Source organism: Acinetobacter sp. 22512, assembly GCF_052044755.1.
In the GTDB taxonomy this organism is placed as follows: Bacteria; Pseudomonadota; Gammaproteobacteria; order Pseudomonadales; family Moraxellaceae; genus Acinetobacter; species Acinetobacter pittii.
Genome location: NZ_JBQENP010000002.1, coordinates 173015 through 230685 on the forward strand (window position 1 = coordinate 173015; position 57671 = coordinate 230685).

Sequence of the window (57671 nt, forward strand, 5' to 3'; positions counted from 1 at the left end):
AATAATTCTCATCAAATCTAATATCTTCATTTAATTCTGATAATTGTTTAACAAAATCAATAAACCGCTTAATTTCGGAGTAAGGAGATTGGATTTTGTCAGATGGAAAATATATTAAATTATCCATGATTAAACTCCTTACAAGCATCAATAACTTGCTGAACAGCAATAATTGTTCGATCATTCACGGCAGCGACTTCAAGGCTACACCCCATCGCAATTAGATCATCTCGTTCTTTTATTAATTGCTCTAGAACTAGATGGTGAGGTGCATTTGCCCAAGGCATAAACTTGCTACACAGATAACATGCGATTGGTGCGTAATCGTTACAGTATTGATGTGTACCACATGAGCCGACATCACAATCCTGTTCTACACAAGAAATTCTATTCGCATCTTTAACTTGTGATTGAGCCTCAATCTCATCCTTTACAACTTTTCCCTGAAAAGCATCTGCATATTTGCGTAAACTTTCATCCATGATAGATGATATTTGTTGTGCAATTTCAGGAATACTTTGCACATAGCAATGCGCATTCTGGGTGTCATGATGATCTAACAGCTTTGCAATAACATTCACGCCTGCTTTTTGCCTAGCAGCATTTGTACCAAGCGTGTAGCGAAACCTATAAGCATTAACAAATATTGGCTTACCTGTTTCCCTTGAACGAACACCAAGCTTTCTTACCGCATCTTTTAATTTTTGAGTTAGTTGAACCGTAGGCAAATGAATAATTTCATTCGGTAAAATTTTCGAAATTTCCTTTTCATCGCCCCAATCTAACTCTGTTAATTTTTCAAGATCATAAAATAATGGTAGTTCATCAACTTCCTGTTTTAATAATTCTCGATTAATTGCATTACTCAATGTTTGTTCCAGAATCCGAATATGCTCAAATAAAATTTGAGCGATACTTTCACGAATTCCAACTTCACTAAAAGCAAATCGGAATCCACTAGCACCTCTAACTTTAGCTCTCGGAATGTTAAGTATATGAACTTCATTTTTATCATTAAAATTATACTTATCCGATACGTATAAGTCTTTTATCTTTAATCCTGCAATTTGGATTGGTCTTCTACCAGTCGCACAGAAAATACGAATTAAAGCAGCCTCGTAATAAGAAATCTTATTTTCTGCTAAATATTCGTTGGTTCTAGTGATAATTGCTTGAAATTCAAATGGGCTAAATGGGCCTTCATCTGGATCAAGGGAAAGGACCGCTGCTCCTTTTTCATTGCCACTTAATCTCCATGAATCCATTAAATCATAAATTTCATCATCTACTGAGGAAAAACCCAAATCATATAGTTTTTTCAAAAAAACTCTTAGCATTGCTACTTTGTATTCATCCTTTTTTGATGAATAAAAATTTTTATAATTTAAAAGACCTTTAATTGAAAAATGATCTTCTCCTGTAATATCAGAATATTTACCAATATATTCACACATGTTTGCTGTATGTGAACTTGAGCTATACTTAGCAAAATGAGCCAAAGTCATGACAATTTCTGATTGAACAGAAAATTCATAATTTCGTACTCGAGAGATATCTATAGTTTTATTGATATCTAATACCCATTTCTGATCATCGATACTAAATTCATATCCTTTGAATGAGGTAAAGTTATTTTTTGATTCATCGAAACTATCGGTTTGAATTGATTTATTCATTTTCATCCTCAAATTTTTCTTGGATACTTAAAAAAATCTCTACAGCACGCTTATTCTCTGCACGTCTTGAATATCTTCTTGCACTTTGTGAGTTAGGTATCCATCCCATCAGATATGCACGATCATTTTCAACTTGTGATTCTGTTATTTTTCCTGTTTCCACTAGGATGTGTGACTTCTCAGAAAATTTATCATTCCAAGTATTTCTAAATGCATGTGCATGTACATTGAATTGAACGACTTTAGAAATTTCAGAAAAGATTTTATCTAGAGCTTTTATTGATAAAGGTTTACCTTTATTTGATAAAATCAAAAAGTCTGTTAGCTCTGCATTAGGTACTGTTGACCTATAATTTAAAATATAAGTTTCTAATTTTTTCTTTAAGTTTTGATTGACTGCAATTGATCGACTTCTAGTTTTAACCAACGGCTGATATAGCCTAGAATCACTTCCATCATGAGGATTACGCTTAATAGTAAGATACGATGTACCACCTTTAGAGAGGGTTATATCTGTAATTTTTAAATTTAATAATTCACCTTTACGGCATCCAAGATATAAAAACAAATAGATAATCAGCTCATTTCTATAAATAAGATAATCTGATGTCCAGATACGATTCTGATTATCAGGATCAACCGCCTTGAAAATTTTATTTAATTGATCATTATCAAAAGATTTGTATTCAGACCGAGTATCCATGGACTTACGAGGTCTACGAGATTTTAACAAACGTTTTGTACTTGTTATTGCTGATGAATGAAGATGCGTCTCAAACCATCCAATATATTCAGCAAAATTAGTTAACCGCCGATATATTAATTGTTTAGATACATAGTCCTGAGTAACAACCAATTTTGCTCTAGATCGCTCTTTATTATTACTTTTTGGAAAACTTATGATCTTTTTTTTTGAAGCTGCCCCGCCTAATCGACTACGATTGAAACTGGTTAGATTTACTATAGCTTCTATTTCGTTTAGTTTTAAAAAATCTTTACTTTTTATCCTTTGTTCCAAGTCAATTCCTAACTTATCCAACAACTGAAAGAGCAACTTAATATCTTCCAAAAAAGCAGAAATTGTATTGATTGATTGACCACGATTTCTTAAATGAATGATCGTATATAAATTTGGATAAGTCATAGGAACACCATCACTATTCAAAAGAACAGCAAATCTCTCACCACTACTCATTACAAATCTTTTAACAGACATCATAGTTAAATTTAACAAAATATCTAAGTATTAAATATCATAAGATATAAGTAAAAAAATTTACAGAACCATTTCTAGTATCTGTAAATTTTATTTGTAACTAACTGCTAATAAAGAATAATTTTATAAACTTTACAAAACTATATCTCTAGTAGGTGTCAGAACGGTAAATCGTCGTCTAAATCAGCTGGTGCAGAAGCCGGTTGTTGCGGAGCTTTAGGCGCAAAACCACCCGCTTGAGGGTTGCTTCCACCATTACCGAAACCACCTTGGCTACCATAACCACCGCTGTTTTGGCCGTAGCCGCCACCTTGGTTGTTATTGTTTTGATAACCATTACCACCTTGTTGAGGTGCGTTAAAACGTGGTTGATTAAAATCATTACCACCAGCGAAACCTTGTTCACCTTGTTGACGAGCATCTAACATTTGCATCTGGTCGCCACGGATTTCTGTAGTGTAACGCTCTTGGCCATTTTGGTCTGTCCACTGACGTGTACGTAATGAACCTTCAATATAAACCTTAGAACCTTTACGCAAGAACTGCTGAGCAATTTCCCCTAAACGGTTATGCAAAACAATACGGTGCCATTCTGTTTGTTCTTTACGTTCACCGGTATTTTTATCAGTCCAAGCTTCACTTGTCGCGATTGAAAATTGGGTCAACGAGCCCCCATTTGGAAAAGTTTTTGTTTCAGGATCACGACCCAAAGTACCAACCAAAATAACCTTATTTACACCACGCATTAGCTGTCTTCATCCTATACATTTCTATGTTTTACTTTATAAGAGTTATGCTTAAATGGCTACCTCTTTACCGAACAACTGCGTTAAATCACGTCGCGCAGCATCATCTAGAGACTGTTTATCGACTTTAATATAAGCAACTTGCTGGTCAGGCATCACCACAACTTCTTCGATACCACGAATTGCCAATAGCTGTGTGGTCCACTCATTCACCTGTTGCACTTGCGGCAATGGCAACACAATCGATGACAAATACCGCGGCTGAGCTAAACCAAAACTAATTAGCAACCATATTATAGCAATCCCTGCTAAGACACTCCATCCAATCGCAGTATTATGTAACATCAATAATTGACCACCTAGTGTGCCACCAAAAAAAGCGCCTAAAAACTGACTACTGGCATTTACGCCCATAGCCGTTGCTTTTGACTGGATTGGAGCAGATTTTGACAGCCAAGAAGGCAATAAAGCCTCCATCACATTAAATGCAATAAAGAAAATACCTAGGCCAGCAAGCAAGACATATTTGGATTGATAACCAAATATGAGCAGCAGCAAACCTGCGATAATGCCTGTAATTGCTGTTAAGAAAATCCCGCGCATTTTGCGATATTTTTCAGCGATGATGATGCTTGGAAATGCAAAGAACAGGCTAATGACTAATAGCGGTAAATACACCAAACCATGACTTGCTAAAGGAATATGTGCAAACTCGATAAGTTGTGAAGGCACATAAATAAACATGGCAGTAAGTAATAAGTGCAATGCAAAAACCGAAACGTGCAAACGGTTTAAATCACCCATTTGAATGACTTGCTTAAGCTGTGCCATGTAGCCTTGCTGATAATTACGATGATGACGAGTGACTTTAGGTACAAGCAATAACATCGCAATCGCAATCAAGCCCATAATGGTTGTCACAAAGAACAAACCAGAAATGCCCACAAGGCTTGTGAGCCAAGGCCCAAGGCTAAAAGCGACCACGAAAGACAGACCAATACTCATGCCCATTGCAGCCATGGCTTTAGTACGCTGCTCTTCACGTGTCACATCGGCTAAAAGCGCCATCACGACTGCTGAAACTGCACCAGCACCAGCGATAGCACGACCAATAATTACGCCATAAATCGTGTCAGATAAACCCGCAATTGCACCACCAATCGCAAACAGTAATAGACCAAAGACCACAAGTGGTTTACGGCTAAAACGGTCAGCCAGTAAGCTAAATGGAATTTGCAAAATCGCCTGACTTAAGCCGTAGACACCTACAGCCAAACCAATGAGTGCTGGAGTCGCATATTGATATGACTGCCCAACTACAGAAAAGACAGGAATAATCATGAACAAGCCCAACATGCGTAGCGCAAAAATACTACTTAAGGCAAAAGTTGAGCGACGTTCCAAAGCATTCATCATATCAATACACGTTATCAAACTAGGTAAATTATAAGCCGATTCGTTTCTAAAAATACGGAACACCTTATTTAAAATAACGATTTGGGCTTAAAAAAATAAAGAGGCATTTAGCCTCTTTATTCTATCGAACTTTACTGAAAATTAGCTTAAGGCGATTGTTGCTCGCGCTTTGAATATTGAATTGAAGCAATAACCGCCCAAACAATAAACGCTACACCAATTAAACCAGTAACAACTTCAGGTACATGTACGCCTGTACCACTTGCAATCATAATGAATGCTAAAGCACCGATCGCATAATGCGCGCCATGTTCCAAGAACACATAGGCATCTAGTGTGCCTTTTTCAACAAGGTAAACTGTCATTGAACGGACAAAAATAGCGCCGATCGCAAGGCCCAGCATAATCACGACAACATCGCTGGTAATCGCAAATGCACCGATTACACCATCAAAACTGAATGATGCATCTAACACTTCAAGATATAAGAAACCACCTATACCCGCTTTAACTACGCCAGAAGCCGCGCCCGATCCATCTTTCATAATAGCATTGCCATCTTCGTCAATTTCAGGCTCACCACCTAACATATGACTTAATACTTCAACGCCAATATAAACCACAATGCCCCAAATACCAGCCATAGTCACCACAAGGCGCTGCGACTCATCAACATTTGCTGCCATAATTAACATCGCAATTAGAGCAATAAAGACAGACATTGCTGGTACGCTTGCTAAACTAGAAAGTTTAGCTTCAAGCCATCTGAACCAATGGGTTTCTTTTTCTTCATCAAAGAAGAAGTTTAAGAACACCAATAATAAGAATGTTCCACCAAAAGCCGAAATTTCAGCGTGATGTGCCATTAAACGTTCAGAATAGGTTTTCGGATCATTGAGTGCCAATTTAGCTACTTCAATCATTCCCATATCCGCAGTCACCGCAACAATCGCCACCGGGAAAATTAAACGCATACCAAAAACGGCGATTAAAATACCTACCGTTAAAAAGAGCATTTTCCAGAACGGATCCCAATTACGTAGAACCGATGCATTTACGACAGCATTGTCAAAAGATAAAGAGACCTCCATTACAGCTAAAATGGCTGTAATTGTTAAAGCTTTAAGCATGGTAGACACGCCCGCTTCAGGTCCATGGGTAAAACCCCAATACGCGGATAGTGCTAAACACACCACCGTAAAAAATATCGAAAATCGGAAATGCTTCATGGATCAGACCTATACCAAGAATAAATTTAATCTTTCTTAAAAACCGCCGCTATTATATCGATAATTAACCACAAAACGATGTTGTTTTGTGCCGTTATTCCATTTACTTTATCTCTCTGTTTAATAAAGAAATTTATAATATTTAATTAACTCATTAATCGTATTAAATATTTTCTTTCGATATATCTATCATTATTATTTTTGTATTTTAAAATTGATTTAAAATCTGGTTCAGCTGTCTTAATTTAAATGGAATGTTTTTATGCTTTTTTCTCAAGAACTTTGGCAACGCAATTTAAATTTATATCAAAAAATTCTCGACCTGCCTTTTAATCAGGAACTTGCTAACGGTACTTTAGATAAAGAAGCTTTTTGTCATTATGTTATTCAAGATGCTCAATATTTAGTGGCCTATGGTCGTGTGCTTGCTGTTGCAGCAGCAAAGGCCTTTGAGGCTGACGATATTATGCAATTTTCAGATGCAGCTAAAATTGCAATTGTGGTTGAACGTAGCTTGCATGATGACTTCATGAAAAACTTTGGTGTCACCAAAGAAGAATTTAAAAATACGCCGTTGACCTTGGCAGGCCATCATTACACTTCATTTTTGACAGCAACTGCTTGGTCTGAAAGCTACCCTGTTGTACTTGCTGCACTTTTACCTTGCTTCTGGATTTATGCTGAAGTCGGTAAAGACATTGTAAGTAAGTCAGTCCCGAACAATCCTTATCAGGCATGGATCGATACCTACGCGGGTGAAGAGTTCCATACAGCGGTTCGTAATGTGATTGCGACAGTAGACAAGGTTGCCGCACGTTGTGATGCAGATACTTTAGAGAAAATGCATGCAGCCTATACCATGGGTGCAAAACTTGAATGGTTATTTTGGGACAGTGCTTACCATCAAAGACAATGGTTAGGTTTAGATCAGATCTAAATCAAGATGAGCTCTGACCATTTAATTCATTAAATGGTCAGTCTTTAATTTAACTTTGAAACAATTGCCAGCCGTAAATCAAACCTGCCGCAGCCACAACCCAGCATAGTGTTGCGACTCCTAGACAAGACCACATCGACATACGCGTTGCCAGCACATAAACAGCAGCTAAATAAATGGCATAAGGAATCAGTGACCATAGACCAAACAAAGCAGTTTTTTGTAATGCCTCTGCCCCTTTTTGTTGAAAAACAATCACATGAGCAATTAAAGCAAAGGTAGGAAAAAGCGGGACTAAACCCGCAATATAAAATGCCTTACTTTTCGATAAAATCGAAATAATGAGGACAACCCCGGCCCCCAACATACACTTTAAAAATAACGCCCACATGCGCTGATCCTATCTGGTCATTTCCATTTCAAAACGCTGTATTTTGCGCTTTTTAAAGAAAATTAACAGCGACCAAAGCAATTAAAGCAGGAACTGCTTGAATATAAATAATCTTTTTGCTGGCAGTCAGACCGCCATAAATACCTGCAATCAGTACACAACCTAAAAAGAAATTAGCAATTGATGTTGCAAATGGTGCATCAACTAATAAGGACCAGAATAAACCCGCCGCTAAAAAGCCATTATAAAGACCTTGGTTCTGTGCCATGACTTTGGTGAGTTTTGCTTTTTCGGCATTATTTCCAAAGGCTTTCATGCCATAAGGCTTGTCCCACAAAAACATTTCTAACACTAAAATATAGACATGTAATATTGCGATAAGTGCAATTAAAATTTGTCCGATCATACAATTTTCCTTTTTATTTTAAAGATATGAAAAAGATCAGTCTCTCGACTGATCTTTTAGTGTTTTACGGTTTTAACAACACTTTGCCTTGACGAGCACCTTGCGTTGCTCTTTGAGCGGCAGTTTTAATCTCATCAAAACTAAATACACCTTCTACAGGCAGAATTAATTTTTTCTGAGTTGCTAACGTTAATAACTCAACAATGAGTTCTTTTTTGCGTTCGGCAGGCATTTCTTTGTTAACTACACTCGCCCAGAAACCTTTTACTGTCGCTTGTTTAAAAATCAAATCACCCGATGAAATCTGCATGGTTTCGCCAGTCATACTACCGAACGAAACGAGCAAACTATTTTCACTGAGTAAATTCAGCATTTCGCCACTTGCGGTTCCTCCAATCGAGTCCACACCAGCAATAAGAGGTTGGTCGCCGTGAATCTGTTTAACTTGCTCTTTCCAGTTAGGCTGATCAGTCGCAACAACATACTGAATACCTAATGCTTGCATCTCTGCAATCGCATCAGTACGACGAACTAAATTAATTACAGGTAAGCCACGTGCCTGTGCAATCATCGCAACTGTTTTACCGACTGCACCATTTGCCGTGTTTTGAATGAGCCATTGACCCGGTTGAACATTTACAAAGTCGAGTAGCATGAGAGCACTAATTGGCATACCAATCAGCTGTGCTGCTGTTTCATCATCAATTTCATTATTGAGTGGAATAAGCCCTTGTGCTGGTGCAATAAAGTATTCAGCCCAACTGCCATGCACAGCTGCCACTGCAATACGCTGCCCTACCTGTACATGAGAAACGCCTTCACCCAATGCATCTACAACACCAACCGCTTCACTACCACCAATCGCAGGTAAGGTTGGCTTGTAGCCATAGCTTCCACGTACTGTCCATACATCATGATTATGAATTGGAGACATGATGGTTTTAATACGCACTTCGCCTGCTTTTGGTTCTGGCTTTGGCATATCCGCCTGCTCTAAAACGTCTACAGGTTCGCCAAAATTACCATGGATAATACTTCGCATGCTTTATTCCTCTATCGGTTTTATGAGTTGTTGGGTCGTTTCTAAAGCTAGATGTAGATGTGCTTTGTCTTGCGACAATTTTGTGAGTAAAGCAGCACCTAACCATAACTGATACATGACTTGCGCAGTTTTTAAAGGCTCAATATGTTTTGGAATTGATCCTTCTTGTTGTCCTTCTTTGAGTAGCAAAGCCAAACGTTGCGTTAGTTTGTGCACGCCATCATTGAGAATTTGACGCATGTCTTCTGACAAGTCAGAAACCTCTGCCGCCAACTTCACAATCAGACAGTTTTCAGCCCAACTACCGTTTACGGGATCATCAATCCATGCCTGCCATAAGGCCATTAAACGAGCATGGGCACTTTGTTCACTGTGCTGCCAAAGTTGTTCCATACGCACTTTATAATCAGCCATATATTGCTCTAACAGCGCACAGCCGAACGCCTCTTTCGAAGCAAAGTAGTGATAGAACGAACCTTTGGGTACGTCACAAGCTTTTAAGATCTCTTGCAAACCAACACCGACAAAACCTTTACGTAGTACCAGCTCAAAGCTCGTATCTAAAATGTGTTGTCGCGTGGTTTCACTTTTATTTAATCGTTTCATGCACACATCATAAACAACTATTAGACCAGTCGTCTAGTAAAGTTGTGTTGCTGGTTAAAATTTGCTTAGAGTAGAAATCTGAAGTAAGGAATGTTAAAAATACAATCTGCTTATTTAAACAAATTTTGTCGATTGTCGTTTAACCGTCACAATTTGTCGCTTTAAATCATTTTGTACCACTTGAACAATTTTAAATCGTTATCATATATAGGGTCTGTTGTTTATAACCAGTCACACCTCTCTGCGACTGAGCAATCAACACCTAAATTTTCATCAATACATAATTGAGATGTTTTATGAGCCAAAGTCATATCCGTATTCGAGGCGCACGTACCCATAATTTAAAAAATGTGTCTCTCGATATTCCACGCGACAAATTTGTGGTAATTACGGGGTTATCAGGTTCAGGAAAATCTTCTCTTGCCTTCGATACCTTGTACGCCGAAGGACAACGCCGTTACGTCGAATCACTTTCAGCGTATGCCCGTCAGTTTTTATCGCAAATGGAAAAGCCTGAAGTCGACTCGATTGAAGGTTTATCACCAGCGATTGCCATTGAGCAAAAATCTACCAGTCATAACCCACGTTCAACGGTTGGTACGATTACCGAAATTTATGACTATTTGCGTTTGCTTTATGCACGTGTCGGTACACCATATTGCCCAGAACATGATTTGCCGATGGTCGCGCAAACTGTTTCTGAAATGGTCGATGCGGTAAAAACGCTTGAAGAAGGCACAGCACTCATGTTGCTTGCCCCTGTTGTTCGTGAACGTAAAGGTGAATACAGTAACCTGTTCGAACAACTACAAGGTCAAGGTTTTGTTCGTGCCCGTGTGGATGGTGAAATCATTGATATTGATACGCCACCAGAACTCGACAAAAAGAAAAAACACACCATCGAAGTTGTAGTTGACCGCTTTAAAGTGCGTGAAGACTTAGGTAACCGTATTGCAGAATCATTTGAAACCGCACTGCGTTTAGGTGGAGATATTGCTGTTTTATCATGGATGAATGGTGAACATCCTGATCGCGTTTTTTCTGCAAAGCACTCATGTCCAGAATGTGATCGCGCAGTCGCAGAGCTTGAGCCGCGTTTGTTTTCATTCAACAACCCGTTTGGTGCCTGCCCTGTTTGTGATGGTTTAGGTACACGCAGTCATTTTAGTTCTGAAAAGCTCATTCCAAATCCTGACCTTGCGATTAGTGAAGGTGCAATCCGTGGTTGGGATCGTCAGCGTCCATATTATTATTCGATGCTGCAAAAAGTTGCCGACCATTTCGGTTTTCAACTTGATACACCTTGGAACCAGCTAGATAAAGACACTCAAAAGAAATTCTTACAAGGTACGGGCAAAGAAAAAGTTGATTTAAGCTATATCGACGAACGTGGCCGTAAACACACTCGCGTGCAACCATTTGAAGGAATTTTGCCGCACCTTGAACGTCGTTACCGTGAAACTGAAAGTAACTATGTACGAGATGATTTAGCTCAATACCTTTCTAATGCAGCGTGTGATGCATGTGATGGTTCACGTCTTAATGAAATTTCACGTCATGTTCGTGTGAAAGACAAAACCATTGCTGACATTACTCGTATGTCGATTGGTGATGCTGAAAGTTACTATCAAGGTTTAAATCTTGAAGGAGCTAAAGGCGAAATCGCAGATAAAATCTTTAAAGAGATTCGAGAGCGTTTACATTTCTTGGTCAGTGTGGGACTTAACTATTTAAGTCTAGCTCGCTCTGCCGAAACCCTATCTGGTGGTGAAGCACAGCGTATCCGTTTAGCTTCGCAGATTGGTGCAGGTTTAATGGGCGTCATGTATGTGCTCGATGAACCATCAATTGGTCTACATCAACGCGATAACGATCGTTTATTACAAACTCTGATTCGCTTACGTGATTTAGGCAACACGGTATTAGTCGTTGAACACGATGAAGATGCAATCCGTGCTGCTGACCATATTATTGATATCGGTCCTGGTGCTGGTGTACACGGCGGTGTGATTATTGCTGAAGGCACGTATGATGAATTGGCTAAACATGCTGATTCTCTTACAGGACAGTATCTTTCTGGCAAACTCAAAATTGAAGTGCCAAAAAAACGTACTGAATCACCACGTCCAGATGAAGTTATCAAACTTTCAGGTGCAGCAGGTCATAACTTAAAAAATGTCGATTTAACAATTCCGCTCGGCATTATGACTTGTGTGACTGGCGTTTCAGGTTCAGGTAAGTCAACCCTGATTAACCGTACTTTGCTTCCATTAGCAGCTACACAGCTCAATGGTGCAACGACCTTAACAGCTGAAAAGTTTGACTCGATTGATGGGCTTCAACATCTAGATAAAGTTGTTGATATTGACCAAAGCCCGATTGGCCGTACACCGCGTTCTAACCCAGCGACTTATACAGGGTTATTTACGCCAATCCGTGAGTTATTTGCTCAAACCCCAGAGGCAAAAGCCCGTGGTTATAGTGCTGGTCGTTTCTCGTTTAACGTAAAAGGCGGACGCTGCGAAGCCTGTGAAGGCGACGGCATGATTAAAGTTGCAATGCACTTCTTACCAGACATGTATGTACCTTGCGATGCTTGTCATGGTAAGCGCTATAACCGTGAAACGCTTGAAGTTGGCTATAAAGGCAAAAACATTTCTGATGTTTTAGAAATGACTGTTGAAGATGCTGCTGAGTTCTTTAGTGCCATTCCAGTCATCCATCGCCGTTTAGAAACCTTAACTCAGGTGGGCTTAGGCTACATCCGTTTAGGTCAAGCTGCTACCACTCTCTCTGGTGGTGAGGCACAACGTGTAAAACTTGCACGCGAGTTAGCAAAAAGAGATACGGGTAAAACTTTATATATCTTGGATGAACCAACAACAGGTCTACATTTCCATGATATTGCCAAGTTACTCGACATTTTGCATGAGCTACGTAACAAGGGTAATACCATTGTGGTGATTGAACATAACCTTGATGTGATTAAAACAGCCGACTGGGTTGTTGACTTAGGTCCTGAAGGTGGTTCGGGCGGTGGTATGATCATTGCCGAAGGCACACCTGAACAAGTGGCTGAGGTTGAAATTTCACATACAGGGCGTTTCTTAAAACCGATGCTTAAATAAAGTTTAATTAAATTAGGCTAGAAGGTTAAATGACCTCTAGCCTGATTGTTATTCATCCAATTCTTCTTCTAAACTCTCTAAACGACCATAATTAAATTTATGTGCAGGAATAAAAATATAATCTAATTCTGAAGTATTTATAAAAATTGACCTATGATATCCCTCTGTAGGTAAATAGATAATTTCGTCTGCATCTTCTGGATCAATTTCAAGACAGGAAAAAGCCTCATACAACTTGCGATCCTCAAACATCGGCTCTCTTCTTATTTTTCCATTAGTAAATTGCCATTGAATTTCTGTTGCTCTGGCATACAATTTTTTTAGTTGTTTAGCTACATCTCTTTTAACCTTTTCCCTATCTTCCTTCTTTATATAACCTTGTTCAATTAATGCATCTAACTCTTCTTCGGTTAAAAGTGTTTTCTTTACATAGTTTTTTACTTTTTCTTCACTTATTAGATCTGTTACATACTCTAAACACTCAATATTCTCTATAACCAGCCATTCTTCATCTTCAATTCTGTCTAATCCTAACCAATCTTTATATTTTTCAGGACCAAAAGTATCAAATGCTTCACTTGAGAGATAAACATCTTGTATTGACGCTCGACGAATAAAGGCGATTCTATTATCTAGAGATTCAACAACTATAAAGTCGCCTTTACTATTTAATCGATAGTGTAGTCTAGATCTTTCAGCCTCAGTAATTGGGAATAAAAGTCCTTTTCCAGATCTGAAATGAAATGCTATTTCTCCAAAATATGTATTTTCATCACTAATCTCATTATGAATTCCTGAATTATCAAAAGGTCGAGGATTACCCAGTATTTCATCTACAGTTGAATTTAGAATTTTCGCTAATTTTGCTTGCTTATCCTTAGGAATAGAGGCAGCTCCAGATTCCCAACGTTGATAATTAGGTTGGCTGACTCCCATAGCTTCTGCAACTGCAGTTTGAGTCATCATGTTTGCTAGTCGAACTTTTTTTAAAGCTGATAATTTCATTGTCAAAATTTATACGTATAAATTATACAAAAAGTTATACTTTATTTAAAACTATGTCAACTCACTGAAAACAAAGTCAAAAATTTAACAATAAAAATGGATAGAATATTTCATAAGATTAAATAAACAGGAAACCAAGTAATTAATTGAAAATATTATTAAAAAACAAAGTTTTTGAATTCTAATGGTAAGGTGAGAAAATCTGCACACAAATTAAGTTATATAAATTCTTTTATGAAATACTAATAAAGCCTTACCCCTCCACTGCATTTCGTCCTCGGGCTTTTGCTCTTAATAGCGAACGGTCAGCTTTCTCTAAAAGATCTATCCAATTCGACGCGCCTATGGCAAAACCAATACTGACTGACACATGCAATTTTTCTTCTGAACCAGATAAACAAATTTCTTCTAAAGAAATCGCAATCCGAATTTTCTCTGCTAAAAGACGAGCATCTACAAATTGTACTTGCTCTAGCAATATTAAAAATTCATCACCCCCATAACGAACAATTAAATCCGAACTTCGAATATTTTGCTTTAATTGCTCGGCAATACTGACAATGACGCGATCACCTACAATATGCCCATATTGGTCGTTCACCTGTTTAAAACGATCAATATCAATAATCATTAAACAGGTTTGCGTAAATTTTTGAGGGTAACTTTCAACAATTTTTAAATATTCAGATAAAGCTAAACGATTGGAGACTCCGGTGAGTGGATCAGTATTGGCAATATTCTTTAACTGAAATTCAAAAGCGTCCCGTTGTTGCAACATACGTTGTAATCGGTCAATTGCTTCAAATAGGGAAAAAAATTCACCTTTGGTGGTGACATTCATCTCATCTTTACAATGATCAGAACTATGCGATAAATCTAAAATTAAAGTTCTCGCTTTAATTAAAGGCGAAAATACTCGTCTTTGCGCATATATCAGAGTAAGTAATGCTGTTGCTAAAGAAATTAGAGAAATAAATAAAGTTAAAAAGAAACCATTTCGAGCAATTGCATTTTCTTGAGTGGCAATGACCACACTCTCATTAAGAATATAACTCTGCAAATCAACCACAGTGGTAAATTTACCTACAATTGCTTCGGTTAACTGTGTACCACTTAAAAAATATGGTTCGCTCTTTTGGCTTTCTTCTAATAGCCTTTCTACAATCGGAATACCCTGATCTATAAACTCTGTTTTCACTCTAGAATATAACCGACGGTATTCTGGAGTTTTTGCCTGTTCAGGCTGTAAGGTATCGACCAAAATCCATAGATATCTAGCTTGATGTTGAGTTTGTAATGAACGAGCACGATTATTACTTGGAATCTCTTCATTAAAACTGACGGGAGCAATAATGTTAGAGGCCATACGCCCAGCCTGATCACGCATATCAGTTAGAACGATAATAAGCGTAAAGTAATTAGAAATACGGCTGTCTTTACTTTTTAACTGCAACATTAGTTTTTGTAGTATTTCTCTACAGTTATCCCATGCGCCAAACATTCCTAAAATGGCATTATCCAGTTGAACAGAAGTTCTGGCTGCATATGGAGTTTCACCATAATAATCAACGACACGTCGGGCTTGTCTAAGATTTTCTTTGAAATTAGTTTGGAGCTCATTTGCTAAGGAAACATAACCAGCTTGTTTTAAAATTAAAATGCTTGTATCAATTTGCGCATCAACGATTAAACGAAATTTTTTTAATTCTTGCTGATTTTTTACCAAATCATGAGGACCACTCGACATCATTTTATTAGCAGGAGCACGTTCCTTAGAAACTTTATAGGCAATATCGGCTACTGCTCTTAAACTTTTTATTTCAGCTAGGGCTTGTCTAGTTTTTATATAATCCTGATAGCTTCCCACAATAAGAGGTACTGCCATGAATAATAAGGATAAAATAATAACCAGCATAAAAAAGAACAGTCGATTACTAATATGCTCTGAACGTAATCCTGACATTTCTAGCTGGTACTCCGTAAATGTCCTGCCATTTTTAATACGATATAAATTAGGCTTAAATCCATCCTAGCATTTTAATAACTAAAATTTCATCATTAACCCCTTCATTTCTTTTTTAATAATTATACGATCCCTAAATTTTGTCAGCTTAAATAACAAAATGAATCGAAAAATTGAATGCTTTTTATAAAAAAACTCTATTTTACAGATTAAAGATTTTTAATCATGATAGTAAAAACAGTATTTACTTGTCCTCTTGGATGCCTCTCCCAGCATCCACTGCCCAGCTTTAAGCTGGGCTCTTTTTGGCCTCTCATTTTTTCAATAAAATTCACATAACTCTTATTTTAATTTTTAGATTTTCTTACAGATAAAAAAAAGCTCAACCTTGGGGAAAGCTGAGCTCGTAAAATCTGATGTGTTCTACACATCGTATCTGGGCAAGCACTTTAAATCCTAAAAAACGTTAGGCAGTGAACTTTGCAATCGAATTATGTGATTTACCTCTACCTTTGTAAAGTTGATTAAATTAATCAGGATTAAAATTTTAATCGTTTTTTCAACTTAAAATAGAGATTTCTTTTATTTTATTCACTTATATAATAATTAAGAATAGTTAAATTTTTTAGTTAAACTAATCCAAATATTGTTAACTATTCCTCAAAATAAAACGAATTTGACAATAAAATGGCGGTTTTTTACTCACATTGTAAACACAGCTATATTTTTGTTAATGTTAAAACCGATTAATGCAATCTATTTTTCCAATCACAATTGTAATATCTTTTTAACATTTACTTCTTAATTCTTAATGAAATATAATTATTAGCTTATTGTAAATGTTCATTTTTTTATCAGGTTGACAAACCACTTTTCATTTGATTAGTTTTTCACCAATTTTAACATAAGTGTCAAATATCTTTAACATTACCTTTTCTAGATTATTGACTTCATAAATTGTTACAATACAATGACCCCAGCTTTATCTCTTGTTAATGCTGGAAATGATTATGAAAAAACTTGGTTTAGCCACTGCTGTATTATTAGCCATGACCGGTGCTCATGCTTATCAATTTGAAGTTCAAGGTCAATCTGAATATGTTGACACAACTGCAAACGATAAAAACTTCACTGGTGACGTTGCTGGTACATTCTATTTAAAAAATGTTGATACCGCTAAGGGTCCTTTAGCTGAAGCAGCTTTCTTGAACCAAGCTTCTAGCGTATCTTTAGGGTATAGCTACCAACAGTATGACCAAAACAACGGTTTGAACTACCACGTTGGTACATACGGCGTTAAAGGTGAGGCTTACGTTCCTACTCCTTACCTTCCTGTATACGCTAGCGCAACTTATAACCACACTGATGTTGATGGTAAAAACGCTATCTCTCGTGATGACAACGGTGACCGTTATGCATTAGAAGTTGGTGCTATGTTGTTACCTAACTTCTTAATGACTGTTGGTTATACAAGCGTTGCAAACCAATTCGCTTTAGATAACTTCGGTATCATCAGCAACGGTATCTACACTGCTGCGAACCAAACTGCTGCGATTCAAGACGACCAAGATGCTGTTACAGCTCGTGCTAAATATGTAGGTCCAATCGATGGAACTAACATGGCAATTGGTTTTGAAGCTGCTGGTGCTTTCGGTCAAGAAAACCAATACGGTTTGAAAACTGACCTTTACTTAACTCCTAAGTTAAGCGTTGGCGCATCTTTCGTTGGTAACGATGGTTCAGCTGATATCAAAGGCAATGACCTTGGTGAATTCCGTCAAGCTTGGGGTGGTAACGTAAACTACTTCATTACTCCAGCTGTAGCAGTTGGTGCATCGTACATGAAAGCTGACGTTAAAAAGTCTAGCTACGATACACAAACTATCGGCTTAAATGCTAAATTCCGTTTCTAATTTAATTTAGAAATCGAATTAAAAAAGGACTCATTTGAGTCCTTTTTTTTACAGCTAAATTTAGCTTCGTACAATATTTAAGAAATATAGATGACGTTCATACTGATCGATAATGTCCTGAATTAAATCTTCTTGGGTCCAATCCATTACATCATAGTTCTGTCCACCTTCTCTTAAAAACACTTCGGCTTGGAAATATTGTCCATCTTCGGCTTCAGTACGTCCAATTAAAAAACTTGGTGGCACTGTTTCACGTGAAACAACTTTATAAATAAAATTAATTTCATTGTGATGATCGACTCGAAGCTGCATCCCATCCTCAAGTTGAGTAATTGAAACTTCTAAATGACGGCGTCTAAATTCATGTTTGATATTTTCAAACGCACGAGCCACTTGTTTTTCGATATATTCTCTTACCTCTTCTTCACTATGAGGATAGTGCATGATTAAACCTAGCCGCTGTTGCCAGCTTCTTGGATTATGAATAGCACGTGGCGTAATGCGCGCTTCCTGAATGGCTTGCATTTTCGTGACATCAAGATGCAATGCTTTTATTAATCCCCAACTCATGAACAGCATAACCAAAGTAAACGGCAATGCGCTCATAATGATTGAAGATTGAAGCGCAGCCAAACCACCGACTAACAATAAAATAATGGCGAGTACAGCCATCAGTACTGTCCAGAACAAACGTTGCCAAGTCGGTGAGTTGTCAGTTTTTGACGTTAAGTAGTCTGTTACCAATGCTCCAGAGTCAGCAGAGGTCACAAAGAAAAGAATAACCAGCACAGTGGCTAAAACATTCATAACACCTGACCACGGCAAGTGACCTAAAAACTCAAATAGAGCTACAGATGAGTCTTGCTGAACAGCCTGAATAAGAGTGTTTTGATGCTCATGAATAATGCTAAATAACGCAGCGTTTCCTAAAAAACCCATCCAGATAATGGTAAAGCCTGTCGGGATGAGGAGAACCCCTACAATAAATTCTCGAATACTGCGTCCACGTGAAACCCTTGCGATAAACATACCCACAAATGGCGACCAAGAAATCCACCAAGCCCAGTACAAAATTGTCCAACCACCAATCCATCCATTGGGTTGGTAAGCATAGAGGTTAAACGTCATTGTAAATAAATTAGAAAAATACTGACCTGTGTTTTGAATTGTCGTTTGAAGCAAATAAATGCTTGGTCCACAAATGAAAACAAAGGTTAATAAAATAACGGCTAAAACTAGATTCAATTCGGATAGGCGTTTTACCCCTTTATCAAGGCCTAAAAAGACCGATAAAGAAGCCAAAATACTCACCACGACAATTAAAATAATCTGTATATAAGTGCTTTGCTCTATACCTAAAAGATAATGCAAGCCAGAGTTAATCTGGGTAACGCCAAACCCTAGAGAAGTTGCTACACCAAATACCGTACCAATGGTCGCAAATATATCGATGCTGTCGCCCCAAGGCCCATAAATTTTCTTACCAATGAGTGGATAAAGGGCTGAACGGGTCTTTAAGGGTAAATTATGACGATAAGCAAAATAAGCTAAAGATAGTCCCACTAATGCATAAATTGCCCAAGCATGTAAGCCCCAGTGGAAGAAGGTCACCCTTAATGCTTGCTGTGCTGCCTCAATAGTCTGCGCATCTCCACTTGGTGGATTAACATAATGCATGACAGGTTCGGCAACCCCGAAGAACATGAGACCGATACCCATCCCTGCTGTAAACAGCATGGCAAACCAAGACCCATTATTATATTCAGGCTGACTATGGTCAGGTCCTAATTTAATTCGACCTATTGATGAACAGGCGATATAAATCAATAAAATAAGAAAGAAGGCTACAGATAAAACATAGAACCAGCTAAATGAATCGGTGATCCATTGTTTTAATTGCTGCGTTAGAAGTTCAAAAGAACTCGGGGCGATCACAACAACTGCCAAGAACAAAGCAATAATAATGACCGTACCAAAAAATACGTTAGGATTAACGTTTGCGAACCAACCTGGTTGTTTGGAAGGCATAACTCCTCCATGTTATTTTAATGAAAAGTGATAGGCATAAAGCCAATAAAGACATTCACAGAATGAACAAAGTTAAATCTTTCAATAGAGAAAGCCGATAATACTTTAAATAAACTTAAATAATATTGCAGTTACAAAGGTGTAAAAAATTAAAACACCTTCTCCTTTATTTGTCAGAATCCTTCTTTGTTGGATGGGCAATGTACTGTAGAGCAATTAAGCGTGTGACAATCAAAGCGAGATACATCACACCACAAAACATTTGTAGCATGGCCAAAACACGTGCTGGTGGACTAAGCGGCATTAAATCAGATAAGCCTGTTGCTGACTGTAAGCTAAAGCTCAGGAACAGTAGATCTAACCAGGTCTGGAAATGATGAGCATTGTTTGGATTTTGGAAGCTCGCAGGAATCAATAACTGACAAATGTTGTAGAGGAAGGCAAAGCCCCAAGCAAGCAAAGTAAAAACTGCAGCAGCTGCAAATAGCTCATCTCTTGTTAAATATCGATCAGCAAACATATAACGAAATAAACCGTAAGCAGCCGAAAAGTAAGCCAGTGCTTCACAGCTATGGGCAAAAATCTGGACCGTTAAATTGCTATAGCCTAATAAAATAAAGACTGAGGATATAATCGCTCCACTGACAAAAGTTAATCCCAGAAAAGTAAACATTGGGGTTTGACGAATGACCTTGGCAATAATAAGTAGGGCAAGCACTCCTAAAGCCCACGTTAGGGTCCGGTAAAATACATCATGAAAAGTGAGCATGGCCAAAATGAGTAGGATAAATTGCACAAGCAGTAACCATGCAGAAGGTAGCAGTCGAAAGCTCGCCCAGAAGTCCATGATAGATCGCATTTAATTATTTTCCTTTTTCATTATGTTTTGAATTATAGGAAATCATACTGTACAAAAAATAGGACAAACAAGTTGTTCTTTATTAAAGAGCTTCTTTCACTTTAAGTTATACGATCAACAAAAAAAGCCCCGCAGGGCTTTTAATGAGATAGATATTTAATCCAGTTTGATTTTAGTGATCTGAGGCACCAGAAGCACCGATACCTGTCATTGAACGAACGTATTGGGCATCGAATGCAGCACGCTCTTTTTTAGCACGTGCAGAGTTGTCAGTCACCGAGAAGAACCAACAGCAAAGGAATGACAATGGCATCGCAAATAATGCAGGACCATTGAATGGGTTAACTGGTGTATCAGAGATTTTTAAAGTATCTACCCAAACCGCTTTAGACAGAACAATAAGTACTACAGCTGTTACAAGGCCAACCACACCACCGATAACTGCACCACGAGTGGTTAAACCTTTCCAGAACATTGAAAGAACAAGAATCGGGAAGTTTGCACAACATGCCACAGAGAATGCTAAGCCCACCATGAATGCTACGTTTTGTTTTTCAAACAAGATACCCAAAATCATGGCAAAGATTGCTAAACCAAGTGTCGCAATTTTTGACATACGAAGTTCTGAGGCTGGAGTCGTTTGACCTTTCTTGAATACGTTAGCGTATAAGTCATGTGAGATTGCAGATGCACCAGAAAGTGTTAAACCAGCAACAACAGCAAGAATCGTTGCGAACGCTACTGCTGAAATAAAGCCCATGAATAAGTCACCGCCTAAAGCATCACTTAAATGCACGGCTGCCATGTTGTTACCACCAACAAGTTCAAGCTTGCCTGATACTGCCATTTTTGCAACATCAAGGAATTGAGGGTTGTTTGATACGAAAAGGATCGCACCGAAACCAATAATGAAAGTTAAAAGATAGAAGTAACCAATGAAACCTGTCGCAACCACAACCGATTTACGCGCTTCTTTTGCATCTTTTACAGTGAAGAAACGCATAAGAATGTGTGGAAGACCCGCTGTACCAAACATGAGTGCCAAGCCAAGAGACAATGCATCAATCGGGTTTGCGGCAAGTTTACCCGGACCCATAATTTTTGCAGCTTCTTCAAAGCTTACGCTGTGAACTTTACTGAATACTTCAATTGATTGAGTGAACATGTTGCTGAAGCTGAAACCAACCGCTTTCATCACCATGAATGCCATGAAAGTCGCACCACTGAGCAACATGACCGCTTTAATGATCTGTACCCATGTCGTTGCCAACATGCCACCAAAAATTACGTATGCCATCATTAATAGACCAACGATGACAACAGCGATGTTGTAGTTCAAACCAAATAGTAATTTGATGAGCTGGCCCGCGCCTACCATTTGAGCGATCAAGTAGAATGCTACAACAACAAGCGAGCTCAAGGCAGCTAAGGTACGGACCGGTTTTTCTTCAAGACGGAATGACACTACATCTGAAAGGTTGTATTTACCAAGGTTACGTAAACGCTCTGCAACCAAGAATAAAACGATTGGCCAACCTACCATAAATCCAAGAGAATAAAGTAAGCCATCAAAACCCGAACTAAACACCATCGCGGAAATACCAAGGAAAGATGCTGCTGACATATAGTCACCGGCAATTGCCAATCCGTTTTGGAAACCGCTGATTCCGCCCCCTGCGGTATAGAAATCTTGTGCTGATTGAGTTTGCTTTGCCGCCCACTTAGTAATAAACAAAGTAAAACCAACAAAGATCAAGAACATAATAATGGCATGCCAGTTGGTGGCTTGCTGTTCGGCTTCACCCAAATCTGGACCAGCCATAGCAACAGTTGAATATAGCGATGCTGCTGCCAATAAGGCTTTCGCTTTTAATGAATTCCATTTCATATTAGTGTAATCCTTTCTCATGCGTGATGGCTTCAACTTCCTTCAACGCTTCTTCACTCAACTGGTCAAGGGTGTTGTTTGCGATATAGGAATACACGCCACACAGTAGGAAAGATAAAACAATAATTCCTAAGCCTAGTGGAATACCCCATGTCGTTACACCACCACTAAATGAACTCATTAAAAATTCTTTGTTGTAGCCAACAAGTAGCATAAAGCCCACATAAAGCACTAACATAATGATTGTGAGCGTCCAGCTTAATGCACTTTTTTTCTTGACCATCTTTTGAAACTTTGGATTGCGTAGAATCTGTTCTACTTGGCTTTGATCCATAACCAAACTCCTTGCCTGTGCCCAACCTTGGTCACTTTTTTAATAGTAGTTTCTCATTATTAAAATTAGCAAAATAACGTGTAATTCGTAACTTAGACTTTGGTCGTTAAAATTTAATCAATTTATAGCTTTGTTTCTGCTTGCGGTATGATAGGCGCAAGGTTTTAATCATGTAGGTCATATGAACAGCTGGCTGATTATTGGGGTACTCACTTTTTATATAGCACTCTTATTTATTTGTGCTTTTTTTGGCGAGAAGCATGCTAGTCGCCTGAGTACACGTGGCCGGATGTTCTTGTTTAGTTTGACCTTAGGTGTTTACTGTTCATCTTGGACATTTTATGGTGCAACCGGAGCTGCCGTCCGAGAAGGCGTCATTTTCTTACCTATTTATTTAGGTCCACTGTTATTTGTCTGGTTTGGTTACGATATCTGGCGACGTTTAGGCCGAGTACGTCAGCATCATGCAATTTCTTCAATTGCCGATTTTGTTGCTGCACGTTATGGCAAAAGCGGTGTATTGGCATCGCTGGTTACGATCTTGGCAGTCATTGCGATTATTCCCTACCTGGCCCTACAGTTACGCGCAATTGCCTTAAGCACATCAGTCATATTAGAGCAAAATGCTCATATTCATACGACCACCAATAGCGTTTTGCTTTTAACCAGTGTCCTTGCGATCTTAGCCATGATCTTCGGTACAAGGCAAATTGCAAACACCGAACAGCATGGCGGCCTCATGTTAGCCGTTGCATTTGAATCTTTTGTAAAATTATTCGCCCTAATCTGTGTCGCTTTATTTTTTATTTTTGAAGCACCCGCGAACTTAGTACAAGTTTCGGCCGACGTAAACCAAACCTTCCAAGAAGTTCAGTTATTTGGGGTACCTGAAACGTTCTGGATTCAGACATTATTGGCAGGTCTCGCAATTATCTGTTTACCCCGTCAATTTCATGTGGCTGTTGTCGAATTACGCGATGAAAAGCACATTCGCGGTGCACGTAAATGGTTTGCGGCTTATCTCATTTTAACAATTTTAGCTATTATCCCAATTGCAAGCTGGGCCTTGCATGCAGCGCCAAAATTCCTAACCGTGCCTGATGTGGCAGTACTCTCATTACCATTGAGTTATAACCAAGAATGGTTAGCCCTACTGGCCTTTTTAGGTGGGTTCTCTGCATCAACAGGCATGTTACTGGTGTCATCTGTTGCTCTGTCTATCATGCTCAGTAATGACTTGATTATGCCCGCACTCTGGCGTTTTAAGCTGCTATCACGTCACGATAAACATTTACCTAAAGTTCTTAAATTCAGCCGTCGTATTAGTATTGTCGCGGTGATGCTACTTGGCTTTTTATTCTTCCATTTCTTTAATGATATTAACCAGCTTTCAGTATTTGGTTTATTGGCATTTAGTGCCGTTGCCCAGTTTGCACCTGCGCTTATTGGAGGCTTGTATTGGCGAGGTGGAAGCCGCCAAGGTGTCTATGCAGGTCTTATTGTTGGATTTTTGATGTGGAGTTACACATTACTATTTCCAACGATTTTACGTAGCTTGCCAGAGGCCTATCAAGAAACAGCCCAAAGTATTTTGCTTTTTGGTCCTTTTGGAATTAATGCCTTACGTCCAGAATCACTTTTTGGCTTTGAGTCATTTGCTCCACTTACACACGGCGTTATTTGGTCGCTTGGTTTAAATATTGTTTTATATATTTGGATTTCTAAAATTTACCGCCCAAGTGTGGCAGAACAAATTCAGGCAGAAAGCTTTTTTTATTACGAAACTAAGCCTCTGCCATCTCCCCATACCTCTACCGATTTAACTTATTTACCGCACGATGCTGCACGTTTAAAAGTAGGCGATTTATTTGCGCTTGCTAAAAGAATTACGGGTGAGCAACCCACAACACAAGCGTTCGAGAACTTTTGTGAGCAAAATCATCTCACGCTTAACCCGAATAGTATCGCCAATGGCATGTGGTGGCGGTTCACTGAACAATATCTAGCTGGAATTATCGGCGCAGCCTCAGCTCGTACTTTGCTCACTACAGCAATGATTAATAATGGTTTGGCATTAGGCCAAGTCGCCAATATTTTAGACCAAGCCTCGCAATGGCAACGTTTCAATCAAAACTTGCTGATGACCATGATTGATCACATGACCCAAGGGGTGAGTGTGGTTGATAAAAACATGTGTTTAGTCGCATGGAACAACCAATATTTAAAACTGTTTGGCTACCCAAAAGATTTAGTCTATGTGGGTTGTCCAATTGCCGATCTGATTCGTTATAACGCTGAACGCGGCGAATGCGGCCCAGGTTCAGTCGAAGAACATGTTCGCAAACGTTTGCACTGGATGAAAGTCGGAAGTGCGCATGAATTTGAACGAATCCGTAAAGACGGACGCGTTATTCAAATGCGCGGTAATCCTATTTCAGGTGGTGGCTTTGTGACTACCTTCGCCGACATTACGGCTTTCCGTGCGAATGAGGCAATACTTGAGGCCCGCGTAAAAGACAGAACCCAACAACTTGCCGATGCCTTAACTGAGCAACAGCTTGCGCGCGAACAAGCCGATATGGCCAATATGTCAAAAAGCCGATTTATTGCAGCGGCCAGTCATGACTTATTACAACCTATGCATGCTGCCCGTCTGTTTAGTACAGTTCTTGAACAAAGCATCGCAACCGAAGAAGATCGCCAAACTTTGCAACAACTTGACCGTGCTTTGTATGGTGCAGAAAGTATGCTCTCTGCCCTACTCGATATTGCGCGTTTGGAAGGCGGTACCATACAGCCAAAAAGACAGCCTTATCCTCTGCACGATTTACTAAGCGACCTCGAACTACAGTTTAAGTCGATTGCTGCACAGCGAAATATTTCATTAAAAGTTCACGATGTATCGTTCTGGATTGACACAGATCCACAGTGGATACGACGTATTATTCAAAACTTTGTGAGTAATGCTTTGCGCTATACAGCCAAAGGCCGAGTGATTGTTGGTGTATTACGTTCAGCACAAAAACCTGGACACATTCGAATTGGGGTTTGGGATACAGGTCCCGGAATTGCCGAAGAGCAACGTATTAAACTATTTCAAGAATTCGAACGCTGTGGGCATTTATCGCCTTGGGGTGAGCAAGGTTTAGGTTTGGGTCTTGCTATTGTGCAGCGTATGACGGGTTTGTTGAATTATCCAGTCTATGTCTATTCGCAACTCGATAAAGGCTCCTGCTTTATGATTGAGGTTCCGGTGGTAGAAGCGCCAAAAGTGATAACCCCAACCGTACAGGCAGTACCTTTAAAAACCAAAGCCTATCGGATTTTATGTTTAGACAATGATGAAACCATTCTTGAGGGTATGAGTAGCTTATTAGGTCGATGGGGTTATGAGGTTTTTAAAGCCACTGAACCTGAACAAGCACTTGAAATTATTCAAAAAGAAAATATTCAGGTCTGGCTTATCGATCAGCATTTAAACAACAACCAACTCGGTGTCGATTTTATTTTGCAAAATCGTCAACATGATGTTCCTGTTGCTTTAATTACTGCTGACTCTCATCCTGAGTTACCTCAACAATTGAAAGAACTGAATATTGTTTTACTCAAAAAACCACTTAAGCCTGCTTCTCTAAGAGCATGGTTATCGGGACTTAAAATTGCCAGTGAGGTAGATTAAATATTTTCTCCCCCAAACCTTTTAATAAGTTTGGGAGAGATTTTTGGCAAAAATTATTGGCCTAATTTAAGCCAATAGGCAGAACTGCTCAAAAAGTCGACTTTTACCCAGTAAATCATTGACCAAAATTTCCAATGACTCTTTTTCTATGGCAAAGCTCACCTTTTTTGTAAGTGAACACTTGTACACTTAGTTACAATTTCATAACTTGCTGTTTTTTAAAATTATAATTAGCCAAAAATAACCACATAAGACTTTAGTCGTATTCTACTTGCATTCTTCCTGACACATAAATATTCAAAACCTATTTCTTAAATGTACAGTCATTTTTATAACCCATTTCCATATTAAGCACCCCTGCTCACGAATTAATGCAAAGGACAATTGCCATGAATATTTCTGATAACAGCCCACAAGGCCAACTTTCGTCTCAACAGTTTTATCGCCAATACAGTGCCAATGCTTTACTTCCTGAACTAGATTGGCAAAGTATTTTCCCTCACAGCAAGCTCAATGAAGCAAACATCAAAGCGTTAAATACAATTTATCAATGTGCAGTTCCCCTCGCACTTAATGTATTTCATGATCTAAATTTTGATGTATTTGCACCTGCGGCTTATCATCCCCAAGGTTTAGGTTTATTTGATAAATTGGCACAACAAGAAGAAAACTTTTTAAAAGTTCTTAGCGCTGAAAGTGAAAATCTTGACCACGACACACGTCATCAAATCTGGAGCATGCTACTCCGTGGCGGTGCTGTACTCGTTTTCAAAGCTTGGCTTGGTCATGTCAAACTCGGCGAGAATCAGTTAGATATGACTCAGTTTGATGAATTATCGGATTTACTCTTTATTAAAACGCATCCAGATCAACTTGCTGAACGACTCCATGTTGATGAAAAAGCAAAACTCGACCATATCTTCTTAATGTATGGCAATGACATTTTCCTTGATCGCTTCAACAGTCTAGAAACAGCTGCTTTGTTTGTTGATTTAGGCGTTTATGATGCAGCCTTCTTAAGCCTACGCGATGACCGCGTAGCTGAATATTTAAAAATGAAAGGTTATGTAACTCAAGATCAAATTGATGATTTGCAATGTGCACTCAATCCTTTGTACTGCGACAGCCTAACACCAAAGCAAGATTGCCTTGCTTAAGTGGCACACATAAAAAAGACCTCAATCGAGGTCTTTTTTCTTTTTAGATTTTCTTATCTTCAATATTTAATGCGCTAATGGCCAATACGGCTTGTGTACGGTTTTGCACACCTAATTTTCTAAAGATAGCCGTTACGTGAGCTTTAATCGTTGCTTCCGAAACATCGAGCTCATATGCGATTTGTTTATTTAACAAACCTTCCGCAACCATCATCAACACACGGAATTGCTGAGGTGTTAACGATTGAATACGTTCAGCTAAAGCAGTTTCATCTGCTGCTCTTGGGTCAAGGTTTAGATTAGATGGCAAGTTCGGTGGCAACCAGATATCACCTTCTAAGACTTGACGAATCGCTTCGCCAATATGACTTGGATGAGCCGACTTAGGAATATAACCCATCGCACCATGAGCGATTGCACGCTGAATGATTGAAGTTTCTTCATGTGCAGAAACAACAATAATCGGAATAGATGGATACTGTGCTCTTACATAAACCAGAGCCGAAAAGCCTGAAGCACCCGGTAAATTTAAATCGAGTAATACTAGATCAGGTTCTGCCCCATTTTCCAAACGCTCATAAAACTCATCAACCGAGGCTGTTTCATGAATTTGTGCCTGTGGCAGGCTATAACGTACTGCTTGAATTAAAGCATGACGAAACAAAGGATGATCATCAACGATTAAAATATTCATAAGCGATTAAAGTAATCTTGAGCATAAGTATGGCCTATTGTAACCCTACTATTTAGATGAAAGATACGTTCATCTTATCCATTTTTATGCAAAATGTTGATAAATGCAGAACTTAGCCAAGATTTTCAGATGTTTTTTAACTTTTAATCAAAATTAATCTGTTTTTTATATAAGCTTCCTTTTTATTATAAAAAATATATCACCTATAATTATATAAAATAAAAACAGCAACTTAATAAAAAAACAAAGTGTAAAAATCCACTATTTATCTTTTATATTTAAAACTGATAAGGTTGACCAATTTCGTTATTTTACAGTTTACCGTCGTTGTTGATTAATAAGTCCAATCTCTTGTTTTAGGCTTAGGAACCAAATTATGACTGGTATCACATCACCAAAACCTTTAAATATCGTTGCTGTTTCTGGTGGCTTAAATACCCCATCTAAAACGGAAAGTCTGGTTCAAGCCATTCTTGATGAATTATCAGAAGCAATCGATATTAAAGTTCACTTTATTAAATTAAGCGAAATCGGGCCTTTATTAGGCGGCGCATTTTATCGCAACCAACTTCCACAACGCGTACAAGATGACCTTGCAGCAGTTGAAGCAGCAGATGCTTTAATTGTAGGTACACCCGTTTACCGTGCTTCTTTTACAGGTCTTTTCAAACATTTCTTCGATTTTGTTGAACAAACTGCGTTGGTCGATGTACCAGTACTTTTAGCCGCATCGGGTGGTAGTGATCGTCATGCACTCGTACTTGAACATCAACTACGTCCATTATTCAGTTTCTTCCAAGCACAAACTTTACCAATTGGCGTATATGCGACCGATCGTGACTTTACTCCTGAATATACGGTGAAAAGCGAGCAATTATCAGATCGTATTACGTTAGCAGTGGCACGCGCATTACCAATTTTAGAATGGGCGCCAGCGAAAGGTAAACGTGCTGAAGTGGTTAAATCTAAATCACAGCAAGCAAATCAAGAGCTTGGTATTAACAAGCAAATTGAACAAGAAGAAGTATTACCTTCAGCGGCTGTACCAGACCTTGATGCGGCAGAATCTCGTTTGCATCACAAGTCTGGCAAATCATTAACGCATGTTGCCTAAGCGCAATATGCCTAAATAAAAAGAACGAATGGGGAGAGCGAACCATGACGCAATTACAACAACCAATTAAATTTGCTTATTGGGTACCAAACGTAAGCGGTGGCCTTGTAGTGAGTAACATCGAACAGCGTACAGACTGGAGTTATGACTACAATGTTCGACTTGCACAGGCTGCCGAAAACAATGGTTTTGAATATGCGCTCACCCAAATTCGTTTTACGGCTGGGTACGGGGCAGAAAACCAACATGAATCGGTAAGTTTTAGTCATGCATTACTAGCAAAAACTGAAAAACTGAAAGTCATTGCGGCGATTCTCCCCGGCCCCTGGAAACCCGCGTTGGCGGCAAAACAACTTGCAACGATTGATTATCTAACTGAAGGCCGTATTGCGATTAACGTAGTGAGTGGCTGGTTCAGAGGTGAGTTTGATGCCATTGGTGAAGAGTGGCCTGAGCATGATGAACGTTATGTTCGCTCCGAAGAATTTATTCGCACGCTAAAAGGAATCTGGACCACCGACAACTATAGTTTCAATGGTAAATACTACCAGTTCCAAAACTACACGCTTAAACCAAAACCTTTGCAAAAGCCTTATATCGAAGTTTTCCAAGGTGGCAGTTCACGTGCTGCACGTGACATGGCGTCTCGCGTATCTGACTGGTATTTCACTAACGGTAATACGGTAGAAGAAATTCAAAAACAAGTCGAAGATATTCGCACTAAAGCAAAAGCCAATAACCATCATGTCAAAATTGGGGTAAATGCATTCATCATTGCCAGAGATACCGAAGAAGAAGCAAAAGCAGTACTTCAAGAAATTATTGATAAAGCCAACACTGAAGCCGTAAATGCATTTGGAGATGCTACACGTGAAGCAGGTGCTGCTTCACCAGAGCAACAAGGTAACTGGGCAAAATCAAGTTTTGAAGACTTAGTGCAATACAACGATGGCTTTAAAACCAATTTAATTGGTACGCCGCAGCAAATTGCAGAGCGTATTGTGGCACTCAAAAATGTAGGTGTTGATTTGATTCTTTCCGGATTTTTACACTTTATTGAAGAGGTGGAATATTTCGGAGAAAAAGTTCTGCCGCTCGTTCGTCAGTTAGAACTTCAACAGGAGAAGGAGGTAGAAATCCAAGCTAAATCAGCCTAAAAAACCCCAGTTAAAACAGCGCAAGATAATAAAAACAATAAATTAAAAATAAAGAATTTATTGGCTCCAAGACTCGGCTTGGAGCCTTTATTTTTTAGGATTTCTCGACTTCTCGAATCACAGTTTCAACTGAGTAACGGCACCATTTTGAAAGTTTCTCGATAAATTCATTTAAGGCAGCGGGTTCAAAATGGCTGACAATCATATAGCAAGCATTGCCCATGACTTTAAAGCATTCATCGATTTGTTCATATTGCTTAACCAAATTTTCAATTTCTTCAAATGCGCGTTGTTCATTTAAATGCAAGTGAATAAATTGCTTATGCGAATATTGCACGGCAATGGTGTAGTTTTTGATAACACCTGCATCCATTAACTGAGCAATTCGAGCACCCACCGCCTGTCCTGTTCGATGGACGCGCTGCCCAATGTCTTTATTTGTCAGACGAGAATCTTGTTTGAGTAATGCAATAATTTTTAGATCAATCGGGTCTAATTCAATATTCATTTTTCATGGTGAAAGAAAACTGGCGGTAATGCTTTCATCTGACTATAGCCGATTTTTCAAGCAGAGAATAATCTTGTTTTATCTCATATCAACAAGAGTGACCTCATGAAACAAGCTCTATTAGTTATCGATGTACAAAATGATTATTTTAAAAATGGCAAAATGGAATTGGTTGGGCCAGAGCAAGCGCTAGAAAAAATAAAACAACTCGAACAATATTTTAACGAGAAAAACTTGCTCATCATTTATGTGCAGCATATTAACCCGCCACAAGCGAGTTTCTTCCAAGAAAATACAGATGGGGTTTTACTTCATCCTGAACTCAGTGCTGGCAGTGATTCATTAATCGTGACAAAGCATTTTCCAAACAGTTTTTTAGAAACCAATTTAGATGAGCTTTTAAAAACACATCAAATTGAACAACTCGTGATTACAGGCATGATGACGCATATGTGTATTGATTCAGGGACTCGTGCAGCCAAAGAACTTGGCTATCAACCCATCTTAATTGCAGATGCAACCGCAACTCGCGATTTAAGCCATGATAGAAAAATTGTAAAAGCTGAAGACGTACAAACTGCTTTTTTAACTGCGCTGAGTACATTTGCAAATGTAGAAAATACTGCTGACTTTTTAGCAAGCTCTTAGTAGAAAGCAATAAAAAAGCCCCAGATGGGGCTTTTTTAAAATTAGTTCTGCTTATCAGGATAAACCGTTGTAATTAACTGATCTACCACTGCAGGCTCAGCCAAGGTTGAAGTATCACCTAAACTATCTAGCTCATTCGCTGCAATTTTTCTTAAAATACGGCGCATGATTTTACCCGAACGCGTTTTAGGTAACGCTGGTGCCCAATGTAATGCATCAGGTGAGGCCACAGGTCCAAGCACTTTACGTACCCAGTTGATTAACTCTTTACGCAGCTCTTCCGATTCTGCAACACCTGCCTGTAAGGTCACGAAAGTACAAATACCTTGTCCTTTAATCTCATGTGGCATACCCACCACTGCTGCTTCTGCTACAGATTCATGCGAAACCAAAGCACTTTCAATTTCAGCAGTACCTAGACGATGACCTGAAACGTTTAAGACGTCGTCAACACGACCTGTGATCCAGTAATACCCATCTTCATCACGGCGAGCACCATCGCCTGTAAAATAAGTATTTTTAAAGGTCGAGAAATAAGCTTCAATAAAGCGGTCCGGATCACCCCAAATAGTACGCATCTGGCCTGGCCATGAATCTTTAATCACAAGGTTACCTTCAACCGCACCTTCTAGCTCATTACCTTCACCATCCACAATGGCGGGTTGAATCCCAAATAATGGACGTGTTGCTGAACCTGGTTTTAAAGCTGTTGCACCCGGCAATGGAGCAATCAAAATACCGCCTGTTTCGGTTTGCCACCATGTATCAACAATCGGGCAGCGGCCTTCACCAACAACATTGTAGTACCAATTCCAAGCTTCAGGGTTAATAGGTTCACCGACCGAACCGAGTAAACGCAAGCTGCTACGGTTACTTTCGCGTACAAATGAATCACCCTCTCGCATCATGGCGCGAATTGCGGTTGGAGCTGTATATAAGATAGAAACTTTATGTTTATCGACTACGTGACCAAGACGTGCCCATGTTGGGTATTGAGGCACGCCTTCAAACATTAAGGTCGTGGTACCATTTGCTAGCGGTCCATAAATCAAATAACTATGCCCTGTAATCCAACCGATATCGGCTGTACACCAATACACATCATCTTGTTTTAAATCGAAGACCTCTTTAAAGGTACTGGTTACATAAACTAAGTAACCGCCTGTCGTATGCAACACACCTTTCGGTTTACCTGTCGAGCCCGATGTATAAAGAATAAATAAAGGGTCTTCTGCCTTCATCGGCTCTGGAGGACAGTTTGCATCAACCTCCATAATAATGAGGTGATACCACAAATCACGACCAGGCTTCATTTCAATCGGGTTTGCATTACGGTAAACCACGATCACATTTTCAACACACTCAGTACCCGGCAACGCTAAAGCCAAATCAACATTTTCTTTGAGTGGTAATAGTTTTCCGGCACGTAGACTTGAGTCTGCGGTAATCACCAGTTTCGCTTGGCTATCTTCAATACGACTCGCTAAAGAGTCTGGCGAGAACCCACCAAACACTACACAGTGAACAGCACCAATACGGGCACAGGCTAACATGGCAATTGCACCCTCAGTGACCATCGGCATATACAGTACAACGCGGTCACCTTTACCAATGCCATATTTCTTTAAAACGTTGGCAAAACGGCAGACTTCGTCGTGTAATTCTTTATAAGAGACAATCTTATGACGAGAAGGATGGTCACCTTCCCAAATAATTGCAGGTTTATGTGGATGTTCTTTAAGATGCCTGTCTAGGCAGTTTGCTGACACGTTCAACTCACCATCAGCAAACCATTCAATTTTAAAATTGTCTTTGTCAAAACTAGTATTTTTAACTTGGGTAAATGGCTTTATCCAATCGACAATTTTAGCTTGCTCTGCCCAGAATTCATCTGGGTTCTCGATAGAGTGTTGATAACGTTTAAAGTAGTCTGCTTCAACAGTACGAGCTGTTTTTTTAAATTCCTCTGGTACTGGATAGATCTCATTCATACGCAACTTCCTTGATCTTGTGCATCCCATCTCGAGACTGTGGCTATTATTTTACTGGATCTTATTTGCATGCCTTTGCAGTATGATGACTCATTCAAAGCCTAGACAATGCGACTTTGGTCATATATTAACCACTTACTCAAGCATACGAAATTATGAACATTTTTATAAAATTAAGTTGATTTAAAACATTTGTCTATAGCTTTTACTTTTATAATTTTTTCAATATTTGATGGTTTTGATCATCAACAAAGATTATTTTGTCTCTCATATGCAACCTAGGAATAAAATAATATGTTTGCCCAAACAACTTCCTCACGCCCACCACAGCTGCCTTTAAAAGATAGCCCTTTTTCAATTCATGGCCGTTTTAACCGTATGAGTTATTTAGGTGGATATGGACTGATTTATTTAGTCACAATCGTGGGTTATTTTATTCTGGCCTCCTTTCTTGGAAGTTTTCAGCTTTCAAGTAATTTATTTAATTTTGAGTTTTATAGCTCTCTTTCTGGCCTCAGTGCTTTGGTGGTATGGGCTTTTTGGCTATTCCTGATTTATTTAAATGTTGTTCTCGTCGTGCGACGTTTGCATGATCTAAATAAAAGTGGTTGGATGGGATTACTACTATTCATTCCAGTTGTTCAGTTCTTTTTTATGATTTATTTACTACTTGCCTCAGGTACAGCAGGTCCAAATCAATATGGTCCATCTCGACCATCAACGTTCATAGAAAAGTTAATGGCTTGGTTTATTTTATTGGCTATTTTAATTAGCCTTATTTCTACCGCAGGCTTTTTTTACTACTTCTCTGGTACCGATACTATTCAAACCCCGTCACAAATCTTACAAAAAGGAACGGAATACTTTTAATTAAAAAACACTTTATTATTCAGATGAACTCATTATAGTAGGCGCACATTTTATCTCCTACTATAATGAAGGCCGATCATCGCTTTCATAATTTTTTAAAATAGAGACTTGTTGTGGCTGATGAACAAAAATCCTTAACGGATGTTGCAAAAAATACAGGCGAACTTTTGCAAGAAGCAGGTACTAAAACCACTCAAACGGTTTTAGCCCATACCGAAAAGTATCATGATGCCTATACCACTATTGATAAAATCGTGGATAGCTTCTGGGAACGTGTGCCTTATATTTGTATTGCGATTATCGTTTTTATTATTTTTTGGCTACTCACCAAATTATTTAAGTTCTTTGTTCGTAAAACCTTAGAAAATCGTTCTTATACGCGCCAAAACCTAGTGTTGGTTCTAAACCGTGTAGGAAGTACGACAATTTTATTTTTTGGATTCTTAATTGCACTTGTCATCATGATCCCAGGTTTTACCCCGGGGCAACTCATGAGCGCGTTAGGGATCGGTTCGGTTGCAATTGGTTTTGCATTTAAAGATATTTTCCAAAACTTGCTTTCAGGTATTTTAATTTTATTGAGCGAACCGTTCCGTATTGGCGATTCAATCGTGGTCAATTCACTTGAAGGAACTGTTGAAGATATCCAAATTCGTGCAACATTCTTACGCTCGCCAGATGGCCGTCGCATTGTTATTCCAAATGCCACTGTTTATACGAGCGCTTTAACTGTAAATACGGCTTATCAGCAGCGACGTTGTGAGTTTGTAGTCGGCATTGGATATGACGACGATGAACAAAAAGCTAAACAGATTATTTTAGATATTCTTAATAATGACCGAAATGTACTCAGTCAACCAGCTTTCTCGGTTAACGTTACAGCTTTAGCAGATTTCTCGGTTAACCTGACTGTACGTTGGTGGGTTGATACTACTGAAACTGATATGTCCTCATCTACAAGCACAATTCAAGCTCAAGTAAAACAAGCTTTCAATGAGAACGGAATTAATATTCCTTACCCAATTCAGGAATTAAAAATGGCTTCAAATCAGCCACTTTTAAACCCAGAAACATCAACTAAAGAGACGACCTAAAATATAAGAAATAGACGTTTCAGTTCTTAAAATACGGTTGCCTAAGCTCACAGCTTGGCAGCCGTTTTTTGTGAGCAAATCAATTTCATAGGGAATAAAGCCGCCTTCGGGTCCAACGACTACACTGCACGCATGCGGAATATTAACTGGCATGCTCTGCTCGGCATACGGATGAGCCACATAGGCGGGACTTTCCTTTGAAATTAAGTTTGGTAGAACATCTTCAACAAAAGGTTTAAAGCGTTTATATAATTGAATTTCAGGAGCAATGGTGTCGCCTGCTTGCTCAAGCCCTAAAGTCACATAGTTATCAAGTTGTTGTAAAAATGGAGTTTGCCAATAGCTTTTATCTACGCGGTAACTATGAATCAAACTAATTCTTTCAACACCTAGAGTCACACTATCCATAATTAAACGGCGTAAAACTTTGGGCCTTGGTAACGCTACGATTAAATGTACTGGAAGTTTTGCAGGTACAACTTCTTCAGTGATAGGCCGTATACAAACTTCTTGCTCATTCATCGAAACAATTTCAGTGGTATAGCGTGCACCATTACGAACACCAACTTTTAGATTTTGGCCCACCGTAATATCAAGATGTTCACGTAAATGCTGCAATTGGCGTTTTGAACGGATTAACCATAAATCTGACTGAACATCATCAGGTTCTAGTAAAACGATATTCATGGTTTTTCGGCCAAATACCGGTTAATTACACCAATATGCTTTTGTAATGAACCTTGGTTACGTTGTAAGACTTTATGCGCCTGCTCTACCACCTGCTTTGCTTCTTCAGGCTCGGCTAAACATGCCATCCAGATTGCTACAACTTGCTCAGCGTCTTGAGCAATGAGCACCCCATTTTCATCAATAAATTCATCAACAATGGTTTGGAAATTAAAGTAACGAGGTCCAATTACGGTCGGTACATTTAAAACCATAGGCTCTAAAATATTATGCCCACCACCTGGTTCATTAAGTGATCCCCCCACAAAACACACCTGACTTAAGGCATACCATAGCCAAAGCTCACCCATACTATCCGCCAGATAAACCTGTGTACTGGCGTGAATACTATGATTCATACTTCTACGATGAGTGATTAGATCTAAGTTCTGACAAATTTCAAATACTTCATCAAAACGTTCAGGATGTCGAGGCACGACAATACAAACTAAATCTGGATCTGACTTTAGATAAGGTGCAAGTGCCTGCAAAATTTGTTGTTCTTCTGGCGCATGTGTACTGGCAATTGTTAGGACTTTACGCTGTCCCAAATACCATTGTTGTTGTAATTGCTCAGCCTGATTTATAAAAGCCTCAGGTGCATGGATATCAAACTTAATATTTCCAACTACCTGACTTTTTTGTTGATCTAAACCAAGTTCTACATAACGTTGTCGAGTTGCATTATCTTGTGCCAACACCCAGTCAATTTGTTTCAGCATTCCTGCCGTTAGACCTGAAACGCGACTATAACCTTTCGCTGATTTTTCTGATAATCGCGCATTTAATAATAAACAAGGAACCTGCTGTAGCTTGGCTTGATCAATTAAATTTGGCCAAAGCTCAGTCTCAACCAATGCTAAAAGCTTTGGCTGATATAACTCAAAAAATTGTTTTAAAAGATGCTTTTGATCAACAGGCAAATAAACTGCTTGAAATAGATCTAAATAAGGTGCTTTTAAAAATAATGATTTGGCACGCGCCTGCCCCGTCTTTGTTGTATTAGTAACTAATACAGGTTGACCGAGTTTAAGATAATGCTCGATTAAAGGCTGCGCAGCATTGGTTTCTCCAACCGAAACAGCGTGGAACCAAATTGCTCTTACATTTTTCGGAGACTCAAACGGCCCAAATCTTTCAAGACATTCCTGATTATATAATTCCTGGCTTTCTGCACGTCTTTTTATCCGCCATTGGTAAAAAGGTTTTAATAAATGGAGTGCGGTGTTGTACCAAAAAGGGGTCGCCAAGCGGTTTGCCTCAAATAGTCAAAGTTTAAAACTGGGGAAAATATAACATAGATAGAAAAAATGGCAGAGTTTCGATACCTAAACTCTACCATTACAAGAAAAGCGATTTACTGAATTCAGAAATGGACGAAGTCAGCAAAACATCATTTCAAAGAATCTTATGAAGCTTCTAGTGTTGGATAGTCTGTATAACCTTCAGCACCTTTCGCATATAAAGTCGTTGCTTGAAGTTCGTTTAGTGGCAAATCTTGCTCTAAACGCTGTAAAAGATCTGGGTTAGCAATATATGCCTTACCAAAAGATACAGCATCTGCCTGACCTTCACGCAAGATACGTTTTGCTGATTCTGGTGTTAGGTTCTCATTGGCAATCCATACACCATTAAATTTTTCGCGAAGTTTAGGACTAATACTATCAGCAGCTTCATATTCACGAGAGAAAATGAAAGCAACATTACGTTGGTTAAGTTGTTCAACTACATAACCAAAAGTTGCTAATGGGTTTTCATCTCCCATATCGTGTGAATCACCACGCGGTGCAATATGAACACCTACTCGGCCTGCGCCCCACACTTCAATAAATGCATCAACGACTTCTAATAATAAACGTGCGCGATTTTCAACAGGACCACCGTATTCATCATCACGTTGGTTGGTATTACTTTGAAGGAACTGGTCAATTAAGTAACCGTTCGCTGCGTGTAATTCAACACCATCAAAACCTGCTGCTTTAGCCAGTTCTGCTGAATGTTTGTATTGAGCAATAACTTCTTGAATCTCTTCAATTGAAAGTGCACGCGGTGTTACATAGGGACGTTTAGGACGTAATAAACTCACTTCACCCGCAGGTTGAATTGCACTTGGTGCAACAGGAATATCACCATCTAAAAGTTCAGGATGCGAAATACGGCCTACATGCCAAAGTTGAGCTACAATTTTTGAACCTTGAGCATGAACTGCCTCAATAATTTTATTCCAAGCTTGTGCCTGCTCTTGTGACCATAATCCTGGGGTGTCTGCGTAACCCACAGTTTTTGAACCAATTACTGTTGCTTCGGTCAAAATTAGACCAGCATTTGCACGTTGTTGATAGTATTCAACCATTAAATCATTAGGCACTCGGCTTACACCACTACGCGCACGCGTTAATGGAGCCATTACCAATCGATTTTTGATTTCAAAATCACCAACCGTTAAAGGAGTATTGAGTTCAGCCATAATCGCCTCGACTTACACTTTTAATAATTTAAAGTGTTTGTTTTAAATGTTCGATATATTGCTGAATCAAAGCTTCGTTACGTGAAAAATAAGACCATTGACCATATTTTTGGACCTGAATAAGCCCCGCCTGTTGTAACACAGACAAATGATTGGACATTGTAGACTGAGCTACTTTACCCAAACGTTCAATATGACCTGCACAAACACCCTTCTCAAAACTACCACCACATTCTTCAATCGGTAAATAATGTGCAGGTTCTTTTAACCATTGCAAAATTTGCCGACGTAGAGGGTTGGAAAGGGCTTTGCTAATTGCATCAATATCCATAGGCTCAACACGTCTTTTAAACGAACAAAGCTTTGTTCAGCATTTCGAAAATATAATATCGCATTTTTTCGATATTCATATCTATTTTTTTCGATATTCATATCGTATTTTTTCGATTAACATTCGAAAACTGAACTGCTTTGCCGTTTTAATCGCTAAAAATCCAAGAGTTCTACATATTCATAGATGAAGTGTATTTAAACTAAAAGTTCAGCAGACTCTTATAAACCTTGTTTTAAACTCGCTTCGATGAAACGATCAAGGTCACCATCAAGAACAGCACCTGTATTAGAGTTTTCAACCCCTGTACGTAAATCTTTAATACGAGAATCATCTAATACATATGAACGAATTTGGCTTCCCCAACCAATATCAGACTTCGAGTCTTCTAGAGCTTGAGCTGCTTCATTACGTTTTTGCATTTCCAATTCATATAAACGTGCACGTAACTGTTTCCATGCGTGGTCACGGTTAGCATGTTGCGAACGCTGGTTCTGACACGCTACTACAATACCTGTTGGGATATGAGTCAAACGCACAGCCGAGTCGGTTTTGTTAATATGCTGACCACCTGCACCAGATGCACGGTACGTATCGGTACGAACATCAGAAGGGTTAATATCAATTTCAATATTGTCATCAACTTCTGGTGAAATAAATACCGCAGAGAATGAAGTGTGACGACGGTTGCCACTGTCAAATGGTGATTTACGAACTAAACGGTGTACACCTGACTCTGTGCGTAACCAACCGTAGGCATATTCACCTTCCACACGAATCGTTGCTGATTTAATACCTGCTACGTCACCGTCAGACACTTCCATAAGTTCTGCTTTAAAACCATGACGTTCAATCCAGCGCATATACATGCGTAAAAGCATAGACGCCCAATCTTGTGCTTCAGTACCACCTGAACCTGATTGAATCTCGACATAGCAAGGGTTCGGGTCCATTGGGTTACTAAACATGCGACGGAATTCAAGTTTAGCCAGTTCATCTTCGGCAGCACCAAGCTCCGACTGAACATCTTCAAGCAGGCTTTCATCGTCGGCTTCTACAGCCAAATCTAACATCGCTTTTGCATCTTCAAGCTGTGTAGATAAGCCATCCAATACATTAATAACGTTTTCTAGTTCGCCCTTTTCTTTCGCCATCGCCTGAGCACGGCTTTGATCATTCCAGATTGCAGGGTCTTCTAACTCACGTAAAACTTCTTCTAAACGTTCTTTTTTCAGATCGTAGTCAAAGATACCCCCGTAGTGTTTGGCTACGATCAGTTAAGTCTTTCAATTGGTTTAGATAAGGATTAATTTCCACGCGAGTGTTCCCATAAGAGCAGATAAACGGTCAATTATTTTAGCATAGCTGCGGTTATCTACGAACCCGCTTTGTATTTCTCATCATATTTCATCAATTTGATTTATAAATTTTCTTCAGTTCAATTTAAGATTAATTAGTAACATCCTCATACAAAATTGGGTACTTTTACAGCATTTTTTATGATCTACACAAAATATCCTCAATTTTAATAAAATAAAACATTATATTTTTATATTTTAAAATCAATATCTTAAATTAAATTAGTTTACATAAATATCACACGGTTACAGTACGGTTACTTGCGCAAGATTGACGACAAAGCTTTTTCGTCTAGACTAAAAGTTGTAACAAAACATTTATAAAATCGCTTTTTAGAGGGGAGAGATTCCATGAAAAAACTAGCAATTGCATCAGCTCTTTTATCTGCACTCGCAGTGAGTGGCGCAGCAAACGCTTACCAAGCTGAAGTTGGTGGTTCTTACAATTATCTTGATCCAGACAACGGTAGCAGCGTAAGTAAATTCGGTGTTGACGGGACTTATTACTTTAATCCTGTTCAAACTCGTAACGCTCCACTTGCTGAAGCAGCTTTCTTAAGCCGTGCAAGTAACGTTAACGCCCTTATCAACTATGGCGATAACAGCGGTACAAAAGATACTCAATATGGCGTAGGTGTTGAATATTACGTTCCTAACTCAGATTTCTACCTTAGCGGTGATGTAGGTCGAAATGAGCGTGAAATTGATAACACTAATTACGACCAAAAAGTAACTACTTACGCAGCTGAAGTAGGTTATTTACCAGCTCCAGGTTTATTACTTGCTCTAGGTGTTAAAGGCTACGACGAAAAAGACGGCAAAGACGGCGCTGATCCAACAGTTCGTGCTAAATACGTAACTCAAGTAGGTCAACATGACGTAAACCTTGAAGCGTTCGGTGCGTTCGGTGACCTAGACGAATATAAAGTTCGTGGTGACTACTACATCGACAAAACTTTAAGTGTTGGTGCTGATTACTACAACAACGACTTAACTGACAAAGATGAATTTGGTATCAATGCTAAAAAATTCTTAAATCAGCAAGTAAGTGTTGAAGGCCGTGTTGGATTTGGTGATAACGACAACACTTATGGTGTTCGTGCAGCATACCGCTTCTAATCAAGCCTAAAGTCATAAAAAAATCCGCTCAATTGAGCGGATTTTTTTATTGGTTTAAATGTACGATGCGTAATTGTAAATTCACATTTCCATTAAATGCATTACGATCTATTTCATAGACCAAATGTACATAATCCCGCATTGGGTCAAATTCAAAACGGCCTGCTGCATTAAAAGCAATTGCATCAAAACTATATTGGCCGAGTGCTAATTTAAGCTTCAAATGCGTTTCTTTAAGCCAGCGATAATCAACAACTTTAAAATGCCCCTCAAACTGAGGAAAAGGGAATTTTTGTCCCCAAGGCCCCAACTGTTCTATCCAATCTAATGTATTTAGTTGCAAAGCCGAAGCAGGGAGTTCTCCATCCGTCCATAGCGTTGCTTGAAACAAAGACTCTTCCATTGCTGCAATACAATTGGTAAACGCTGTTTTAAAAGCTTCGAAGTTTTCTTTACGTATGGTTAAACCTGCTGCTGCTGCATGCCCACCAAAATGGCTCACCAATTCTGGATGTTGTTCAGCAACCTGTTCAATTGTATCTCGAATATGCACCCCATCAATTGAACGTGCAGACCCTTTTATATGAATACCATCTTCATCAGGTGCAAATACAATAGTGGGACGATGAAACTGCTCTTTTAAACGCCCCGCTACAATTCCAATCACACCTTGATGCCAGTTTTCTTCGAAGAGTATAAGAGCTGGAGGAACGTCTTCCTTTGAGAGCTGCAAGCTATCTAAAGCAGACAAGGCTTGTTGCTTCATCTCCCCTTCGATTTGACGGCGCTCTATATTTAATTGATTTAACTGTCTCGCGATTGGATAGGCAGATTCCATAGTGTCAGCTAATAAACATTCAATGCCTATACGCATGCTCTCCATGCGTCCAGCAGCGTTAATACGCGGACCTAAAACAAAACCTAAATCTTGTGCACGCAAAGATGAAGCCTCACGGCCAGCAATATCTAGCAACGCCAATATTCCGACTCGGCATTGATGTTGTTGAATACGTTTTACGCCTGCATCGACCAAAATACGATTGTTATAATCTAACACAGCAACATCCGCATACGTTCCCAAAGCAACCAAGTCTAGATATTGAGTGACTTTACTTGTACTTTTGTTTTGCTTGTTACGTAAACTTGCTAAATTGGCCAGTACATAAAATGCAACTCCAACACCTGCAAGCGCCTTACTTGGGAACTCACAACCTAACTGATTTGGATTTACAACTGCTTCTGCAAGCGGTGTTTCTTTAGTGGTTAAATGGTGATCTGTAATAACCACTTGCATGCCCAGTGCATGTGCCGCATCAACACCAGCATGGCTGGAAATCCCATTATCGACAGTAATTAATAAATCGGGTTGATAAGTTTGATGTGCAAGCTCTGCAATTGCGGGGGTAAGCCCATAACCGTATTTAAATCGGTCTGGAACCAAATAGTCGACTTGTGCCCCCATATCGCTAAGCACCAATACCATTAAAGCTGTACTGGTTGCACCATCGGCATCATAATCACCGACAATAACAATTTTTTTCTGCTCATCAATAGCTTGATCTATTAATGCCACAGCAGTTTCTAATCCCTTGAGCTGTGGAGCTAATAAATTCTTAAGCTTTAACTCTAATTCCTGTTCAGATTGTACCCCACGCCTTGCCAAAATTTCGGCAATAAACGGAGGCACGCCCTGAAACTGTTCAGGGCGTGTTAATAAAGGTCTTTGTTTGATTTGTATTTTTGTCATTTAAGGCATCAGTCGGTGCAGCGTCCATTGACCGTCGATTTTTTCATAACTCAAGCGGTCATGTAAACGATTTGGTCTTCCCTGCCAGAATTCATAATAATCTGGTTGCAGACGATAGCCTCCCCAGAACTCTGGCTTATCAAGTACTTCACGACTTGTAACTTGCTGTTGTAAGTCTTGAAAACGTTGCTGTAACAGCTCTCGGCTTTCAATCTTACCACTTTGCGGAGTACTGATATGCGCTGCAATCTGGCTATCACGTGGTCGTTTACGATAGTAATCTGTAGACTCTTGCTCAGCAATTTTGACTACACGACCACCAACTCGCACCTGACGCTCTAGACTTGGCCAGTAAAATAATAATTCGGCATATGGATTTTCTGCCAAATCGATACCTTTTTGACTGTCGTAATTAGTATAAAAATCATACCCAGCTTCTGTAGCCCCACGTAACAAAACTGTTCGAACATGAGGTCTGCCATTCGCGCTTGCTGTCGCTAATGACATTGCATAGGGTTCATGCAAATTGGCTGCTAGAGCATGGTTAAACCAACCAAGAAACTGCTGATGAGGATTAGATTCAACTTGCCCCTCATGCAATTCTCCTTGCTCGTAGCTTAAGCGTAATTCACTTAAATCTTTAATGACATCACTCATGTCATGCACCTTATGCGACTTGTGCTTGTGAACGAACTGAATCTGCTAAATGCTGAGCTAAAGCATTCACTTCTTGCTCATCATCACCTTCGACCATAACACGAATTACAGGCTCTGTTCCTGACTTACGAATTAAGATTCGTCCATGTCCTTTGAGCTGTGCTTCTGCTTTATCAAACTCGGCAACCAATGTAGGAATAGAATACGGATCAAGCATTTGTTCTAAACGTACATTCACAAGAATTTGCGGGAATAATTTAAAGTCTTGAACCAACTCATGAAGAGCTTTATTTTGCTCGACCATCACGGTTAAAACTTGAAGTGCTGCAATAATCGCATCACCTGTCGTACTCTTGTCTAAAGTTAGAATATGACCAGATGGTTCCCCACCAGTAACCCAACCATTTTCTTCTAAAGCTTGTAATACATATCGGTCGCCAACCTTAGCACGAACAAAACCAACATTCGCTTTTTCAAGTGCAATTTCGAGTGCCATGTTACTCATGACAGTACCAACAACGCCTGCTGGTTTTTTCTGAGCCTGAGTCGCCAAGATATATAAAATATGATCGCCATCAATCAAGTTACCAAACTTATCGACCATCACGACACGGTCAGCATCACCATCAAAGGCAATCCCTAAATCTGCTTCGTGCTCAACTACAGCTTTTTGTAGGTTCTCAGGATGTGTTGAACCACAACCTTCATTAATATTTAAACCATCCGGCTCATTATATAAAGCAACAACTTTTGCACCTAACTCACGGAAAACCGAAGGACCAACGCTATACGCTGCACCATGAGCACAATCCACCACAATTGTTAAATTACTTAAATCAAAATGGTAAGGAAAAGTAGATTTACAGAATTCAATGTAACGACCATTTGCATCTTTTACACGAACACTTTTACCTAAGTTTGCTGTGTCATCAATATATAAATCTTTTTCTAATTCGAGGTTAATTTCTTCTTGTAGCGCATCTGGTAGTTTTTTACCTTCGCTTGAGAAAAATTTAATACCATTATCAAAATATGGGTTATGTGATGCAGAAATCACGATACCTGCATGCGCATGTAAAGCACGAGTAAGGTGCGCAATTGCTGGGGTTGGTAATGGGCCAAGCAAATGAACATATACGCCAGCAGCGTTTAACCCCGCCTGCAAAGCAGACTCTAAAATATAACCAGATAAACGAGTGTCTTTTCCTAATACAACAAGTGGCTTATTTTTTGGACTCGTTCGTTTTAATACCTTCCCTGCAGCAAAACCGAGTTTTAAAGCAAACTCTGGAGTAATAGGCATTTGCCCAAATTTTCCACGAATACCATCCGTTCCAAAATAACTCATAGCTTATCTCATTTTTACGCCACTTCAGCCGTGGCTTACTGCATATATGGCAATTCCGCCATATCTCTTTTCGTCAGATTCACTTTACACCAAAAACAAAAAGCCGTCAGTGTAATGACGGCTTTCTTCATTGTTTTGGTTACGAAAATCTAACCAACACGATAGTTCGGAGCTTCTTTAGTAATCGTTACATCATGAACATGTGACTCAGACATGCCTGCTGAAGTAATTTTCACAAATTTCGCATTTTGGCGAAGATCTTCAATCACAGCTGAACCTGTATAACCCATCGAAGAACGTAAACCACCCATCATTTGATGAACGATGTTACCCATTGGGCCTTTATAAGGAACACGGCCTTCGATTCCTTCTGGTACTAACTTCTCAGCACCTGCTTTTGAATCTTGGAAATAACGGTCAGCAGAACCAGTTGCTCCCGCCATTGCACCTAATGAACCCATACCACGATATGCTTTGTAGTAACGACCTTGGAAAAACTCAACTTCGCCCGGCGCTTCTTCAGTACCTGCAAGTAATGAACCAACCATGATCGTACTTGCACCCGCACCGATCGCTTTTGCCATATCACCAGAGAAGCGGATACCACCATCTGCAATTAAAGGAATTTGATCTTTTAGTGCGCTAGCAACGCTGTCAATCGCAGAAATTTGTGGCATACCAATACCTGCCACAATACGTGTTGTACAGATAGAACCAGGGCCAATACCTACTTTTACAGCATCTGCACCTGCATCTAATAATGCTAATGCAGCATCACCAGTTGCAATGTTGCCACCAATCACTTGTACTTGAGGGAAGTTTTGTTTCACCCAACGTACACGTTCAATTACACCAGCAGAGTGACCATGTGCTGTATCAACAACAATTACGTCAACACCGGCTTCAACCAATGCTTCCACACGACTTGGTGTATCAGCACCTGTACCTACCGCAGCACCCACACGTAAACGACCAAGATCATCTTTACAACTGTTTGGATAGCTCTCAGCTTTGCGGAAGTCCGTTACTGTAATTAAGCCTTTAAGTTCGTTGCTCTCACCAACGACCAAGACTTTTTCAATACGGTGTTTTTGCAATAATGCTTGAATATTTTCTTTAGACTCGCCTTCACGTACAGTTACTAAACGATCTTGGCCTGTCATGATGTTGCTAACAGGTTGTTCTAAATTGGTTTCAAAACGCGTATCACGGCCTGTCACAATACCAACAACCTTGCCGTCTTTAACAACAGGTACACCACTAATGTTATTAGCGCTGGTGATTGCGATGAGTTCACGTACTGTAGTTTCAGGCGTTACAGTGATTGGATCTTTCACCATACCCGCTTCGAATTTTTTCACACGGCGTACTTCTGCAGCTTGAGCAGCAATATCCATGTTTTTGTGCAAAATCCCGATACCACCATTTTGTGACATAGCAATCGCCATACGTGACTCAGTCACTGTATCCATTGCAGCTGAAACTAATGGGATATTTAAATGAATGCCGCGAGTTAAACGTGTCTTTAAAGAGACATCTTTTGGGAGAACAGTAGAGTAGGCAGGAAGTAATAAGACATCATCGAAGGTTAGCGCTTCTTGAACGATGGTCAGCATAACAATCTCACTGGTAAATTCCGTGAGCTATTATAAACAAATTTCAATGCAATTTTCATATTATCTTTGCCTTTTTCAGCAATAGATATTCGCCTATTCTAAATATTTCTCACTTATTATTGTGTTAGCTCATATTTAACTCACCTGATCATAGTCATGATCATTTTCAGAATCGGCTGGGTTAACACGAATAAGAGGAATAAGCTGGTGCGCCAAACGAGCTTTACTACACTGCTCATCTCCCACCTGCACCTCTCTACAGGTAGAACTACGTACAGCATAAATAGAACACCCCACCTCTTTACCAATTTCACCCATCAAAGCCTGACACCGTGGCTGAGCCCGATTAGTTCCACGCATACAAGAATAAACAGGTGTTAAAGATTCAACTAGATGTTCATCCATTAACTCGGCTTCAGCCCAGTAAAATGAAACCCGAAAATGTGCACAACATGCCCCACAGCGTAGGCACTCATCTGGAGTCGCAACTTGAGATAACATTTTATTCAAATTCTCGTCATCAAAAATTTTTCTGCGACGGAAAATACTAAAAAAATTTCAAATTGGACTCAAGATAATGGATCTCATTTTTTAAGTAGGGCAGCTAAAAATTTGCTCAGTCATTAAATCTACGCCGCATGGCAAGGTCTCAATCCAGTCTAAAAACTGATTGACCATTTCTTTACCCATAAATGGACTACCGTGCTGAGGCACAATCATTTCAATATCCATTTGGCGCACCATATTGACCCACAAACGGATAACTTTATTGGAACACATATAGCGTTGGTGAAAAGCCTTCATTTTCATGACGTGCGTATCGAAATCTTTTAAAGGCTGATTAGCATCTTCAACAATCGAGGCACCCATATCGCCAGAAAACAGAATCTTAGCAACTGGATCATAAAACTGAAAATTACCCACCGAATGTAAGAAGTGAGCGGGAACTACCACAAGCTTGGATTCTCCTAGAGTAATCACTTGGCCGCGGTCAGGTAATTCAATAAGACGGTCTTCCCAATTCCCTTTCATACGCTCACTCATAAATGAGGAATTTAGGTGTGGTAAAAAACGTGCCCATAATTTTGATGCAACGACTTTAGCATCGGTATAAACCAGCCAGCGTGGCATTGAAGTAATAATGTCCGGATCTTGATGAGAGGCCATCACATAGTCCAGATTTTTCAAACGTGTATATTTATTTAATTCCATCGTTAATGGAACGTAGGTCAAATCGCCACCTGGGTCAATTACAGCAGCGCGTTCATGGTCAATAATTAAAAATTGATTGGCTTGGATGCCTTCCCCTTTAACCAAGCTGGTAAAACTAATACATTTATGTACGCCATTATCAAATAATATCTGCGATGTTGTTTTTTCAAACCCCATACAATTCCCCAAAAAAACTTTAAATATTAGATATTTTTATATCCATACTAAAATAAAGGGATTCAATAACTCTTGCAATAAACTACTTTATTTTTCTAATAATATTTTAAAATTGATTTTGCTTTTCTTATTTTATAAATGAATCATAATGTTATTTAAAATTAAACCACAATAAATTAAAATAATTCTCATTATCAAATTTATTTTTTGTGCTGCTTAGGCCTCCCATGAATCAACCCTTCCGTTTTTCAACATCAAAAACATTGTTAGCAGTTGCTATTTTTACTTCGATGACAGCAAGTCACGCTGAAGAAATAACAGAACAACAAAATTCGACCAGTGTTCTCCCCACGATTTCTGTTCAAGCGCAAAAAGAAAGCACTTCACCTTACGTCGCAACGAAAGCAAACTCTGCCTTAAAATCAGACGCACCTTTATTTAAAACTGCTCAGTCGATTTCGGTGGTGACCCGCGAGCAACTTGACCAAAAACAAGCAAAGACACTTACAGATGCACTTGAAGGTGTTGCGGGTGTTGGAGCTGGGAAACTTGGTCGTCGTGGCTGGGATGATTTCATTATTCGAGGACAAACTTCTTCTGATTCAGTTTATGTAGATGGCTTAAGAGTAGGCCAAAATACGTATGTTGCTACTGAGTTATCAGGCATGGATCAGGTACAAGTTTTAAAAGGGCCTGCATCTATTAATTTTGGTTTGGTTGCTCCAGGAGGTATGGTCAACTTAGTGACTAAACGCCCTCAAGCTGAAAGCTTTGCTCGGGCCACTATGACTTATGGCAGCTACAACCTTAAAGAAGGAACGTTCGATTTAAACTATAGCCCTAATAATAGTGAAAAAGGTGCTTTCCGTTTAAATGGTCGTATCTCGGATCAAGATGACCCAACAGATTATGTATATTTTAAAAATTACTACATCTCTCCCTCTTATAACTTTGACTTAGGGGATAACACTGATCTATCTGTCATCGCAAGCTATCAGCATCGCGAATACATCCGTCAACAAGGGTTACCGGTCATTGGTACATTAAAAGATAACCCTAACGGCGCTATAGACCGAAGTTTATATATTGGCGATCCTAATTTTGGTAAATATGAAGCAGATGTTTACCGTACAGGTTATACCTTTAAACACGCTTTTGATAATGGTTGGAACTTTAATCAGAACTTTGCCGTACAAAAAACTGAAATGGATGGCACTGCTGTCTTTGCTCGCACAGGTAACAACTTTTGGGTAAAAAACAAACAAGGTGAAATCGACTACACAACCATTAGCCGTAAAAATAATAGCCGCCATCAAATTATTGATAATTTAAGCTTTGCCATTGATAACCGCCTAAATAAACAGTTTGATTTATATGGTATGCAACACGACCTTAATATTGGAGTAGATGCTTTTCAGGAAAAAAGTGATTACACCAATGATAAATACGACATTGGCGATTTAAATATCTATGACCCCGTTTACGGTCAAAATGTAAAATTGACTCAAAATGTTCGTGATATCAATCGTCTCAAATATTTAGGGCTTTATTTACGTGACCGCATTCAACTTAATGACCAATTACTTTTAAGCTTATCTGGTCGTCAAGACTGGGCTCAAACTCAAACCACAAGTTTGGTGACTGGCAGTACAAGTAAACAAACAGACAATGCATTTACAGGCAGCGCCTCTGTCATGTATACCCTTAATGATATTGTGGCTCCTTATGTCAGCTATGCCACTTCATTTACCCCAAATAGCGGTACTGATGTAAATAACAATCCATTCAAACCTGAAGAAGGGAAACAGGTTGAAGTCGGAATGAAATTACAAAGCCCAGATCAACGAGTTCAAGGTGCTATTGCTTGGTACGATTTAAAACGTCAAAATGTTTTAGTCACTGATACTGCGAATAGTGGCTATAAAGTACAACGTGGCGAACAGTTAACTCGCGGTATTGAAACTGAGCTAAGCGCAGAAATTTTAGAAGGTTTAAAATTAACAGCTGCCTATACCTACACAATTGATGCTGAAATTAGTAAAGATGCAAACGCGAGCAATGTAGGAAAAGCACTCGACAATATTCCTGAGCATGCTTACAGCCTGTCGGCTCGTTATAAATTTGACCCTGCCTCAAAACTTGGTTGGTATGTCGGCGGTGGATTCCGAGGTGAAACCTATAAAACTATGGATAAGTTAGATGTCCATATTCCAGGCTATACCGTATTTGATACAGAAGCTGGCTATGATGCAGGACATTGGGGTGCTCAACTTGCGATCCGTAATCTATTCGATAAAGATTACTATGCAGGTGCCTTAAATGAAAATTTGGTGACTTTAGGTAATCCACGTCAAATTAACTTTACTGTGAAATTTAACTATTAAAATTACCTATAAAAAAACGCACTCGATTCGAGTGCGTTTTTTTGGCAGCTTAAAATGTGTTAAAAGAAATAATGCTGTACTAGAGTAGAGATACCTACAATTAAGAAAATAGCAGCACCAATTTTATGAATGAGCGAGATAGATAAACGTTCAGCCAATTTATTACCAATAAATACAGCCGGTGCATTAGCAATCATCATTCCTAAGGTTGTACCTAACATCACCCAAAAGATGCTGTCGTAACGTGCAGCTAAAGCGACTGTTGCTATTTGGGTTTTGTCACCAATTTCTGCTAAGAAAAACAGGATAAAGGTTGCACCAAAAACACCAAATTTTTGCCATCTGTTAATACTATCCGTTTCATCATCGAGCTTATCTGGAATAAGCATCCAGAACGCCATACCAATGAAGCCAGCGGCAAGGACCCAGACTAAAATTTCGGGGCTCAGCACGGTTGTAATCCACTGTCCAAGTACAGCAGAAATACCATGATTAATTAGAGTAGCTAAAAGAATCGCAATAAGAATAGGGATTGGCTTACGGAAACGTGCAGACAGTAAAAGGGCCAATAATTGGGTTTTATCGCCCATTTCAGCGAGGGCAACAATTGAAGTAGAAATCAGAAATTCTTGCATGTCGTTTCTCTGGCTAGCATAAATGCCCATGACCTACCCCTCCTGCTAGCCAAATATCTGCAGAGTGGTAAATCAAAGGTCTTGCCAACTCGGAAACGATGAGACGTTTAAGCTATGATGACCATGTTCTGTTGAACAATTATGTTGATCATCACCTATTCATTTAGAAATGAATAGCGGCTACTCCCCAATGAAGTATGCGTTTATTATATTCGAGTAGTTCTATTTTTCAAACATTCAGGCGAAAAATTTTATCCACGCCCAAACTAACAATCGCCCTAGACCCAATAGTAAAGCTAAACAAATACTTAAGTTAATAAATCCAAAATTATTAATACCAGTTACGTGCTGAGACTGAAATTCAAATGGCAAAATAAGCATTGCTACAAATACTTCCAAGCCCATTGCAACGTAAGTCATCCATTCCCAAGGAAAGTGTAAAACACTCACCCACAACCCCATTAATAAAAATACAATTAATAGAATCGGCACCATGATTTTTAAAAATCCTACCATTTATTCTTTCTCCTTTACCGACTAACGAGAAATTTCTCCTCTCTCGACACTTCATTTTTCGTCTTTAGATTAACTTAAAACCAATTAAATTAAATATCAAAATAAAACCCCGCCGAAGCGAGGTTTTAATGATTCATTTAAAAATATTAGATTAATAAAGTACGAATATCTTTAAGAAGTTTCGTAAGTTTATTTGTAAAGCGAGCTGCATCTGCACCATTAATTACACGGTGGTCATAAGACAATGACAACGGCAACATTAAGCGCGGATCAAAGTCTTTACCATTCCATACTGGCTGCATTGTTGCAGGTGAAATACCTAAAATTGCAACTTGTGGCCAGTTCACAAGAGGTGTAAATGCGGTACCACCAATTGCGCCCAAACTTGAAATGGTGAAATTCGCACCTTGTAAGTCTTTTGGTGTTAATTTCTTATCACGTGCTTTTTGACCTAACACACCCAATTCAACTGCAATTTGCTTAATTGATTTTTGGTCTGGGTTACGAAGTACTGGCACAGTTAAACCATCAGGTGTTGCTACCGCAATTCCCATATGGATTTCATTGCGCAAGAGCACTGATTTACCGTCATCAGATAGATGACCTGCAAACTCACGCTCTTCTTTTAACAAGTACGCAACCGCTTTGATAATGAATGCCATAATCGTCAGGCTAATACCTTCTTTTTTGAAGTTGCCTTTTAACTCATTACGCCAATCTTCCAACTCAGTAATGTCTGCCAAATCAAACTGGGTGACTTGCGGAATAAAGTTGTTCAACGACAATTGCGGAATTGATACTTGCTGCAAACGTGTCAGTACTTTTTCTTCTACGCCACCAAACGCAGTGAAGTCAGGAAGCTTTGGCAAACCCGAAACCGCTGGTGCAGCCGAAGCAACTGGTGCCGCTTGCGGTGCAGTTAAACGAGTCTTCACATACGCAAAGATATCTTCTTTAACAACACGGCCATGTTCACCAGAAGTTTTAACTTGAGATAAAACTACACCAAGTTCACGAGCAAGCTTACGCACAGCTGGGCCTGCATAAACTTTAGCGTTTTCGGCTTCTTGTTCTTTGGTTAATTTATCATTACCAGAAGAAGCAGGGGCAGATACTGCTTGAGTCGGAGCAGGAGCTGCTGCTTTAGGCGCTGCTGCCTGCGGAGCTGGAGCTGATTCTGCTTTCGCCGCTGGTGCAGCAGCAGGTGCTTGGCCTTCAGCTTCAATTGTTGCCAGCAATACACCTTGTGAAACTTGTTGGCCTGCTTGCAAGTGAATTGCTTTCACAACACCAGCAACAGTACTTGGAACTTCCACAGTTGCTTTATCTGACTCAACAACAACAAGGCTTTGGTCTACATCAACTTTGTCACCAACCTGAACCAAGATTTCAGCAACAACTGCTTTATCTACACCCAAATCAGGAACGTTAATGTCAACCGGTCCAGATTGAGTAGCAGTCGATGCTACAGTTTCTTGCTGAGTTGGTGCAGGTGCTGCCGCCGGAGCTGCTGTTGTAGAAGCAGGCGCCTCAGCTGGCGCACTAGATGCAGATGTTGTTTTTACTTTAATGAGCACAACACCTTCTTTAACTGTATCGCCTTCTTTAACTTGAATGCTTTCTACAGTACCTGCAATACTGCTTGGTACTTCTACAGTTGCTTTGTCAGACTCAACCACAACGATGCTTTGTTCAACATCGATTTGCTCGCCAACTTTTACTAAAATTTCACCAACTAGTGCTTTTTCAACACCAATATCGGGAACTTGAACTTCAACCACTTGGCTAGTGGTTGCCGTTGCTGGTTGAGCAGCAGTTGAAGGCTGTTGAGCCGCTGCCGGTACTGCTGTTTGTTCAGCTGCTGGTGCAGCTTTTGGAGCTTCTTCTGCTTGAGCTACTGGTGCAGCACCCTCAGCTTCAAGTTCAAGCAATACCGTACCTTCAGTTACGCTATCACCTTCTTTGATTAAGATGCTTTTTACCACACCTGCTGAAGTGCTAGGCACTTCAACAGAGGCTTTATCTGACTCAAGCAAAACAAGGCTGTCATTTTCTGCAATGCTATCGCCAACTTTTACTAAAATTTCAGCAACAACTGCTTTATCTACACCAATATCAGGGGTCTTAATTTGCATGCTTAGTTCCCCTCACCTGTTTGCGTTTCATTATATTCAGCAACTGCCTGAACTTCTGGATGCGCTTGAGGAGCCCATGCCACTGGACGGTCAGTATCTAACTCAAAGTTAGAAATTGCGTCTTTAACTAAACGTGCGTCTACTTCACCTTCGTCAGCTAATTTTTTCAAAGTAGCAACAACGATATGTGCAGCATCAACACCAAAGAAACTACGTAAGTTAGCACGTGTATCTGAACGACCGTATCCATCTGTACCTAATGCAACAAATGGGCGACCATCTGGAAGATACGCACGGATTTGTTCGCTATAAGCACGCATATGGTCTGTTGCTGAAACAACAATACCTTCTGTACCACGCAACTGTTTAGATACCCAAGATTCTTTCACTTCTTCAGAAAGTGGGTGTAAACGGTTGTATTCTTCACATGCCATACCATCACGTGACAACTCATTGAAGCTTGTTACACTCCAAACGTTTGAATGGATTTGGTATTCATCACGTAAGATTTTCGCAGCCTTGATCACTTCACGAAGAATCACACCTGAACCAAGTAATTGGACAGTTGCTTTTTCATCTTTTTCGAACAAGTACATACCACGTTTAATGCCTTCCTCAGCGCCTTCAGGCATTGCAGGATGCTCGTAGTTTTCATTCATTACAGTTAAGTAGTAGAACACACGCTCTTGGTTCACATACATACGTTTTAAACCGTCATGCACGATTACAGCTAACTCATAACCAAAACATGGATCATAAGATACACAGTTTGGAATAGTGTTCGCCAAGATATGTGAATGACCATCTTGGTGCTGTAGACCTTCACCGTTCAACGTTGTACGACCAGCAGTTGCACCCAACAAGAAACCTTGAGCTTGCGCATCACCTGCTGCCCATGCAATGTCACCAATACGTTGGAAACCAAACATTGAGTAGTACATATACATTGGAATCATTGGCAAGTTATTAGTTGAATAACTTGTTGCCAACGCAGCCCATGCACTCATTGCACCAGCTTCGTTAATCCCTTCTTGTAGCATGTGACCGTCACTTGCTTCACGGTAATGCATTAATTGTTCTTGGTCTTCTGGGGTATATTTTTGACCGTGAGCAGCATAGATACCGAGCTGACGGAACATACCTTCCAGACCAAAAGTACGTGCTTCATCTGGAACAATTGGTACTACGCGGTCTTTAATCGCTTTTTCTTTGAGTAAAGAAGCAATTAAACGAACCATCACCATAGTGGTAGATTGTTCTTTACCACCTGAGCCATTCAATACAGCATCAAATACAGATAATTCAGGAATCGCTAAAATTTCACTCTCTTTACGACGTGCAGGTAGGTAACCACCTAACGCTTCACGACGCGCCTTCATGTACTTCATTTCTGGAGAGTTTTCACTTGGGCGATAGAATGGAAGCTCTTCTAACTTATCGTCTGTAAATGGAAGATTGAAACGGTCACGTACATATTTCAAAGAGTCGATCTGCATTTTTTTGATTTGGTGAGTTTTGTTCACCGCTTCAATTTCTTCAGACAAACCGTAACCTTTAACAGTTTTCGCAAGAATAACTGTTGGTTGACCTTTAGCTTTCATTGCTTCTGCATATGCAGCAAACACTTTGTAAGGGTCATGACCACCACGGTTGAGATTATCAATGTCTTCATCGCTTAAATCTTTTACAAGTTCCGCAGCTTCTGGGTACTTGCCAAAGAATTTCTCACGTGTATATGCACCACCTTTCACTTGATAGCGTTGGTATTCACCATCAACTGTCTCTTCCATTACCGCTTTTAAAGCGCCTGTGCTGTCTTTTGCAAGTAGTGGGTCCCAATGACGGCCCCATACCACTTTAATAACACGCCAGCCCGCACCACGGAATAAAGATTCTAGTTCTTGAATGATTTTACCGTTACCACGTACAGGACCATCTAAACGCTGTAAGTTACAGTTAACAACCCAGATAAGGTTATCAAGCTTTTCGCGACCAGCAAGTGAAATAGCACCAGTACTTTCCGGCTCATCCATCTCGCCATCGCCAAGATAAGCCCAAACTTTACGATCTTCTTCTTTGATCAAGCCACGGTTCATCAAATATTTTTGAATATGTGCTTGATAAATCGACATGATTGGACCAAGACCCATTGATACGGTTGGGAATTGCCAATAGTCAGGCATTAAATATGGATGCGGATAGCTTGGTAAACCGTTACCGCCAACTTCACGGCGGAAATTACTTAACTGTTCTTCAGTTAAACGTCCTTCAAGGAATGAACGTGCATAAATACCAGGAGCACAGTGCCCTTGGTAATAAATCATATCTCCGCCAAAGCTATTGCTGTTTGCGCGGAAGAAATGGTTAAAACCTACGTCATATAATGTTGCACTTGATGCGAAGCTCGCCAAGTGTCCACCTAAATCGTCACCTGTTTTATTCGCACGAAGTACCATTGCTAAGGCATTCCAACGAATCAATGCACGAATACGGCGTTCCATATCTTGGTCGCCTGGCATTGCAGGTTGTTCTTCAACAGAAATTGTATTTAAGTAAGGTGTATTGAGACGTTGAATTGGAACATGCTTAGCAATTGCTTGTTGGTAAAGTTTTTCCAACAAGAATGCCGCTCGTTCAGTTCCCATATGTTGTAAAACTGAATCGAATGCATCTTGCCATTCTTGGGTTTCTTGTGCGTCGGAGTCACCGTAAAACGCCATAATTCACCTGTTCCTTGTTCTCTAATCTACTTTGTATTTTTACCACGTTTTACCCCTTTCAAGTTATTGCCTCGGGTGAATGTGGGGGGGGCCTATTATTTTCTGAATGAATAGTCATTGACCGAGCAGTAAACAAAATAACAAAAAAACGCCAATAATGGCGTTTTTTTATACAATCTTTGCGTTAAAAAAGGTTTAGCTTAGTTTTAGATTCATAAATTTAATAACCTTACCTTTTTAAGTATGCTTTTATGGAAGCATCGCCAAGTAAGTAGTTGGGTTTTTACGTTGACCGTCTTTTACTACTTCATAATGCAAATGTGGACCAGTACAGCGACCTGTACACCCTACATTAGCAATATGTTCACCAGCAGAGACTTGGTCGCCTACACGTACCATTAGACGTGAAGCATGAGCATAACGCGTTAAATAACCATTGCCGTGGTTAATTTCAACATATTGACCATAGCCAGTGCCCCAGCCAGATTTAGTTACAATACCTGGGCCTGTAGCATAGATTGGCGTGCCACTCGGAGCAGCCATATCTAATCCGCCATGATGTTCTGCACGGCCACCCATGGTACGACCACCAAAGTTTGAAGAAACTCGTACAGTATCAGGAAGAGGGTGAGAAACTAACCAAGAGTAAGAATTTGAAGAAGAACCATTAAAAGAATTTTTTGCGGTTGTGTTACCGTACTTCTTTGCGAGCGACTCATTGTTGAGTTCAACTGTTTTTTGGCGTAAGGTCACTGAAACTTTCGCACTCGCCGGAAGATCTAAATCATCGGGATGAGTATATGAACCTTGAGATAATGTTTTTGATAG

47 protein-coding genes and 1 riboswitch (2 of these 48 running past the window's edge) are annotated in these 57671 nt (G+C 39.5%); of the genes, 12 read left to right on the forward strand and 35 right to left on the reverse strand.

Features of this window, described 5'->3' with window-relative positions:
- The 6 genes from ACTJJG_RS03815 to ACTJJG_RS03840 form a co-directional block, all read right to left on the reverse strand.
- Positions 1-127 carry the 5' portion of an integrase gene (locus ACTJJG_RS03815; protein ID WP_151764646.1) on the reverse strand. 1991 nt of this gene lie to the left of the window's left edge, so 127 of the gene's 2118 nt are visible here — the first part of the coding sequence; its start codon is at positions 125-127; its stop codon lies off the left edge, out of view.
- Positions 120-1676 (reverse strand): site-specific integrase, encoded by a 1557-nt coding sequence (locus tag ACTJJG_RS03820; RefSeq protein WP_151764645.1) that lies wholly within the window; start codon positions 1674-1676, stop codon positions 120-122. Before ACTJJG_RS03820 ends, ACTJJG_RS03815 begins: the two co-directional genes overlap by 8 nt.
- The gene (locus ACTJJG_RS03825) at positions 1669-2895 is read right to left on the reverse strand and encodes a site-specific integrase (RefSeq protein ID WP_440608913.1); all 1227 of its coding nucleotides are present in this window, start codon (positions 2893-2895) and stop codon (positions 1669-1671) included. The genes ACTJJG_RS03820 and ACTJJG_RS03825 overlap by 8 nt, the downstream gene beginning before the upstream one ends.
- Positions 2896-3050: 155 nt before the next feature.
- On the reverse strand, positions 3051-3638 hold the full coding sequence (ssb, locus tag ACTJJG_RS03830; protein ID WP_005804461.1) for a single-stranded DNA-binding protein: 588 nt from the start codon (positions 3636-3638) through the stop codon (positions 3051-3053).
- 51 nt (positions 3639-3689) lie between these two features.
- Positions 3690-5054, reverse strand: coding sequence for an MFS transporter (locus tag ACTJJG_RS03835; RefSeq protein ID WP_005078603.1), 1365 nt, complete (start codon positions 5052-5054; stop codon positions 3690-3692).
- Positions 5055-5200: 146 nt separating this feature from the next.
- Positions 5201-6283, reverse strand: a complete 1083-nt coding sequence (locus tag ACTJJG_RS03840) for a DUF475 domain-containing protein (RefSeq protein WP_005066886.1) — start codon at positions 6281-6283, stop codon at positions 5201-5203.
- A gap of 262 nt (positions 6284-6545) precedes the next feature.
- On the opposite strand from ACTJJG_RS03840, the gene tenA reads away from it, so the two are divergent.
- Entirely contained in the window at positions 6546-7220 is a 675-nt protein-coding gene (gene tenA / locus ACTJJG_RS03845) for a thiaminase II (RefSeq protein WP_032057178.1), read from the forward strand.
- Positions 7221-7269: 49 nt separating this feature from the next.
- On the opposite strand, the gene ACTJJG_RS03850 is transcribed toward tenA, so the two are convergent.
- From ACTJJG_RS03850 to ACTJJG_RS03865, 4 genes are all read right to left on the reverse strand, one after another.
- Complete coding sequence (locus ACTJJG_RS03850) at positions 7270-7611, reverse strand: GlpM family protein (RefSeq protein ID WP_000263326.1); 342 nt, start codon at positions 7609-7611, stop codon at positions 7270-7272.
- 52 nt (positions 7612-7663) lie between these two features.
- A complete protein-coding gene (locus tag ACTJJG_RS03855) occupies positions 7664-8017 on the reverse strand; it encodes a DUF1304 domain-containing protein (RefSeq protein ID WP_005066877.1) in 354 nt (117 codons plus the stop codon).
- 64 nt (positions 8018-8081) lie between these two features.
- Complete coding sequence (locus tag ACTJJG_RS03860) at positions 8082-9059, reverse strand: zinc-binding dehydrogenase (RefSeq protein ID WP_032062504.1); 978 nt, start codon at positions 9057-9059, stop codon at positions 8082-8084.
- A 3-nt stretch (positions 9060-9062) separates the two neighbouring features.
- Positions 9063-9665, reverse strand: a complete 603-nt coding sequence (locus tag ACTJJG_RS03865) for a TetR/AcrR family transcriptional regulator (RefSeq protein WP_016143753.1) — start codon at positions 9663-9665, stop codon at positions 9063-9065.
- Positions 9666-9961: 296 nt separating this feature from the next.
- Between ACTJJG_RS03865 and uvrA the strand changes: the two genes are divergently transcribed.
- Entirely contained in the window at positions 9962-12793 is a 2832-nt protein-coding gene (gene uvrA / locus ACTJJG_RS03870; protein ID WP_032004969.1) for an excinuclease ABC subunit UvrA, read from the forward strand.
- 48 nt (positions 12794-12841) lie between these two features.
- On the opposite strand, the gene ACTJJG_RS03875 is transcribed toward uvrA, so the two are convergent.
- Complete coding sequence (locus tag ACTJJG_RS03875; protein ID WP_032062508.1) at positions 12842-13798, reverse strand: helix-turn-helix domain-containing protein; 957 nt, start codon at positions 13796-13798, stop codon at positions 12842-12844.
- Positions 13799-14051: 253 nt separating this feature from the next.
- Positions 14052-15761, reverse strand: a complete 1710-nt coding sequence (locus ACTJJG_RS03880) for a GGDEF domain-containing protein (protein ID WP_032062510.1) — start codon at positions 15759-15761, stop codon at positions 14052-14054.
- Between the two features lie 1010 nt (positions 15762-16771).
- On the opposite strand from ACTJJG_RS03880, the gene omp33-36 reads away from it, so the two are divergent.
- Positions 16772-17674 carry a porin Omp33-36 gene (gene omp33-36, locus ACTJJG_RS03885; RefSeq protein ID WP_002122006.1) on the forward strand — a complete coding sequence of 301 codons (903 nt, stop codon included), beginning with the start codon at positions 16772-16774 and terminating at the stop codon, positions 17672-17674.
- A gap of 60 nt (positions 17675-17734) precedes the next feature.
- Here omp33-36 and ACTJJG_RS03890 read toward each other — a convergent pair whose 3' ends face one another.
- The 4 genes from ACTJJG_RS03890 to ACTJJG_RS03905 form a co-directional block, all read right to left on the reverse strand.
- Complete coding sequence (locus ACTJJG_RS03890) at positions 17735-19702, reverse strand: BCCT family transporter (RefSeq protein WP_005078623.1); 1968 nt, start codon at positions 19700-19702, stop codon at positions 17735-17737.
- Between the two features lie 166 nt (positions 19703-19868).
- Complete coding sequence (locus ACTJJG_RS03895) at positions 19869-20561, reverse strand: ion channel (RefSeq protein ID WP_017399828.1); 693 nt, start codon at positions 20559-20561, stop codon at positions 19869-19871.
- A gap of 172 nt (positions 20562-20733) precedes the next feature.
- Complete coding sequence (locus ACTJJG_RS03900; RefSeq protein WP_002121878.1) at positions 20734-22449, reverse strand: cation acetate symporter; 1716 nt, start codon at positions 22447-22449, stop codon at positions 20734-20736.
- A gap of 1 nt (position 22450) precedes the next feature.
- A complete protein-coding gene (locus ACTJJG_RS03905) occupies positions 22451-22783 on the reverse strand; it encodes a DUF485 domain-containing protein (protein WP_000372818.1) in 333 nt (110 codons plus the stop codon).
- A gap of 181 nt (positions 22784-22964) precedes the next feature.
- Between ACTJJG_RS03905 and ACTJJG_RS03910 the strand changes: the two genes are divergently transcribed.
- The gene (locus ACTJJG_RS03910; RefSeq protein WP_032057079.1) at positions 22965-26462 is read left to right on the forward strand and encodes a hybrid sensor histidine kinase/response regulator; all 3498 of its coding nucleotides are present in this window, start codon (positions 22965-22967) and stop codon (positions 26460-26462) included.
- A gap of 389 nt (positions 26463-26851) precedes the next feature.
- Positions 26852-27619 (forward strand): hypothetical protein, encoded by a 768-nt coding sequence (locus tag ACTJJG_RS03915; RefSeq protein ID WP_017387555.1) that lies wholly within the window; start codon positions 26852-26854, stop codon positions 27617-27619.
- Between the two features lie 43 nt (positions 27620-27662).
- Here ACTJJG_RS03915 and ACTJJG_RS03920 read toward each other — a convergent pair whose 3' ends face one another.
- A complete protein-coding gene (locus ACTJJG_RS03920; RefSeq protein WP_002122041.1) occupies positions 27663-28313 on the reverse strand; it encodes a response regulator in 651 nt (216 codons plus the stop codon).
- Positions 28314-28689: 376 nt separating this feature from the next.
- Between ACTJJG_RS03920 and msuE the strand changes: the two genes are divergently transcribed.
- Both msuE and sfnG read left to right on the forward strand, forming a co-directional pair.
- The gene (gene msuE / locus ACTJJG_RS03925; protein ID WP_005066848.1) at positions 28690-29427 is read left to right on the forward strand and encodes an FMN reductase; all 738 of its coding nucleotides are present in this window, start codon (positions 28690-28692) and stop codon (positions 29425-29427) included.
- A gap of 44 nt (positions 29428-29471) precedes the next feature.
- Positions 29472-30584 carry a dimethylsulfone monooxygenase SfnG gene (sfnG, locus tag ACTJJG_RS03930; protein ID WP_068929819.1) on the forward strand — a complete coding sequence of 371 codons (1113 nt, stop codon included), beginning with the start codon at positions 29472-29474 and terminating at the stop codon, positions 30582-30584.
- Positions 30585-30678: 94 nt separating this feature from the next.
- Here sfnG and ACTJJG_RS03935 read toward each other — a convergent pair whose 3' ends face one another.
- The gene (locus ACTJJG_RS03935) at positions 30679-31092 is read right to left on the reverse strand and encodes an Lrp/AsnC family transcriptional regulator (RefSeq protein WP_014207916.1); all 414 of its coding nucleotides are present in this window, start codon (positions 31090-31092) and stop codon (positions 30679-30681) included.
- Between the two features lie 105 nt (positions 31093-31197).
- Here ACTJJG_RS03935 and ACTJJG_RS03940 point away from each other — a divergent pair, with 105 nt between their 5' ends.
- The gene (locus ACTJJG_RS03940; RefSeq protein ID WP_372552644.1) at positions 31198-31740 is read left to right on the forward strand and encodes a cysteine hydrolase family protein; all 543 of its coding nucleotides are present in this window, start codon (positions 31198-31200) and stop codon (positions 31738-31740) included.
- Between the two features lie 41 nt (positions 31741-31781).
- Here the strand turns inward: ACTJJG_RS03940 and acs are convergent, their stop codons facing one another.
- On the reverse strand, positions 31782-33731 hold the full coding sequence (gene acs, locus ACTJJG_RS03945; protein ID WP_032057083.1) for an acetate--CoA ligase: 1950 nt from the start codon (positions 33729-33731) through the stop codon (positions 31782-31784).
- 294 nt (positions 33732-34025) lie between these two features.
- Between acs and ACTJJG_RS03950 the strand changes: the two genes are divergently transcribed.
- Both ACTJJG_RS03950 and ACTJJG_RS03955 read left to right on the forward strand, forming a co-directional pair.
- On the forward strand, positions 34026-34601 hold the full coding sequence (locus ACTJJG_RS03950; protein ID WP_032057084.1) for a DUF805 domain-containing protein: 576 nt from the start codon (positions 34026-34028) through the stop codon (positions 34599-34601).
- A 113-nt stretch (positions 34602-34714) separates the two neighbouring features.
- A complete protein-coding gene (locus tag ACTJJG_RS03955) occupies positions 34715-35695 on the forward strand; it encodes a mechanosensitive ion channel family protein (RefSeq protein ID WP_005078641.1) in 981 nt (326 codons plus the stop codon).
- Here ACTJJG_RS03955 and ACTJJG_RS03960 read toward each other — a convergent pair.
- From ACTJJG_RS03960 to prfB, 5 genes are all read right to left on the reverse strand, one after another.
- On the reverse strand, positions 35675-36382 hold the full coding sequence (locus ACTJJG_RS03960; RefSeq protein WP_014207920.1) for a 16S rRNA (uracil(1498)-N(3))-methyltransferase: 708 nt from the start codon (positions 36380-36382) through the stop codon (positions 35675-35677). The genes ACTJJG_RS03955 and ACTJJG_RS03960 overlap by 21 nt on opposite strands.
- Complete coding sequence (locus ACTJJG_RS03965; protein WP_044424972.1) at positions 36379-37671, reverse strand: 3-deoxy-D-manno-octulosonic acid transferase; 1293 nt, start codon at positions 37669-37671, stop codon at positions 36379-36381. The genes ACTJJG_RS03960 and ACTJJG_RS03965 overlap by 4 nt, the downstream gene beginning before the upstream one ends.
- Positions 37672-37829: 158 nt before the next feature.
- A complete protein-coding gene (locus ACTJJG_RS03970) occupies positions 37830-38888 on the reverse strand; it encodes an alkene reductase (protein WP_032057086.1) in 1059 nt (352 codons plus the stop codon).
- Between the two features lie 28 nt (positions 38889-38916).
- Complete coding sequence (locus ACTJJG_RS03975) at positions 38917-39219, reverse strand: ArsR/SmtB family transcription factor (protein ID WP_017399836.1); 303 nt, start codon at positions 39217-39219, stop codon at positions 38917-38919.
- Positions 39220-39440: 221 nt separating this feature from the next.
- Positions 39441-40536 (reverse strand): peptide chain release factor 2 gene (gene prfB / locus ACTJJG_RS03980; RefSeq protein WP_099475557.1). Its coding sequence is split into 2 segments (ribosomal slippage): positions 39441-40463 and positions 40465-40536, totalling 1095 coding nucleotides; the frame shifts between segments, so codons are not numbered across the junction.
- 392 nt (positions 40537-40928) lie between these two features.
- Here prfB and ACTJJG_RS03985 point away from each other — a divergent pair.
- On the forward strand, positions 40929-41696 hold the full coding sequence (locus tag ACTJJG_RS03985) for a putative porin (RefSeq protein WP_002121889.1): 768 nt from the start codon (positions 40929-40931) through the stop codon (positions 41694-41696).
- Between the two features lie 46 nt (positions 41697-41742).
- Here the strand turns inward: ACTJJG_RS03985 and recJ are convergent, their stop codons facing one another.
- From recJ to ACTJJG_RS04015, 6 genes are all read right to left on the reverse strand, one after another.
- A complete protein-coding gene (recJ, locus tag ACTJJG_RS03990; RefSeq protein WP_032057087.1) occupies positions 41743-43443 on the reverse strand; it encodes a single-stranded-DNA-specific exonuclease RecJ in 1701 nt (566 codons plus the stop codon).
- Positions 43444-44100: a pyridoxamine 5'-phosphate oxidase gene (gene pdxH, locus ACTJJG_RS03995; RefSeq protein WP_002121930.1), complete on the reverse strand. Its 657-nt coding sequence runs from the start codon at positions 44098-44100 to the stop codon at positions 43444-43446.
- A gap of 10 nt (positions 44101-44110) precedes the next feature.
- On the reverse strand, positions 44111-45448 hold the full coding sequence (glmM, locus tag ACTJJG_RS04000; RefSeq protein WP_002121981.1) for a phosphoglucosamine mutase: 1338 nt from the start codon (positions 45446-45448) through the stop codon (positions 44111-44113).
- A 149-nt stretch (positions 45449-45597) separates the two neighbouring features.
- Entirely contained in the window at positions 45598-47064 is a 1467-nt protein-coding gene (gene guaB / locus ACTJJG_RS04005) for an IMP dehydrogenase (protein ID WP_002121951.1), read from the reverse strand.
- A gap of 135 nt (positions 47065-47199) precedes the next feature.
- Positions 47200-47565 (reverse strand): YkgJ family cysteine cluster protein, encoded by a 366-nt coding sequence (locus tag ACTJJG_RS04010; protein ID WP_032057088.1) that lies wholly within the window; start codon positions 47563-47565, stop codon positions 47200-47202.
- 90 nt (positions 47566-47655) lie between these two features.
- Positions 47656-48453, reverse strand: a complete 798-nt coding sequence (locus ACTJJG_RS04015; protein WP_017387567.1) for an MBL fold metallo-hydrolase — start codon at positions 48451-48453, stop codon at positions 47656-47658.
- 227 nt (positions 48454-48680) lie between these two features.
- Between ACTJJG_RS04015 and ACTJJG_RS04020 the strand changes: the two genes are divergently transcribed.
- Positions 48681-50837, forward strand: a complete 2157-nt coding sequence (locus ACTJJG_RS04020; protein WP_032057089.1) for a TonB-dependent siderophore receptor — start codon at positions 48681-48683, stop codon at positions 50835-50837.
- A gap of 59 nt (positions 50838-50896) precedes the next feature.
- Here ACTJJG_RS04020 and ACTJJG_RS04025 read toward each other — a convergent pair whose 3' ends face one another.
- The 5 genes from ACTJJG_RS04025 to ACTJJG_RS04045 form a co-directional block, all read right to left on the reverse strand.
- Positions 50897-51472 carry a TMEM165/GDT1 family protein gene (locus ACTJJG_RS04025; RefSeq protein ID WP_005804434.1) on the reverse strand — a complete coding sequence of 192 codons (576 nt, stop codon included), beginning with the start codon at positions 51470-51472 and terminating at the stop codon, positions 50897-50899.
- 15 nt (positions 51473-51487) lie between these two features.
- Positions 51488-51673, reverse strand: a riboswitch (yybP-ykoY riboswitch).
- A gap of 36 nt (positions 51674-51709) precedes the next feature.
- Positions 51710-51988 (reverse strand): hypothetical protein, encoded by a 279-nt coding sequence (locus ACTJJG_RS04030; RefSeq protein ID WP_032057090.1) that lies wholly within the window; start codon positions 51986-51988, stop codon positions 51710-51712.
- A gap of 146 nt (positions 51989-52134) precedes the next feature.
- Positions 52135-54123, reverse strand: a complete 1989-nt coding sequence (locus ACTJJG_RS04035; RefSeq protein ID WP_372552646.1) for a 2-oxo acid dehydrogenase subunit E2 — start codon at positions 54121-54123, stop codon at positions 52135-52137.
- A 2-nt stretch (positions 54124-54125) separates the two neighbouring features.
- Complete coding sequence (gene aceE / locus ACTJJG_RS04040) at positions 54126-56843, reverse strand: pyruvate dehydrogenase (acetyl-transferring), homodimeric type (protein ID WP_017399844.1); 2718 nt, start codon at positions 56841-56843, stop codon at positions 54126-54128.
- Positions 56844-57092: 249 nt separating this feature from the next.
- Positions 57093-57671 carry the 3' portion of a M23 family metallopeptidase gene (locus tag ACTJJG_RS04045; RefSeq protein WP_017399845.1) on the reverse strand. 114 nt of this gene lie beyond the right edge of the window, so only the last 579 of its 693 coding nucleotides appear in the window; its start codon lies beyond the right edge, outside the window — the gene reads right to left on this strand; its stop codon occupies positions 57093-57095.

Coding starts and splice junctions, on each gene's coding strand:
- ACTJJG_RS03820 (WP_151764645.1), bottom strand. CDS start 1,676: ATGAATAAATCAATTCAAACCGATAGTTTCGATGAATCAAAAAATAAC.
- ACTJJG_RS03825 (WP_440608913.1), bottom strand. CDS start 2,895: ATGATGTCTGTTAAAAGATTTGTAATGAGTAGTGGTGAGAGATTTGCT.
- ssb (WP_005804461.1), bottom strand. CDS start 3,638: ATGCGTGGTGTAAATAAGGTTATTTTGGTTGGTACTTTGGGTCGTGAT.
- ACTJJG_RS03835 (WP_005078603.1), bottom strand. CDS start 5,054: ATGATGAATGCTTTGGAACGTCGCTCAACTTTTGCCTTAAGTAGTATT.
- ACTJJG_RS03840 (WP_005066886.1), bottom strand. CDS start 6,283: ATGAAGCATTTCCGATTTTCGATATTTTTTACGGTGGTGTGTTTAGCA.
- tenA (WP_032057178.1), top strand. CDS start 6,546: ATGCTTTTTTCTCAAGAACTTTGGCAACGCAATTTAAATTTATATCAA.
- ACTJJG_RS03850 (WP_000263326.1), bottom strand. CDS start 7,611: ATGTGGGCGTTATTTTTAAAGTGTATGTTGGGGGCCGGGGTTGTCCTC.
- ACTJJG_RS03855 (WP_005066877.1), bottom strand. CDS start 8,017: ATGATCGGACAAATTTTAATTGCACTTATCGCAATATTACATGTCTAT.
- ACTJJG_RS03860 (WP_032062504.1), bottom strand. CDS start 9,059: ATGCGAAGTATTATCCATGGTAATTTTGGCGAACCTGTAGACGTTTTA.
- ACTJJG_RS03865 (WP_016143753.1), bottom strand. CDS start 9,665: ATGAAACGATTAAATAAAAGTGAAACCACGCGACAACACATTTTAGAT.
- uvrA (WP_032004969.1), top strand. CDS start 9,962: ATGAGCCAAAGTCATATCCGTATTCGAGGCGCACGTACCCATAATTTA.
- ACTJJG_RS03875 (WP_032062508.1), bottom strand. CDS start 13,798: ATGAAATTATCAGCTTTAAAAAAAGTTCGACTAGCAAACATGATGACT.
- ACTJJG_RS03880 (WP_032062510.1), bottom strand. CDS start 15,761: ATGTCAGGATTACGTTCAGAGCATATTAGTAATCGACTGTTCTTTTTT.
- omp33-36 (WP_002122006.1), top strand. CDS start 16,772: ATGAAAAAACTTGGTTTAGCCACTGCTGTATTATTAGCCATGACCGGT.
- ACTJJG_RS03890 (WP_005078623.1), bottom strand. CDS start 19,702: ATGCCTTCCAAACAACCAGGTTGGTTCGCAAACGTTAATCCTAACGTA.
- ACTJJG_RS03895 (WP_017399828.1), bottom strand. CDS start 20,561: ATGCGATCTATCATGGACTTCTGGGCGAGCTTTCGACTGCTACCTTCT.
- ACTJJG_RS03900 (WP_002121878.1), bottom strand. CDS start 22,449: ATGAAATGGAATTCATTAAAAGCGAAAGCCTTATTGGCAGCAGCATCG.
- ACTJJG_RS03905 (WP_000372818.1), bottom strand. CDS start 22,783: ATGGATCAAAGCCAAGTAGAACAGATTCTACGCAATCCAAAGTTTCAA.
- ACTJJG_RS03910 (WP_032057079.1), top strand. CDS start 22,965: ATGAACAGCTGGCTGATTATTGGGGTACTCACTTTTTATATAGCACTC.
- ACTJJG_RS03915 (WP_017387555.1), top strand. CDS start 26,852: ATGAATATTTCTGATAACAGCCCACAAGGCCAACTTTCGTCTCAACAG.
- ACTJJG_RS03920 (WP_002122041.1), bottom strand. CDS start 28,313: ATGAATATTTTAATCGTTGATGATCATCCTTTGTTTCGTCATGCTTTA.
- msuE (WP_005066848.1), top strand. CDS start 28,690: ATGACTGGTATCACATCACCAAAACCTTTAAATATCGTTGCTGTTTCT.
- sfnG (WP_068929819.1), top strand. CDS start 29,472: ATGACGCAATTACAACAACCAATTAAATTTGCTTATTGGGTACCAAAC.
- ACTJJG_RS03935 (WP_014207916.1), bottom strand. CDS start 31,092: ATGAATATTGAATTAGACCCGATTGATCTAAAAATTATTGCATTACTC.
- ACTJJG_RS03940 (WP_372552644.1), top strand. CDS start 31,198: ATGAAACAAGCTCTATTAGTTATCGATGTACAAAATGATTATTTTAAA.
- acs (WP_032057083.1), bottom strand. CDS start 33,731: ATGAATGAGATCTATCCAGTACCAGAGGAATTTAAAAAAACAGCTCGT.
- ACTJJG_RS03950 (WP_032057084.1), top strand. CDS start 34,026: ATGTTTGCCCAAACAACTTCCTCACGCCCACCACAGCTGCCTTTAAAA.
- ACTJJG_RS03960 (WP_014207920.1), bottom strand. CDS start 36,382: ATGAATATCGTTTTACTAGAACCTGATGATGTTCAGTCAGATTTATGG.
- ACTJJG_RS03970 (WP_032057086.1), bottom strand. CDS start 38,888: ATGGCTGAACTCAATACTCCTTTAACGGTTGGTGATTTTGAAATCAAA.
- ACTJJG_RS03975 (WP_017399836.1), bottom strand. CDS start 39,219: ATGGATATTGATGCAATTAGCAAAGCCCTTTCCAACCCTCTACGTCGG.
- ACTJJG_RS03985 (WP_002121889.1), top strand. CDS start 40,929: ATGAAAAAACTAGCAATTGCATCAGCTCTTTTATCTGCACTCGCAGTG.
- recJ (WP_032057087.1), bottom strand. CDS start 43,443: ATGACAAAAATACAAATCAAACAAAGACCTTTATTAACACGCCCTGAA.
- pdxH (WP_002121930.1), bottom strand. CDS start 44,100: ATGAGTGATGTCATTAAAGATTTAAGTGAATTACGCTTAAGCTACGAG.
- glmM (WP_002121981.1), bottom strand. CDS start 45,448: ATGAGTTATTTTGGAACGGATGGTATTCGTGGAAAATTTGGGCAAATG.
- guaB (WP_002121951.1), bottom strand. CDS start 47,064: ATGCTGACCATCGTTCAAGAAGCGCTAACCTTCGATGATGTCTTATTA.
- ACTJJG_RS04010 (WP_032057088.1), bottom strand. CDS start 47,565: ATGTTATCTCAAGTTGCGACTCCAGATGAGTGCCTACGCTGTGGGGCA.
- ACTJJG_RS04015 (WP_017387567.1), bottom strand. CDS start 48,453: ATGGGGTTTGAAAAAACAACATCGCAGATATTATTTGATAATGGCGTA.
- ACTJJG_RS04020 (WP_032057089.1), top strand. CDS start 48,681: ATGAATCAACCCTTCCGTTTTTCAACATCAAAAACATTGTTAGCAGTT.
- ACTJJG_RS04025 (WP_005804434.1), bottom strand. CDS start 51,472: ATGCAAGAATTTCTGATTTCTACTTCAATTGTTGCCCTCGCTGAAATG.
- ACTJJG_RS04030 (WP_032057090.1), bottom strand. CDS start 51,988: ATGGTAGGATTTTTAAAAATCATGGTGCCGATTCTATTAATTGTATTT.
- ACTJJG_RS04035 (WP_372552646.1), bottom strand. CDS start 54,123: ATGCAAATTAAGACCCCTGATATTGGTGTAGATAAAGCAGTTGTTGCT.
- aceE (WP_017399844.1), bottom strand. CDS start 56,843: ATGGCGTTTTACGGTGACTCCGACGCACAAGAAACCCAAGAATGGCAA.